The organism is Protofrankia sp. BMG5.30, assembly GCF_001983005.1.
In the GTDB taxonomy this organism is placed as follows: domain Bacteria; phylum Actinomycetota; class Actinomycetes; order Frankiales; family Frankiaceae; genus Protofrankia; species Protofrankia coriariae.
Window position 1 is genome coordinate 230,686 of sequence record NZ_MOME01000004.1, and the last position, 54,611, is coordinate 285,296.

Sequence of the window (54,611 nt, forward strand, 5' to 3'; positions counted from 1 at the left end):
GGCAAGCTCGACCGGTGTGACCGTACCGACGGAGCCCTGATAACGCAGTTCCGTCTGTTCGACCTGGGCGGCACCGCTGCCGTTGTCCTGCCCACAGGCCGCCAGAATCAGCGTCGCGACCAGGGCGATGGCTGCTGGCAGCATCCCTGGTCGGCGTCGAACGGCACGTCGAACACTGTGCTGCATGGTGAGGTCGAATTCCTCTCGGGTTTGTCTGCGGACCGGTCAGCGGCCGGCACGGCCCCGGGCGGCGATGAAGCGACATTGATCGACCGTACCGCTGAAGTCAACTGTGATATTACGGTCGTACGCGACACGAAAATAACAGCCACGGGAAATCAGGGCGGCGCTGCCGGCGCGCAGCACCCACCCGTCGGAACAGCGGGGAGAAAAAGGCGGGACGGACGCGGGATGCATGCTGTGGCCATGATGGCCGATCAAAGAGGACGGCCGGTCAGGCGGAACACATGGCGCTGGCGACGCGGAGGAGGTCCACCGCGCGCCGGACCGACAGGCCGATATCCCTTGGCATGTTATGCACTATGTCAGCCTACAAGCCGGGCTGTCAACAAGTTGACCGGGAATTCTGCACGGCTCGGACGTACCGACAAGGACGTAGCCGTCCGACTACTTTGAGAATCTGATTATTTTCCGGCAATGCTTAATTCCGACCCGCGTCGTGTAACGCTTATTCAGGGGACGGTGCCGGCCGGCAGCCCATCCCGGACGCCGGTGGCCCGAAGGAGACCGCCGACCCGGCCGCGGGATCGGCAGACTCACCGACACCGGCACGGCGCCGTCGACAGGGGCGGCCGCTGTTGACACCGACAGCGCCGCCCGCATCGACAGCACCAGCGAGACCTGCGAGAGCGCCCGCACCGCCCACCGGTGACGGCGCCGACACGTCGAAACCCGCGCCCCCGGTCAGYCAGTCAGCGGAGCCCAGCGCCAATGCCCAACTCGCCCTGTTGCCCGTGCTCCCGGATCGGCCAGTCAGCAGGTCGTCGAGCCGTCGCATCGGCGGCGGCACCACCCGCACCAGCCAGCTCTGCCGACGTGCGGTACGTCACACCGGTACCGGTACCGATACCGGCCCCGGCACCGGCGGCCGGGGCTCGCGGCAGCTTGCCCAACGGTGCATCGCGATATATCGTGAGCGTACGCGATACAACGACTGGAGGGTTATCGTGTACGCATCGGAATTTCCTGGATCGTGGCCATGGAGCCGCGGCAGGCATGGCAGCCCCGGCTCCGACCGCCTCCGGGCAGCAGCCGCCGACGATCGAGGCGGCTGGCAGCACAGCAGACACGGTGGATACGGCAGGCACGGTGGGCCTGGTAGGCATGGGGGGCCCGGCGGCGGTGTTCCGTTCGGCCCTGGCGGCGTTCCCTTCGGACCGGGCTTCCCCGGACCGGGCTTCCCCGGCCCCGGCTTCGGCCCGGGCGCCCGGGGCTTCTTCCCCGGCGGCCGCGGCCGCGGCGCGAAGGTCAGACGCGGCGACGTCCGCGCGGCTGTCCTCGCCCTGCTCGCGGAGGCACCGATGCACGGCTACCAGATCATCAACGAACTCACCGAACGCAGCCAGGGCGCCTGGCGGCCGAGTCCCGGCTCGGTCTACCCCGTTCTGCAGCTGCTCACCGACGAAGGGCTCGTCCGCGCCGAGGAAAGCGACGGTAAGCGGGTGTTCCACCTCACCGACGCGGGCCGCGCCTACACTGACGCCCACGCGGACGAACCCAAGCCCTGGGAGACAGCCGCGGCTGCCGCCAACCACGGCCTGACCGACCTGCGGTCGCTGGCGTTCGGCGTGGGAGCGGCCGTCGTGCAGGTTGCGCAGACCGGCAGCGACGCCCAGGTCCAGGCCGCCCAGAAGATCCTCGTGGATGCCCGACGGGCGCTCTACCGCATCCTCGCCGAGGACTTCCCCACCGAACCGGACGACAACGAAGCCGCCGGGGACGATGGCCGGGCGGACTGACCCGGCCCGCTGCCCGCGAGCGTCCTCGGCCGGGTACCCGCTACCCGACGCAACTTCCTGTCCCGGCCCCAAGCTCGGGGCCGGGACAGGAGCGGGACCTCACCCGGCCGCTCATGCCCCGCCGGGACCAGCGGAATCGTCTCCCGGCGGACTGGGGCATGCCCGGGGCACAGCCCATGACGGATGTGWCGCAGGGCTCCAGCCATTCGGCGTTCYAGACAGATGTTCCAGACAGCGCAGCCGCCCGCTACCGCCCTCGGTAGCCCTGCCCGGAATAGTGTGAAGTATCGGTTTAATCCCCGACGGCCCCAGGTGACCCCGATAGTCCCCAGGTGATGGGATGGGCACGGTTTTCTCTGGGGGAAGGGGGCTTCTGCCATGCAGAAGCTGGGCTCTGGCTACGTTCTACACGAACCGATCGGCCGCGGCGCGTTCGGCCAGGTCTGGCGAGGATCCACCGTCGACGGYGACCGCCCGGTCGCCGTGAAGGTGCTGCGCGGGGAACTCGCCGACGACCCCGAGGCCGTCGCCAGGTTCGTCCAGGAACGGTCCGTGCTGCTCGGCTTCAGCGACCCGCACCTGGTCACCGTCCGGGACCTCGTCGTCGAAGGCGACACCCTCGCGATCGTGATGGATCTCGTCAACGGTGTCGATCTACGGGTCTACCTGCGCGAACGCGGCACACTCGAGGTGGCCACAGCGGTCGCCCTGACCTGCCAGGTGCTGCGTGCGTTGAGCACCGTGCACGCGGCCGGGGTCGTCCACCGTGATCTCAAACCCGCCAACGTGCTCGTCGACATCACCGAYCCCGACGATCCGCACGCCCGCCTGACCGACTTCGGGATCGCCAGGCTGGCGCACGGGCCGTCCCTGACCCGCCTCACCGGGATGATCGGGACGCCGATGTACATGGCTCCGGAGCTGGCCCACCGGGAGCACGCGCGGCCGCCGGCCGACGTCTACAGCGCGGGCGTCATGCTGTACGAACTCCTCGCCGGCCAGCCGCCGTTCTCCGCTCCGCACCCGGTCGCGCTCCTGCGCGCCCACATGGAGGACGCGCCGCAGCCCATACCCGGCCTGCCACCGGCGCTGTGGGACGTGATCGCCGGCATGCTCGCCAAGGCGCCGGCGTGGCGTCCGACGGCGGACGCGGCCGAGCGGGCGCTGGCCGGGCTGGCGGCGTCCGGCTTCCAGCCCGTGGTCGCGCCTGCCGTGTCCGGACCGGGCGGCGCTGTGGGGGGTGCCTTCGTGGCAGGTGGCACCGCGGTACCCGGGGCCGCGCCGCCCGCCGATCATCCCTGGAACACTCCGCCGCCGGCGGCCCCGGACGTCAGCCAGGCGCCCACCGCTGTAGCCCACGTACGGTCGCTGGACGGTACGGCGTCCGCATACTCCGCATACTCCGCGCAGGCGGGCGCGTCCGTCTCACCGCAGCCCGGCGGGCGGCCGTCCGGCCAGTGGCCGGAGGGCGCCCTGGGCAGGCCGGCACGACCGGGCGGRCACCGGCGCCTTCCCGCGGCCGTCCTCGCCGCCGTCGCCGCGGTCGCGTTACTGACCGTGGGTACCGGCGTCCTGTTGTGGGCTGTCGGTGACGACAGCGAGGCGACCGTCAGCGCGCGCCCGGCGACGACGTCACACAGTGCCACCACGACACAGGCGGCCGGCCCCACCGCGGCCCCRCCGACGCAGAGCCTGGCGCTGGCGGCAACGTCCGCTCCGCCGCCGGAGGCGCCCTCCATCGCGGAGGCAACCGCCGGCACCGGTTCGGACGGTACCGGCTCAGATGGCATCGGCCCGGCGGACGCGGCCGGCCCCCAGGGCCAGGCACCGGCCGCCGGACGCCCCGGCGCGGACGCGCCACCACCAGCGGCACCGGCACCGGCACCGGCACCGAAGAGCTACGACATGCCGGCCGGATTCCCGGGCTCATGGTCCGGGACGGTCAGCCAGCCCGGCTCGACCCCGTACACGGTGAAGATCGCTCTTACCGACGGTGACATCGGGGAGAACGTGGGCCGGGCGTCCTACCCGGATCTCGGCTGCATAGCCGATCTCTATCTGACCGATGTGGCCGGGTCGACGATCCGGGTACAGGGGCGGCTGGTGGTGAACTCGTACAACGCCTGCGTGGCGGCAACGCTTGATCTCAGCCTGCGGTCAGGTTCGTCGATGAACTATCTCGCGCAGTCGCCGGGATTCGTCAGCGCCTCCAGCGCGGTCCTCTACCGCTGACCTTCGCTGTCGGCGATCTCCAGCCGTCGCACGCGGAGGTGCTCGACGTCGAGCGTCGCGATCCGGATGCTGCCCACCCGCGCCCGTCGGACCGCCAGCCGTCCGATCGCGAGCGCGCCCACGGCGAGGGCGCCCAGCGCCGTCGCGCCGAGGGCCAGCGCTCCGACGGCGAACGCGCCCACCGCCTTCGCCCCGGTGGCCACGACCGCACCGCCGGGGGTGGCGGGCACGATGCCGCCGGTGGCACCACCGGCGGCAGTGCCGGCGACTTCGGATCCCTCGCCGATGTCGGATCCCTCGCCGGCGTCCTGGAGGGCTGGCCGGCTGGTGGACTGCGTCAGATCGCTCACCCTGTTGAGGGTAGAGCCTTCCGGTGGGCTGTCGAGTTTCCCGCCGACCAGGCCGGTAACTACCCGGCAGTAGTTTGTGTCCCAGCCTTCCGGCCACTCAGTATTCGGATACTCACAACCCGGCCGTCGCATGACGAGCCACCATGGGACGTCCGTTCGCGACGTCCACCGGCACGGCCTGGCGCCGTCCAGACCCTGACGAAGCAGAAGGGAATCCGATGACGACGGACGGGCCCGACGTGAAAGCCGCCGCGGACGACGACACCGCCGCCACTGGTGGCAGCACACCCCACTCCGATGGTGCCAGCACGACCCGTACCGGCGACACGACCCGTACYGGCGACGCCGGCGGTGGGCGAACCGGGCCGCGACAGCCGATCCCGCTGGAGCCGTACCTGTTCGCCGAACCGCCGGCACAGCCGCTGGTGTCGCTGCGTGTCGAACGCCACGGCGCGGTCGTTCAGGTCACGCTGCTCGGCCCGGGCAAGGGCAACACCCTGGGCACGGACTTCTGGCGTGAGCTCCCGCGGGTGTTCGCCGCCCTGGACGCCGACGACACCGTGCGGGCGGTGGTGCTCACCGGCTCCGGCAACCACTTCTGCTACGGCCTGGACCTGGCGCTGCTGGCCGAACTGGGCGACGTCGCGAGCGACGACGACGGCGGCCTGGCCCGGTTCCGCACCGGTTTTCTCCACCGGCTGCGGTCCATGCAGGACGCGCTGGACCTCGTCGCGTACAGCCGGAAGGCGGTCGTCGCCGCGGTCAGCGGCTGGTGTGTCGGCGGCGGGGTCGACCTGCTGGCCGCGTGCGACGTCCGGTACGCCAGCGCCGAGGCGCTGTTCAGCATCCGGGAGGTGAAGGTCGGCGCGGTCGCCGACCTGGGCAGCCTGCAGCGCCTGCCCGCCATCATCGGGGACGGGCACCTGCGGGAGCTCGCGCTGACCGGCAGGGACATAGACGCCGCCCGCGCCGAACGGATCGGCCTGATCAACGACGTGCTGCCCGACCCGGCCGGCGCTCTCGCCGCCGCGCACGCCTTCGCCGACGAGGTGGCGGCCAACCCGCCGCTGGTCACCCAGGGCATCAAGGACGTCCTGGACAATGCCCGCTTCGCCGCGGTCGAAGCCGGGCTGCGCTACGTCGGGGCCTGGAACGCCGCGTTCCTCCATTCCCACGATCTCGCCGAAGCGGTGACCGCCTTCAGGCAACGGCGACCGCCGCGGTTCACCGGCCGGTGATCCTGGTTCCCTGTCGTTCTACGGGCTGTCGACCGGCCCCGACGCGGACGTCACCCGGCTGCGCTGACCCGGCGGCCAGGCGGAATCGCCTCGCTCATACAGCGGATCGTCGCGCCTCGGACGGATAGGCTGACTCAACGGCAGCATCCGGCCGTGGCCACGCCCGCGTCAGGCGGAGCGGGCATCGTCGGCCGGTGGCCGTGGCCGGAGATCGGCTGGTGGCCAGACAAGGGCGACCCGGCCGGCAGCCAGCGGTCCAGCCGGAAGCCGACGGTCGGGAGGACGGTGCGGACGGCATGCCGATGATGTGCGCGGTCACGTTTTCGCCACGTGGACGGCTCTACTACGCCGATCCCGGACCGTATTCGCCGAAGGTCGGGGACAAGGTTCTCATCCCCACCGACGCCGGCCCCGAGGTCGCCGAATGCATGTGGGCACCGCAGTGGGTCAGCGATGACATCGGCGGACTGCCGGTCCTGGCGGGAATGGCGCAGACGGCCGACATCGAACGGTACGCGACCTCCCGGCGGCGTCGGGCGCAGGCGCGTGTCGCGGCAAAGCGTCTGATCCGCGAACACGAGCTACCCATGAAGGTCGTGGGTGTCGACCACATCTGGGCCGAGAACATGTTCACGATCTATTTCACCGCCGACCACCGGGTCGACTTCCGAGGCCTGGTGCGCGACCTCGCCCGTACCCTCGCGGCCCGGATAGACCTACGTCAGCTCTCCGCCCGGGACAGCGCGCGCATCCAGGGAGGAATCGGCTCCTGCGGGCGTGACCTGTGCTGCGCCACCTTTCTCACGGACTTCGAGCCGGTCAGCATCCGGATGGCCAAGGACCAGGATCTCCCCCTCAACCCCATGAAGATAAGCGGTGCCTGTGGCCGGCTGATGTGCTGTCTGCGCTACGAACATCCGCTGTACGAACAGTTCAAGGCCGAGGTCCCGGCCGTGGGCGCCCGGGTGAGCACACCCGACGGCGACGGGCGGGTCGTCTCCCACGACATACCGCGTGACCAGGTCATGGTCAGGCTGGACGCCGGTGGCGGGCGATGCGCGTGCAGCCGGGCGAGCGTCTGCGACTCACGCAAGGAGTACGAGGCGGCCCGCCCGGGGCCGGGCACAGCCCCGGGGGTGGCGGATGCCCTGGTGGGACAACAACCGGACGCCGCCGAGAGCATGGACGACCGGAGCCCGGACAATGGCAGGGACGCGGCGGGGCCGGCGTACCCGATGGTGCCCAGCCCGACAGTCCCACCGCTGGTCGCACCGGACCCGGCCGTCGCACGCCCGGCCACGGCAGCGGCGGAATCGGCAACGTCAGCCGCACCGGCTGCCACCGCCCCCGCGGCGCCGCCCCCGGACAACGCCCGGGCCCGACGCCGCCTGCGCCGGCAGGCCTCCCGCGACACGGACACCAGCTACCCGGCCCCGGAGGCATCGCCCCCGGGGCAGCACACCTAGACGGTCAGTGACCCGGCGCCGCCGGGTAGGGCGGGATCACGGGTCGAAGCGGTATCCCATGCCACGCAGGGTCGTGACGAGCCGACGCTGCGGTGGGCGTCCCTCGACCTTGGTCCGCACCCGACGGACATGCTCGGTGACGGTCGCCGGATCCTGGAAACGCGTGCCCCAGACCTGTTCCAGCAGTTCTTCACGGCTGAAAACCCGGCGGGGATGGCTCGCCAGGAAAGCGAGCAGCTCGTATTCGCGCGCGGTGAGATCGACCCGCTCACCGGCGACCGCGACCTCCCGGGCACGCAGGTCGATGGAAACGTCTCCGTAGACGAGTGGGTCGTTTCCATCGCTGGTGCGCTGCGGTGGCGGCTCGACGGGGCGACGGCGCAACCTGGCCCGCACCCGCGCGACAAGTTCCCGCAGCGAGTATGGCTTGACCACGTAGTCGTCGGCCCCGAGTTCCAGACCGACGACCCGGTCGACCTCCTCGGCCCGGCCCGTCAACATGATTACAGGTACTTCGCTGGTCTGCCGCAGCCGGCTCAGTACAGCGAAGCCATCCATACGCGGCATCGCGACGTCAAGCACTACAAGGTCGACTTCGGTCGTCTGGAAAAGCTTGAGCGCGGTCTCGCCGTCAGCCGCCTCGAGTACCCGATAGCCGAACCGTTCAAGGCTGCGGGCAAGCGCAACCCGAGAAGCTTCGTCGTCCTCGGCGACGAGTAGGGAAGCCCCCCTCGTTGCTGTTGCAGTTGCGTCCMCGGTCATGGCCGAAACCCTACGCAAGCTCTCCGGAACCGCTGCGAGCGGGGTATCGGTATGTGCGGGGATCCCTGATTTAAACACGTTACAGTAGCGTGACGACTACTTATTGTCAATGAAAGGACATCGGAGGCACACGGGATCGGGAGCTCTCGACAGCCCCCCGACTCGACCCGGCCGCAACATGGAAGAAACATGATCTTACCGCCTTTGCCCCTGAACGATCACCCGTACCGTCACGCCCACGTCGGCGGCGGGATTCGCCGGGCCGCTGGATCGCCGGAACACCGAATCACCGGAAAGCGACCGCCGCTCGTCCGCACCGAGGATCCGCCACCCTGATCCGCCACCCTCGCCGCAGCACCGTCACCGCATCCCCTCGCGGTGTCCGCCACCGACCGACAGGRCCACCCGGACCGGTCTGGCATACTCGGTGAGGTTGGATTCCTCGGGGTGCCGGCAACGCGGGAAGATTCACGATCAAGAGGTTCGTGATCCTACCGCCAGCCGGTCCGTGGAGCCAGTAACACGCCGGAGTAGCTCAGTGRCAGAGCAATCGCCTCGTAAGCGATAGGTCGCGGGTTCAATCCCCGCCTCCGGCTCAGACCCCCTTCTGACCAGAGCAGGCGCCGTGTGGCTGGGGCTCAACGGCTGGGTCAGGACGTTCACGCTGCGAGCGGTACCAGGCGCCTACCTGCGCGTGATACGGCCGGGGCACGTCCGCCGCGGCGACCCTGCATCGGTCGAGCACCGACCCGATCACGATGTCACCATCGGTATGACCTTGCTTGCGCTGACGACCCAGCCAGAGCTTCTCCCCCTTCTGCTCAGGGCTGACGACCTACCAGCAGAGATCAGGGAGCGGGCCCGGCGCAGGATGCCCTTCGGTATCCCGGGCGTCCCGGGCATCCCGCCAACCGACGTCACCCGCACGTGGCCGTAGGAACCGATCATGGTCATGGTGGTGAACCGGCGAGGATCCGCCACCACGACCGCGATCGGTAAGCCTGTGCGGATCCATCGATCCGCAGTGATCAGGCGGATCTGACCTCCGGGGCGGAGTGTCCCGGGACGCCCAGGGCGGAAGTGTCCGGCACAGAGCCGTCGTGGTCTCCCCGCGCGGCGGCGACCGCCTCCTCCTCGCGCCGGATCGAGGCAAGAATCTCCCGCTCCGCGTCGGCGCGGCCGACCCACGACGCTCCCTCGACCGACTTGCCCGGCTCCAGGTCCTTGTAGACCTCGAAGAAGTGCTGGATCTCCAGCCGGTCGAACTCCGGAAGATGCCTGATGTCCCGCAGGTGCTCCTGTCGGACGTCCGCGACCGGCACGCACAGCACCTTGTCGTCAGGGCCCTTCTCGTCGCTCATCTGGAACATGCCGATCGTCCGGCACCGGACCAGGCAGCCCGGAAAAGTCGGCTCCTCCAGCAGGACGAGCGCATCCAAAGGATCACCATCCCGACCCAGCGTACCCTCGATGAACCCGTAGTCCGAGGGATAGTGGGTGGATGTGAACAGCATCCGGTCGAGCCGGATCCGTCCGGTGTGGTGATCCATCTCGTATTTGTTCCGCTGCCCTTTCGGGATCTCGATGGTCACATCGAACTCGAGGTCCACTCCATCCCCTGTCGTGTCTGTGGGCGCGTCCCGTCCGAAKCGCCCTTGTGTTGTGTACTTGTTACCAGTGTCGGCATCCACGCACGTCACCTCGAAGGTCRCGGGCCGATCCAGCGGTGACGATTCACTGTCAGGGCAGGAGCCCACAGTGAAATCCGCCGGGCCGGATCAGCCCAGGGTCCACCCGGGAGGGCATTCCCCACGATGGCGGCCCGACTCCCGGACCGCGGCCAACGGGCCGGCGAGCCACGGGCCGCACGGTCATGYTTTTTCCACGCCCACCCTTCCCGCTCTCGAGGCTGCTGCCGGCTCCTGGACTTCCCGGATCGTCAAGGACAATCCGGGAAGTCCAGGAGGTCCGCAGCGGCCACATCCCCCCGACTGTGGAAGCGCGCTGGTGGCGAAAAACATAACCGCGCGGCCATCAGCTACGGGCGCGGCCATCGGCCACAGGACATAGTCTCCCGCACGTGACCCCTCCGATGCCGGGCCGGGTCGGTGGGCTCACCGCCATCGCCACCGCGCTGCTCGCCGGTCATCTTTCCGTTCCGCCCGTGGACAGCCCGAGCATCGCGCCCGCCCCACGGCCCGCGGCCGCGCCCTTCCCCGCCCTGGACCCGACGGTACGGGTCGCCGACCCCGCGGCGGTCAGCGCCAGGCTCGCCCGTCCGCTTGCCAACCTGGCGCTGGGCAACCCGGCGGGGCTGGTCGTCGACGCGCTGTCCGGAGCGACGTTGTTCGACCGCGGGTCGACCACCGCGGTGGCCCCCGCGTCCACGCTGAAGACCGTGGTCGCCGCGGCCGCGCTGACGACCTTCGACGCGCGGACGACCCTGACGACCCGGGTCTTCCACACCCTGTCAACCGCACCGGCCGGCCCTGAACCGGGCGACCCCGTGACCGGCACGGTGGCAGCCGCCGGCACGGACGGCGCCGGGACGACGGGCAGGCCGTCGTCCGCCGCCTCGGCCGGCGGTGGCACGCTGTGGCTCGTCGGCGCGGGCGACCCGACGCTGACCGCCGCGACCGGGCCGGCCGACTACCCGGCTCCAGCCCGCCTGTCGGAGCTGGCCGCCCAGGTCCGGGCGGCCGGTATCACCGAGGTCGACCGGCTGGTCGGCGACGGGACGCTGTTCACCGGGCCGTCCACCGCGGCCGGATGGCGTGACAGTTACGTCGCCGAAGGCAATGTCACGCCGGTGTCCGCGCTCGAGGTCGACGGTGGGCGCACCGCTCCCGGCGCGGCCGGTCCGCGGACCACGACTCCCGACCTGGCGGCGGTGAACGCCTTCGCGGCGGCGCTGCGCCGGGCCGGCGTGCGGGTCGCGTCGACCGGGGTCGGTGCCATGCCCGGCGGCCCCGAGGCCGGCAGCACCGGCGGCCCCGGTTCCGGCGGGGCCGGGCCCCGGCAGGTCGCCGAGGTCCGCAGCCCGCCGATCCCGTTGCTGGTCGAGCGGATGCTGACCTACTCCGACAACGATCTGGCCGAGAGCCTGGGGCGGCTGGTGGCCCACGCCCGTGGCCTGCCGGCGTCGTTCGACGGCGCCACCCGGGCGGTGCTCGACGTCCTGCGGGAACTCGCGGTGCCGACCGCCGGCGCGAACCTGGCGGACACCAGCGGGCTGTCCACCTCGAACCAGATCACCCCGGCGACGCTGGTGGCGCTGCTGCGAACCGCCGTGCTGCCCGGGCATCCGCAGCTGCGGACCCTGCTCACCGGGCTGCCGGTCGCAGGCTTCTCCGGGACGCTGGGCGACCGGTACCACGCGCCCGACACCCGCGCCGGCGCCGGCGACGTCCGCGCGAAAACGGGCAGCCTGCGCATCGTGACAAGCCTCGCCGGCCAGGTCGTGGACACCGACGGCCGGCTGCTGCTGTTCGGCTTCTTCGCTCCCGTCGAGGAGGCCGGCACCACCCGGGCAGCCCTCGACCAGGTGGCCGTCGCGCTCGCCTCGTGCGGATGCTGACCGCGTACGGATGCCGGCGGATACCGGCGCGTCCGGCAGGACACCGAAGCGTCCGAAAACACGCGGTGCCGCGGCGCCGGACGCTCGAACGGACGCCGGATGTCCGGAACCGGACGCGTGGAACCGGTGGCGAGCCGGGCGGGGAAACATCCGGAAGGCGGCGGTCGTCCGGAAAAATCACCCGACGGTGACGCGGGAATGGTCGACGGTGACCGACGGATGGCAACGATAAAGCTGTCATCCCCAGGGAGAGGACATAGGCTGGCGGATGTGGACGCCGAGCCAGTGGACTGGGACCTCGCCGTAGCGACCGCGCGGCGGCTTGTCCGGCCAGGCCCGCAACTGCCCCGCGCCGAAGCGGACGCGGTGGTCGCGGACCTGCGGCGGCTGGCCGTCGAGGCGGAAGGCCATGTCCAGGCATACACCCGGCTGGAACCAGCCGGTCCGGCCACGCCGATCGCCGTGGTGGACCGTCCGGAGTGGGTCCGCTCGAACGTCGCCGGCCTACGGGTGATCGCCGGGCCGCTGCTGGGCAAGCTCGCGGACCGGGAGCGGGGCAGGCTGTCCTCGGCTGTCGGACGCACCGTCACCGGCGTCCAGCTCGGCACCGCCCTGGCCTATCTCGCGGGCAAGGTCCTCGGGCAGTACGAGGTCTTCCTCCCACCCGAGCAGGCCGGTGCGACCAGCCCCGCCTCGACCGCGGTTCTCGGGGAACCGGCCGAGGCCCTCCGCAAGGAGCCAGCCGCCGGAGCGGACGGGGCCGGGGCGGACACCCCCGCGCGGCAGATCGTCGCGCAGGCCGGGCGCCTGAGCCTGGTCGCACCGAACATCGCCCACGCCGAGCAGACGCTGGGGGTCAACCCACGCGACTTCCGGCTGTGGGTCTGCCTGCACGAACAGACCCATCGCACCCAGTTCACCGCCGTCCCGTGGCTGCGTCAGCACCTGGAGGACGAGATCGGCGCGTTCATCGAAGCGACCGATCTCGATCCGGAGGTGCTCGCCGAACGGGTGAAGTCGGCCGTCAGCGCCGTGCGCGGCGCCGTACTCGACCGCGGGCCGAACGCGCCGAGCATCGTCGAGGCGCTCCAGACGCCCGCCCAGCGGCAGGTCCTGGACCGCCTCCAGGCGCTGATGACCCTGCTGGAGGGGCACGCCGACCAGGTCATGGACGCGGTCGGCCCGAAGATCGTGCCGACCGTCACCGAGATCCGGACGCGTTTCGACAGCCGGCGTGGCGGTGGTTCGCCGATCGACCGGTTCGTCCGCCGTCTGCTCGGACTGGACCTCAAGCTCCAGCAGTACCGGCAGGGTGGCGCGTTCGTGCGGGCTGTCGTCGCCGAGGCCGGGGTGGACGCGTTCAACCTGGTCTGGGAGTCCCCTGAGACGCTGCCGACCCGCGCGGAGCTGGTCGATCCGGTTGCCTGGATGCAGCGTGTGCTGGGCTCGCGTCCGTCCCTGTCGGCCTGACCAGGGGTGTCGATCACCGGACAGGACGAGCGGGGCCCGCGCCCAGGGCAGCCCCGCGGCCCGCGGGACGATGCCACAACATCCGCCACAGCATCCGCCGGGATACCCGCCGGCATACCCGCCGCGACGCCTGGGGGGGCCGGCGCGCCCGGCGATGCCACGACACACGACGGCGCGGGGGCGCGTGGCGTGATGCGGGCGTGCAGGGCCGTGAGCGAGATCCGGGTGGCCGTCCGACGCTCGATCGCCGATCTCGCCCCTGGCAGCCTGGTGCTCGTGGCCTGCTCCGGCGGGGCGGACTCGCTGGCGTTGGCCGCCGCGCTGGCGTTCATCGCCCCGCGCCGGGCCCTGCGCGCCGGGCTGCTCACCGTCGACCACGGCTGGTACGAGGGTTCCGCGGCACAGGCGGCCACGGTGGCCGCGCACGGCCGGGCGCTCGGGTTCGACCCCGTCGAGGTGCTGCCGGCGTACTCCCCGCGTTCGGAGGGCGCCGCCCGGGAGGCTCGCCGCTGCGCACTGCTCGACGCGGCGGGGCGGCTGCGGGCGAGCGCGCTGCTGCTCGGTCACACCCTTGACGACCAGGCCGAGACGGTGCTGCTGCGACTCGCCCGCGGGTCGGGCACCCGGTCGCTGGCGGGCATGCCCCGTCTGGACGGGGTGATCAGGCGTCCGCTGCTGGACGTCCGCAGGTCGGCGACGCGCGACGCGTGCCTCGCCGAGGGGCTGACGCCGTGGGACGACCCGACCAACGCCGACGAGGCGTTCGCCCGGGCCCGGGTCCGGCACCGGGTACTGCCTGTCCTGGAGGAGACCATCGGGCCGGGCATCGCCGAGGCGCTCGCGCGCACCGCGGACCTGCTGCGGGCCGACACCAGCGCGCTCGACGCCGACGCGGCGCTGGCCTACGAGCGTCTGGCGCTGCCCCGACCCCACCGAAGGCAGCACGATCATGACTTGGACGCGGACGGGCCGCCCGACGGGCCGGGCAGCGAAGCCGACGGCGGTGGCCCGGGCACGTCCGGGCCACCGGCTCGGGTCGACCTTGACCTCACCGGRCTCGCCATGCTCAGTGAGGCGCTGCGTACCCGGGTGCTGCGCCGAGCGGCCCTGGCCGTGGGAAGCGCGCCGACCGGCCTGCGGGCCGATCATGTCCGGGCCATGGACGATCTGGTGACCAGATGGCGTGGGCAGAAGCCCGTTCCGTTGCCGTCGGGTGTCGTCGCCGGTCGCGCGGATGGCAGGATCTCGGTGTTCCAGACCACCGGGCCGCGGGCCGCGGGCCGGTGGGAGACCTCCGCACGGCCCGCGGCCCACGGGTCCGGGAGCCAGTCCAGCACCCACGCGCGGGACGTCCTGGCCGGCCGGCCGCGCGGACACTCCAGGGAGACTCAGGTGGCCGCTGCGCACACGATGCCCGACGAGATCGGCTTCGGCGGGTTCGGATCAGGAACAGATCTTCCCCCGCGGGCAGACCGGCATCCCGACATCGCCGAAGTGCTGGTCACCCCTGGTGACATCGCCGACAGGATCGGGGAGCTCGCCGCCCAGGTCGACGCCGACTACGCCGGCCGCGAGGTGCTGCTCCTCGGTGTTCTCAAGGGCGCGGTGATGGTGATGGCCGACCTTTCCCGGGCCCTGACCATACCGGTGACCATGGAGTTCATGGYCGTCTCGTCGTACGGCTCGGCCACCTCGTCCTCGGGTGTGGTGCGCATTCTCAAGGATCTGGACCGCTCGATCGAGGGGCAGGACGTGCTGGTGGTCGAGGACATCATCGACTCCGGCCTGACCCTGTCGTGGTTGCTGCGCAATCTGCGTTCGCGGGGGCCGGCGTCCCTGGAGGTGCTCACGCTGCTGCGCAAACCGGAGGCGCTGGCGGCCGACATCGACGTCCGGTACGTCGGCTTCGACATCCCGAGCGCCTTCGTCGTCGGCTACGGMCTGGACTRCGCCGAGCGGTACCGTACGCTGCCCTATGTAGGGACGCTGAACACGGACGCGATCGAGCGTGGCGCCCGGTAGGCCTGGTCCGCACCGGCACGGGCGTCGCTGCGGACTGTGTTGATGATCTCGCGAATGATGGATCCGGCGGATCGACGGCGGCGGATCGTGCCACGAACCGCCCATTCGGGGCAGCGCGGTGGAACGGTACGCATCAGTTGCCCGTTGCTCGGATGTAGGCGCGGTAAGGCGCGCGTACCGGCGGTACCCTCGGCACAAGGGAATCCCGAACGAGGGCGGCACACACGTCAGGAGGGTGGAGCGCGCGTGTCCAGCGCTCCAGGCAGATGMCTCCAAGAAGAATCTTCCGCGGCTGGGTGCCTCTGCTGCTCCTGGCCGTACTCGTGATCATTCTCGCGACCAATGTGCTGTCTGGCTCAGGCGAGTACACCAAACGTGACCTGAACTTCATTCAGCAGCAGATCGCCGAGGGGCAGGTCCAGGCTRCCACCATCCAGGACTCGAAGCAGCGCATCGAGATCACGACGAAGGACAAGTCCAAGTACGAGTCGTCCTACGTCACCGACCAGGCCGTAAAGCTCGCCGATGATCTGCGGGGTCACAACGTCCCCTACGAGGTCAAGGTCGAGCAGGGCAACATCATCGTGTCGCTGCTGCTCAACCTGCTGCCGGTGCTGCTGGTGGTGTTCCTGCTGTTCTTCTTCATGAACCAGATGCAGGGCGGCGGCAACCGGGTCATGAACTTCGGCAAGTCCAAGGCCAAACTGGTCAGCAAGGACACGCCGAAGACGACCTTCGCCGACGTGGCCGGCGCCGACGAGGCCATCGAGGAACTCCAGGAGATCAAGGAGTTCCTGGAGAACCCCGGCAAGTTCCAGGCGATGGGGGCCAAGATCCCCAAGGGTGTGCTGCTCTACGGGCCGCCCGGCACCGGCAAGACGCTGCTGGCCCGCGCGGTCGCCGGCGAGGCCGGCGTGCCGTTCTACTCGATCTCCGGCTCGGACTTCGTGGAGATGTTCGTCGGTGTCGGCGCGAGCCGCGTCCGGGACCTGTTCGAGCAGGCCAAGACCAACGCCCCGGCGATCATTTTCGTGGACGAGATCGACGCGGTGGGTCGCCACCGCGGAGCCGGGCTCGGCGGTGGCCACGACGAGCGTGAGCAGACCCTCAACCAGCTCCTGGTCGAGATGGACGGCTTCGACGTCAAGGGCGGTGTGATCCTCATCGCCGCGACGAACCGGCCCGACATCCTCGACCCGGCGCTGCTGCGCCCGGGCCGTTTCGACCGGCAGATCGTCGTCGACCGGCCCGACCTGCTCGGCCGTGAGGCGATCCTGAAGGTGCATGCCAAGGGCAAGCCGATCGAGCCGGACGTCGACATGCTGGTCATCGCGCGCCGGACCCCCGGGTTCACCGGCGCCGACCTGGCGAACGTGCTCAACGAGGCCGCGCTGCTCACCGCCCGGTCGGATCACAAGTTCATCTCCTCGGACCTGTTGGAGGAGTCGATCGACCGGGTGATGGCCGGCCCGGAACGCAAGAACCGGGTGATGAGCGACAAGGAGAAGAAGCGGATCGCCTACCACGAGGGCGGGCACGCGCTGGTCGGGCACGCACTGCCGAACAGCGACCCCGTCCACAAGGTCACGATCCTGCCCCGCGGGCGGGCTCTGGGCTACACCATGCAGCTCCCCCAGGAGGACCGCTACCTGCGCACCCGGTCGGAGATGCTGGACGACCTCGCGGTGTGCCTGGGCGGGCGGACAGCCGAGGAGCTGGTGTTCCACGAGCCGACGACGGGCGCCAGCGACGACATCGACAAGGCCACGAAGATCGCCCGTTCCATGGTCACCCAGTTCGGGATGAGCGACAAGCTCGGCGCGGTCAGGTTCGGTGGCGAGAGCAGCGAGGTCTTCCTCGGACGCGACATGGGCCATCAGCGCGACTACTCCGAGGAACTCGCCGCGGAGATCGACGCCGAGGTCCGCCAGCTGATCGACTCGGCGCACGACGAAGCCTGGGAGATCCTCGTCCGTTACCGGGACGTCCTGGACAACCTCGTCCTACGTCTCATGGACGTCGAGACGCTCGGCAGGGACGAGGTCATGGAGATCTTCGCGACCGTGGAGAAGCGGCCCAGCCGCGGCTCCTACACCGGCGTCGGCAAGCGTCTGCCGTCCGACCGGCCACCGGTGATGACCCCGGCCGAACTGGCTCTGCACAAGTCCGGCGACGTCACCGATCTCGTCACCGGCACCAGCACCGGGCAGCACGGCCGGACGAACGGAGCTGGCCGCGGCGGCAACGGTAACGGTTCCAGCACCCCTGGTGGGAATGGATCCACTACCACCCCGGTTGGCCCTGCTGACTCCTCGGTACCCGGGGAGGAGGACACCAGGGCGGGCTCCCCGGCGCCGTCGTCGCCCATCCCACGGATCTCGGACCCGTGGGCGCCCCCGAGCCTGCCGAACGACGACGACAGGGGACGCCGTTGACGACCGATTCCGACCTCGCACCTCCCAGCAGTGGACATACCTCCCTTTCCAGAGCCTCCGTGGACACCGTGGACGCGRCCACGCAGAACGTGAACGCCGGTACGGTTCCCGCCGCGGACGTCGCCCGCCAGCGGCGGGGACCGGATCTCGGGCCGCAGGCCGTCCGGCCGTTCGACCATGAGCGGGTCGCCCGCGCCGTCCGGGAGCTGCTGATCGGTATCGGCGAGGACCCGGACAGGGAGGGGCTGCGCAAGACCCCGGAACGGGTCGCCCGTGCCTACCGGGAGGCGGTCGAAGGCCTCGGGCGGGACCCCTCCGAGGTGCTGACCACCGTTTTCGACGAAGGCCACGAAGAGATGGTGCTGGTTCGCGACATCGACTTCACGTCGCTGTGCGAGCACCATCTGGTCGCGTTCGCCGGCAGGGCGCATGTGGCCTACATCCCGAACGAAAGCGGCCAGATCACCGGGCTGTCCAAACTCGCCCGGCTCGTCGACCTGTACTCGCGGCGCCCTCAGGTGCAGGAACGGCTGACGACCCAGATCGCCGACGCGCTGGAACAGGCCCTCTCCCCCAGAGGGGTCATGGTCGTGGTCGAGGCCGAGCATCTGTGCATGTCCATGCGCGGAGTCCGCAAGCCGGGCGCCCGCACGATGACGTCAGCGGTGCGCGGCCAGTTCCTGAGCACCGCGACCCGCAACGAGGGTATGTCGCTCATCCTCAGCCACCGCTGACCCGGCCACCGCTGGCTTCCCGCGGATGRCCCTTGGACGACGCCCCGGCCGTGTCTGACGGACGTTCTCGACCGCACGGGCGGCCGCCCCCCATCAGACAYGGTCTCGCCCGTCCAGACACGGTCTACAGCCGGCAGGCCTGGATGGACGAGACGATGATGCCGCGTGCGCCGATCTCCCACAGGTCGTCCATCACCCGGTTGAGCTCCGTGTGCGGCACCATGGCGCGCACCGCGACCCAGCCCTCACGCTGCAACGGGGATATGGTCGGCGACTCGTAACCAGGGGTTATCTCGCAGGCTTTCTCAAGCACGGAGTTCGGGACGTCGTAGTCCATGATGACGTAACGTCGGGCAACCAACACACCCTGGATGCGGCGCAGCAGCCGTTCGTGTGCCGCGGTGAGGTCCAGCCCCTTCTTCACCACGACCACGGCCTCCGAGTACAGCACCGGTTCGCCCAGCAGCGTCAGCCCGTGGGCCCGCAGCGTGCGCCCGGTCTCCACCACGTCCGCGACGGCGTCGGCGACCCCGAGCCGGATGGCGGTCTCCACCGCGCCGTCCAGCCTGACGATCTGGGCGTCGACCCCGCGCCGGGCCAGGTCGGCGGTGACCAGCCCGGGGAAGGAGGTGGCGATCCGGGTGCCGGTCAGACCGTCGATGTCGGTCACACCCCCTTCCGGCACGGCGTAGCGGAAGGTCGAGAACCCGAAGCCCAGTGGCAGCAGCTCGTCGGCGGCGACGCCGCTGTCGATCAGCAGGTCGCGGCCGGTGATGCCGATGTCCAGCCGGCCGGCCCCGACGTAGACGGCGATGTCGCGCGGCCGGAGGAAGAAGAACTCGATGTCGTTCTCGATATCGGTGACGACCAGCTCCGCCGATTCGCGACGCGCCTGGTAACCCGCATCGACGAGCAACTGACTGGACRCGGTCGCCAGCGCCCCCTTGTTGGGCACCGCGAGTCGCAGCATCACAGCTCCCGTGTCACAGTCCGGCACCGAACGCGCACCGAAGGGTCGTTATCACAGTCTGGAGTATACGTCGTGCGGTGTCAGACCCACGGAAATCATCACCAGCTGACTCCAGTACAGCAGCTGTGACAGTTCCTCCGCGACCCGCTCCGCCCCCTCGTACTCCGCCGCCATCCAGGTTTCCGCGGCTTCTTCGAGGAGTTTCTTCCCGATGTGGTGAATTCCTTTGTCCAGCGCGTCCACGCTGYCGGATCCGAGCGTTCGTTCACGCCATTTTTCAGCCAGCTCAAGATATAGTTCGTCAAACGTTTTCATCGCTTCCCGGGCACCTTCCTTCCCACGGCCTTCCCGCCAGTCGCAAAAGTGATCGTTCTGGACGCTGGAAGGGCTGTCCACCACCCGGATCCCACTCCGGCCGGCGACCCAGGGACCTCGGCCTCCCGGACCACGCGCATGCTAACGCAGCACACTACGGCCCCGCGGGATACCCGGCCGCAGCATGATCACGCCCCCTTCGGCCCCACAACCCCCGAAACCCGGCCTCCGGCAGGATGGAGGGCAGTCGGCGCAGCCCGTGTGGATGCGGTTTACTGAACGACTGTGTTCTGCCCAGCGCTCGTCGCCACCGATCTCGACGGGACGCTGATCCGCACCGACGGCACGGTCTCGAAGCGCACCCGTGCCGCGCTGGACCGGGTCAGGAGCGCCGGGTCCGTCGTCATCTTCGTCACCGGCCGCCCGACCCGGGTCATGGCCGACATCGTGGCCCAGACCGGCACGTCGGGCCTGGCCATCTGCGCGAACGGCGCGCTCGTCTACGACCTGGACAACCACGCCACCCTCCGCCACCGCGTCCTGGACTCCGCCACCGCGCTCCACCTGGCCACCGAGATCAGGGCGATCGTGCCGGACGCCGCCTTCGCCGTGGAGAGCGGCACCCGCTTCGGCCGGGAACCGGCCTTCAGCACGATGTGGCCCGACCCGCACGAGGTCGTCGGGCACGTCACCGAACTGCTCACAGCCCTGCCCGCGACGAAACTGCTGGTCCGGCGCGCGCTGTCCGCGGGCAGCTTCGCCGACGTCCGCAGTGCCATCGTGGCCGCCGCCGGATCGACGGCCGTGGTCACCACGTCCAGCTACGATCTTGTGGAGATTGCCGGGGCGGGCGTGTCCAAGGGCGTCGCCCTGGCGGAGATCGCGGCCGGGTACGGCGTGTCCGCACGGCGCGCGATCGCCTTCGGTGACATGCCGAACGACCTGCCGATGTTCGCCTGGGCCGGCCACGCCGTCGCGGTCGCCAACGCCCACCCGGACGTCCTCGCCGCCGCCGACGAGATCACCGACTCCAACGACGCCGACGGCGTCGCCCACGTCCTCGAACGCCTCTTCCGCTGACCGCGCCGCCTTCCATCGGCCGCGTCACCCTGGCCGCGGCGGCGGGGCGGCGGGGTGGCGGCGGATGACGCCGAGGGCCGCCCCGGCGAACAGATCCTTTCCCCGGGAGCGAGGATGGATCCATGCCACATCTGTCACCAGCACATGCACCGGCGGTACTCCCGTGAGCGGCCCTGGAGGGACTGGCCCTGGAGGGGTCACCAGCGGGACGGGGCCGGATGCCGCCGGCACCCCGGCCCACGACATCGACGCCGAGTTCCTCGCACTGCCCCGGGCCGCCCTCGCCGACGCCGCCCTGCAGACCGCCCGTGACCTGGGCGCCACCCACGCCGACATCCGCATCGAACGGCTGCGCAACGCGTCGCTGTCCTTCCGGGACGCCGGCCTGGAAAGCCGCGCCGACGGCCAGGCGGTCGGCTTTGCCGTCCGGGTCGTACACAACGGGACGTGGGGGTTCGCCGCCGGTGTCGACCTCACCGTGGACGAGGCCGTCCGGGTGGCCCGGGAAGCGGTCGAGATCGCGCGGGTGGCGCGTCCGCTGAACAGCGAACCGGTGGAGCTGGCCGACGAGCCGGTGCACGCGGACGCGACCTGGGTGTCGGCCTACACGGTCGACCCGTTCGCCGTCGAGACGACCGAGAAGATCGAACGGGTCGGGGGGCTGTGCCGCACGCTGCTGGCCACCAGGGACGTCGACCATGTCGACGGCCGGCTCGGCCAGGTACTGGAGAACAAGTTCTACGCCGACCTCGCCGGGTCGAGCACCACCCAGCAGCGCGTCCGGGTGATCTGCCAGCTTGAGGCGACCCGGGTCGACCGCGCCGCCGGCGGCTTCGAGACCATGCGCACGATCGCCCCGCCGGTCGGCCGCGGCTGGGAGTGGCTGGTCGCCGGCCCCGCCGCGGGTTGCTGGGACTGGGACGCCGAGATCGAGCTGATCCCGTCCCTGCTCGCCGAGAAGGCCAAGGCGTCCTCGGTCGAACCGGGCCGTTACGACCTGGTGATCGACCCGTCGAACCTGTGGCTGACGATCCACGAGTCGATCGGGCACGCCACCGAACTCGACCGGGCGCTGGGCTACGAGGCCGCCTACGCCGGTACCTCCTTCGCCACCCTCGACAAGATCGGCACGCTGCGCTACGGCTCCCCCGCCATGCACGTCACCGGGGACCGCACCGCCCCCCACGGCCTGGCGACCATCGGCTACGACGACGAGGGCGTGCGGGCCGGGCAGTGGGACATCGTCCGCGCCGGCACCCTGGTCGGCTACCAGCTCGACCGCCGGATGGCGGCGCAGAACGCCGCCGCCCTGGGCACCGGACGTTCCAACGGCTGCGCGTTCGCGGACTCGCCCGGGCACGTGCCGATCCAGCGGATGGCGAACGTCTCGCTGCGGCCCGCGCCGGGCGGGCCGTCCACCGAGGAACTGATCTCCCGGGTGGACCGGGGGATCTACATCGTGGGTGACAAGAGCTGGTCGATCGACATGCAGCGGTACAATTTCCAGTTCACCGGCCAGCGGTTCTACGAGATCCGCGACGGCCGGATCGTCGGGCAGCTGCGCGACGTCGCCTACCAGGCGACCACCACCGACTTCTGGGGGTCGCTCGAGGCCGTGGGCGGCGAGTCGACCTACGTGCTCGGTGGGGCGTTCAACTGCGGCAAGGGCCAGCCCGGGCAGGTCGCGGCGGTCAGCCACGGCTCCCCCTCGGCGCTGTTCCGGAACGTCAACATCCTCAACACCCAGCGAGAGGCAGGCCGGTGACCGCACAGTCCCACGAGATCGTCGAACGGGCGCTGGAGTCGTCGCGGGCCGACGGGTGCGTGGTGATCGCCGGCGAGTCGAGCACGGTGAACCTGCGCTGGGCGAACAACACCCTGACGACCAACGGCGCGACCCGTGACCGGTCCGTCACCGTGATCAGCGTGGTGGGCCGGGCGTTCGGGGTCCGCTCGGCAAATAACATCACTGACAGCGACGATCTGGAGAAGCTGCTGCGCCTGTCCGAGGCGGACGCCCGGGAGGCCGAGGACGCCGACGACTACGCCGATCTGCTCGGCCCCGGCGCCGACGTCGGCGTGCCGCACTCCCCGGGCGAGACCGCGGTGGCCGCCGCCGAAGCTGTCGCGGAGGCCACCTTCGCCGATCCCGCGCAGCGCACCAGCACGGGTGTGTTCACCGAGTTCGCACGGGAGCTCGGTGAGGCGTTCGCCGCGGCGCGGGCGGACGGGCAGCGCCTGTTCGGTTTCGCCCAGCACGAGCTGACCACCACCTGGCTGGGCACCTCCGCGGGRCTGCGGCTGCGGCACAGCCAGCCGACCGGGTCGGTGGAGTGGAACGCCAAGAGCGCCACCCCGGCCGGCTCGGTGTGGCACGGCCAGTCAACCCACGACTTCACCGACGTCTCCGTGCCCGCCACCCACGCGCTGCTGCGCGAGCGCCTGGGCTGGAGCGCCCGCTCGGTGGAGCTGCCCGCTGGCCGCTACGAGACGTTGCTGCCGCCGTCGGCCGTCGCCGACCTGCTGACCTACACCTACTGGTCAGCCGCCGGCCGGGACGCCGCCGAGGGACGCACCGTGTTCAGCCGGGCCGGGGGCGGCACCCGGATCGGCGAGACCCTGGGCCCGGCCGGGCTGCACCTGTTCAGCGACCCGCTGGACCCGGAGCTGCCGGCGACCCCGTTCGTGATCGCCGGGGCGTCGTCGGCGACGTCGAGCGTGTTCGACAACGGGCTGCCGCTGCGGCGCACCGACTGGATCGTGGACGGCAGGCTGGCCGCGCTGATCCACACCCGCGCCTCGGCGCGCGACGCCACCGCCCGCGGCGACGGGAACGGCGGCAAGGTGGCGGTGACCCCGTTCATCGACAACCTGACCCTTGACGGTGGCGGGACGGCGTCCCTCGACGAACTGATCGCGAACACCTCGCGGGGGCTGCTGCTGACCTGCCTGTGGTACATCCGCGAGGTCGACCCGCAGCTGCTCCTGCTCACCGGGCTCACCCGTGACGGCGTCTACCTGGTGGAGGACGGCGAGGTCGTCGGCGCGGTCAACAACTTCCGGTTCAACGAGAGCCCGGTGGACCTGCTGGGCCGGCTCACCGAGGTCGGGGCGACGGTCCGGACGCTTCCCCGCGAGTGGGGGGACTGGTTCACTCTCGCCCGGATGCCGGCCCTGCGTGTCCCGGACTTCAACATGAGCTCGGTCAGCCCGGCAAGCTGACACCCCCGCGTCCCCGAAACGCCTGTCAGGTGACGCGGGCCCGTCCCGAAACGATCAGAAACACATGATCGGACGCTGTCGCATCATGAAAGTGAGGGAACAGGTGGCGCCATGACAGCCGCTTCCGCCCTCACTTTCATGAGCAGAACCGGACGCGCACGCCCGACTGCCTGACCGGTGTTCCAGGCGTTTGCTGTTCCAGCATTTCCGTCGTTCTGGCCGCGGCCGGCGTCCCCGCGTCCATGCATCCCCGCGCGGCCCCGCCACGACCGCCGGAGCCGGCGGAGCCGGCGGAGCCGGCGGCGGGCAGGCCTCCCACGGGTTCGACACAGGCCGCCCACGGGGTTCACAGGTAGGCGCCGCGGCCGAACTGCTCGCCCTGCTGGGGGGCGCTGGGCAGGGCCCGCCGGCGTATCTCCTCCAGTTGGGCCCGGGCGGCCATCTGCTGGGCGAACAGCGCCGTCTGGATGCCGTGGAAGAGTCCTTCCAGCCATCCGACGAGCTGTGCCTGAGCGATCCGCAGTTCGGCGTCGCTGGGGGTCCGGGCGTCGCTGAAGGGGAGCGTGAGCCGGCCGAGCTCCTCGGCCAGCTCCGGGGCGAGCCCGTCGGAGAGCTCGGTGATCGCGTTACGGTGGATCTCCCGCAGGCGCACCCTGCTTGCCTCGTCCAGCGGCGCTGCCCGTACCTCCTCCAGCAACTGTTTGATCATTGAGCCGATCCGCATCACCTTGTCCGGCTGGGGGACCATCTCCATGAGCGCGCTCGCATGATCCTCGTCGTCCTCGGCCGCGGGCGACGCGGCCGGGTCGCCACCGAGCTGGGCGGCCACGACCCGCGAACGGGCAGCCGCGGTGYCCTCGTCCAGTGTTCCGTCCGGTCCGACGACCACGACCCGTGGGTCCGGTTGATCTGCCATACACCCATCCTGCCTGCTCGATCCGACAGGTATGCGGCCAGGACGGAAACGAGTCCGCAACTGGGCACCGTCAGCAACGGACGACCACCCACATCACTATCCGCCGCCAGCTCCGCCTTCCGCGGCCAGCGCGTTACGGGGCGTCCACGGCTACGAGATGTCCACGGCTACGAGATGTCCGTGGCTACGGAGTGTCCACGGCGAGCAGGACCTTGCCCACGTGGCCAAGCTCCTCGACGTGCCGGTGCGCGTCGGCGACCTTCTCGATCGGCACCACCTGGTCGATCACCGGACGGATCGCCCCGGCCTCGACCGCCGGCCAGATCCGCTCACGGACGTCCGCCACGATCGCGGCTTTCTGCTCGTCCGGCCGAGCCCGCAGGGACAGCGCGTGGACGCTCCCCCGCTTGGCCAGCAGCGCTGCCAGGTTCAGCTCGCCCTTGCGCCCGCCCTGCAGCCCGATGACGACGATGCGCCCCTCGACGGCCAGTGCCTCGACGTTGCGCGCCAGGTACGACCCGCCCATGTTGTCGAGGATCACGTCCGCGCCACGGCCGCCGGTGGCCTCCCGCACCCGGTCGACGAAGTCCTCGTCCCGGTAGGAGATGGCGAGATCGGCTCCGAGTTCGCGGACGCGCGCCAGCTTCGCCGGGCTGCCCGCGGTGGTCGCGATCGTCGACGACGGCCGCAGGGCCCGCACGGCCTGGATCGCGAACGTCCCGATCCCGGACGCCCCGCCGTGCACCAGGAACACCTCGCCGTCACGCAGATCGGCGACCCCGAACACCGTCGAGTGGACCGTGGCCGCGACCTCGGGCAGCCCGGCGGCCTCGAGCAGCGACACCCCGGCCGGCACCGGGAGCACGTGGCCGGCGGGGACGTTGGCCCTCGTCGCGTACCCGCCGCCGGCGAGCAGGGCGCAGACCTCGTCCCCCGGCTGCCAGGCGGTCACCCCGGCGCCGACCGCGGCGACCCGGCCGGAGCACTCCAGCCCCAGCACGGCGGACGCGCCCGGCGGCGGCGGGTAGAAGCCCTGGCGTTGCAGCAGGTCGGCGCGGTTGACCGCGGAGGCGACCACGTCGATGGCGATCTCACCCGGGCCAGGCGGGGCGAGGTCGTCCACCTCCGCCCAGGACATGACCTCGGGAGCACCGAAAGACGCCACTGTCACCGCACGCACCAACCCACCGTATCCACGCCCGCCCACCCGCGCACAGCAGATCCGCCGTCGTCCGCCGTGGGGCAGCCGTCATACGGCCACCCGCCCGCGCACCGCGTCCACCCGCACCCACGATCATCAACCGGCCGCGGGAACAGGCGTCCCCCGGCAGGAACGCGGCCCACCGGGCTTCGGTTTTCCGAACCGTGCCGAAGTCCGCTCAGGACCACTGGCCCCGACAACCGGGAGGGGTCCCGAGACGACTGATTTTTTCTGGTCGAGAACCGATTACGGACGATCAGCAATTGGGCATTCACAATGACGAAAATCGCCATCCGCATACGGGCGGAAAACGGTTTGGATCAGCCTTTACTGATATCGTGCTCCCACGGTCTCCGCGTTCAGAAGTCCTCAGGAAGACGGTACGGAAGGGTTTCGTTACCGTACGGGCCGCCATACGGAAGATCAGGGACTAGCCCGAGACCAGTCGCAGTACGGCGGCTCCGTCGGAAGACCATCCGGCCAACTGGACCGAAACCGTCCCGGGTTCCGGAGCCGGCGGCCCCTGCACTTTACCGGGAGCGCAGAATCCGCTGCGGAAACCACCGCCGCGGAGAAACGTGAAAATGGTACCGCAGGTGCCTTTGAGGGTGCCGGACGCCTGCCCGCCATTCGCCAGGCTCAGCTCGAAGTCGAGTCCGTCGGGACTCACCTTGGTCACGGAAAGAGCGTCGGGGCCGACCGCGATGTCGACCGGCCCGTGCACGGACACCTCGCAGGTGCCGTCCACACAGGCTTCGAACCGTGTGCCGTCGACCGCGTTTAACGGCGGAGGCGACGGAACGGCTCTGGCGACAGGCGAGGTGATAACGGGAACGACGATGGACGCCGTGGTGGCGGCAGGTGAGGTGACAGGAGGCACGATGGTGGGCACCGCGGTGGTGACAGGGACGGTTATGGCAGGGGCGCTGGTGGACGTCGCGACGGTAGCGACCTGGGAGCCGCAGCCAGCTATGGAAAGTGCCGCGAGAAGTACGCATCCCACACGCCCGCGAGGTCCCGGGGTCAACACGGAGCCACCGTTTCGACAGGCCATCATCGATTACTGGTCCTCTCGCTCTGTCACCGGCCATCCGGCGCGCTGGCGACGATGCGGCGTACTCGCCAGCCGCACTCCCGCGAGCCCACACCGTTGGTTGCCGGCTGATCCGCCTACATCATGTCCGGTCAACGGTGTCATAAAGTAGTTGCCATGTGGTGGCTATTGTGACAACAGTGACTTTTCTCGACGCCGCACCTTGGCGTCCTGGCGAGCGAATGGCCGGATGACAAGCGCTCCCCGGATGACGGGGAAGAGCCCGAGCGGCTGGAACAAGCCGATGGACCGCGCGGAGACAAAGTTGACCAATCCGTTGAGCACAGTGATCGGCTCGACGATGACGATGACAATGACGAAGCGGATTCATGACAGCCGGTGGGGCAGCATGACCGCGCATGCCAGCGGCGCCCCGGCCAGCACGAGGAACACCAGCGCGGCGATGCCGAGCAACCCGGCCTCGCCGGAATCGGCGTGGCCATCCGCGGCAGTGGTGCCGAACAGCAGGACGAATGCTCCGCCCGCGATACCGAGCGCCGTCCGTATGAACATCGCCGTTCCGGCGGCCCGCCACCCGGGCCGGCGCACTCGCGTACATTTCGATCGCGTACATTTCGAAGAAACGCGACCTCGACGACCCGACCCGTGCACCGCGGGAGGCGCCAACCTCGCCGGTACACGCCTTCCCGCTCGTCGATGACGACCGTAACAACCCTGCCCTGACACCATGGGAACGGCAGACTCTCCTGGGTGGCCGAGAGTCTGCCGCACGTCGCCATCGTCCGGCGTCCCAATATCGAGAAAAATACCGTGGAGACCTGCCTGGAACGAGTCCGGCAGAAGTACCGCGGCAAGGGGTGCCTCATAAAAAGCCCGAGCGACTACGTCAGACGTGTAAAAGAAAACCCGATCCGCGGCGACCTGCCGTGGACGACGACGGCGGCTCCGGCACGTGACGTCGTCACCCATGCTGATCGGCTGGCCCGATGAAGCCCAGATGGCCACCGGGTGGCATGCGAGCCGCCCCGGACGGCCCGGGCACGGATCAGACGGGTTCGGGCTCGGGCTCGGGCTCGGTCGGAGCGGGTTCGGTGTAGGGGGAGGGCTCGTGCGGGGCGGGCGGCAGATCGGGCGTAGTGGGAAGCAGCGGAGCGGGGTCGTCCGGGATCGGAGCGTCCGGATCAAGCGGAGGCGGTGGGGCAGGCCGATRCACACGGACGTCCCGGCGAGCCACAACGACTTCGTGCGAAGCACCCATATGCGCCGGCATACCCCGACCGGTGCCCCACGGAAACATCGTTACGTCATCCGGCAACAGTCCGCGGACAGGATGAGGGAGTGRATCACCCGATCCCGGCCGGATGATGACCAAATCGTGGCGATGGCCGAATTGGACGGACCCGCCGCAGCCCATAGGCTGCGCGCCGGACATACTTCTCTCATCCTGCCACCGGGCGAGATCCACACATGTGGCGCATCGCCCATCGGACGAGCTTCAGGAGCACGCCGGTTGGAACGGGACGGCGACACCATCGAAGCGGGCGGTGCCGCGGGTACCTCCGTGGTACCGGCGGACCCCGTGTCACCGGATGCCCCTGTGGCACCCGATGATCCCGTAGTACCAGATGGCCACGTCGGTGACCGCGCCCGTACCCGCCCGGCAGCCGTGGACGGTGGCCCCGACGGCCACGACGACCCCTGTACCCCCCATGGCCCCGATAGTCACGGCGACCCCGGTGGCCCCGGTGGCCCGGCCGCGGAGTTCCACGCCTTCTTCGAGCGGCACCATCGCCAGCTGTCCCGGCTCGCCTATCTGCTGACCAACGACCATGACGCCGCCGACGACATCACCGCCGACGCGTTCACCGCCGCCTGGCGGCGCTGGGACAGGGTCCGCCAGGCCGACAGCCCGCTGGCCTACCTCAGACGTACCGTCGCGAACATGGCCGCGAGCCGGCTACGGCGGATCATGCGCGAGCGGCATGGCCTCGGCATTCTCGGCAGCCTGGCCGAGACCCGCAGCACCGACACCGACGTGCCGGCCGTCGTCGACGTCCGGACGGCGTTGATGTCGCTGGCGGCCGGCAAACGGGAGTGCCTGGTGCTCCGGTACGCCTTCGACCTCTCCGAGGACGAGACCGCCCGCACCCTGGGGATCTCCGTCGGCACGGTCAAGAGCCAGACCTCGAAGGGCGCCGGTGAGCTGGAGCGCATCCTGCTGGCGGGCACACGCGACAACGCGCGTGGGAGCGCCCGGGGGCCGCAGGCCCCGCCGGCGGCGGATCCCGTGGCACGACTGGGCAGGAAGCATCCCGAGGCGCGCAAGGGGCTGCCACGCCGGCGGCGCGACGTCGATCCGCGGGCTCGGCTGCGGGGTGGGGAGGCGACATGACAGGCGGTCGCCGCTRCACCGGCCGTCGCCACCGCGGACACACCCTCGTGGAACCGGGGCCGTGGCTGTCCGAGACGCTCACGGACGCGGCGAACGCACACGAGCCGGACAGCGCGCGGATCCGCGGACGCGTTGTCGGGCCGGGCCGTGAGACCCGCCCACCGCTGGCCCACGCTGCCGGCCGTCGCTCCGAAAGCCCGGATCGGCTGCCTCGTGACCAGCGACGGCGGCAGGGTCTGGAGCGGCAGGGCCTGGAGCGGCAGGGCCTGGAGCGGCAGGGCCTGGAAAGGACGGCCCCGCGGGGAAGAAGGCCGGGGAGACCGCCGGCCGTTTCCTCCCGATCCGCGACGATTACCCTGGGTGCCGTCGCCGGCGTGCTCGGCGTCGTGGCGATCACACTGATCGGCATCCGGACGGTCCCGTCACGCAATAATGATCATTCTATGTCGGCCACGGCGCTTCCGGTACCGCCGCCCGCTTCCGCGACCGGGGTCACCCTGCCCCTGCCCATCCCCTCGCAACAGCCCGCGTCGGCTGGGCCGACGTCACAGACCACACCCGACCCGGCCGCCGCGCCTCCGTCACCCCGAGCACCGGCGGACAAGGCGCCGCGGGTCCAGCTCAGTGTCGGCCCGACGCCCCCGGAACGGATCATTCTGCCGACCCCGGGCGCCCGGGACTGGGTCCTTTACGGGAACGGCGCGAACAGATCCACCGAGCGGGTACGCGCGAACCTGGCAGAACCGATCATTGGCCGGCTCAATGTGTCCGGCAGCGACCCGACGGTGGTCGCCGCTACCAGCCGGTTCGACTGGAGCGCGGGCAGCCCGCAGCGGACGGGCCGCAACTATGCCGACGCCCTGGCGCTGCGGGACTCCGGCAGGTTCCGGCTTGTCGTCCCGACGGCCGGCCAGGCCGGCCGTCTGAGCCTGTACCTGGGCACGCTGGGGGTACGGGGCGTGGTGCGGGCCGGCATCGACGGGCAGGATGTCTCGTCTGTCGTCGTGCAGTCGGGCCATTCGAGCAGATGGGTGGGTTCGGTAGTCGAGATCGACTTCGACCCGGGCTCGAGTGGAGACATCCTGACCGTCGAGGTGTCTGCCCGGGCAGAGCCCGATTCAGATGACGCAGACGATCGCGACTACTCGAACAATCGTGACAAGCAGGACGAACGGCGCGACCTGGACGGGCAGGGCAGCCCCGGCGGCGGCAGGTTGTCCAGGCCGCAGCAGGTCCAGGCGGCGCCCCCGGGGCAGATCTCGCTTGCCGCGGCTGTCCTCTCCGGCCGCCGGTGAGCCGTTCTCGACGTCGAAAAAAATGTTCCGGACGCGGCAACCCCGCCAGGCTCCCGGGCGACTGGACATATGAACGTGCGGACAGCTCCGCTGCGCTCAGGACCGGTGATCTCTCGGCTGACCAAAGCGCTGTTTCCGAACGTTCCGGCTCGCCCGTTCCCCGCTAACCCCCCCCAGCCGGGGCGGGCGAGCCGTACTTGTCAACCCGTCCGACAGCCACGCCGGGCACGAACGGATGTAGCGTCGCAGACGTGCGCCGAATCCTCTTCTCGCCCTCCTGGATCCTGCGTCACGCGCTCGCACTTTTCATGATCGCCCTGTTCGCCAGGCTCGGGTGGTGGCAGTGGGAGAAGGGGCAGTCCGGTCGCGGGACCCTGCAGAACCTCTTCTACGGTGTGGAATGGCCGATCTTCGCCGCGGCCGTGATCTTCGGCTGGTGGCAGATGGTGCGCGAGGAACTTCGTCCAGGATCGGCGAAGAGGGCTCCCGCGGCCGGTGAGGCGGCCCGTCCCGGCACGGACGGACAACCATGGAACGAACGCCACGGGCCTGGTGGGCCGGGCGGGTCCGGCACTGACGGTTCGCCCAGCAACGGCTTTGGCGACGATGAGGAGGATGACGAGGAGTTGGAGGCGTACAACCGCTACCTTGCCTCGCTCTACGAGCGGGACACGCCGTCCGGATCGGGGACACGGTGACACCGCCCACCAAGGAGGACGCCCGGGGCCCAGCCCCGGGACCGGAGCCCACGGCAGGCCCTGGAAGGGCGGAAACGACGGCGAGCGGCGCCGGCGCCGGTTCCGCCTCGGACTCCGGGCGCTTCAGCGAGCGCGCGGTCCGTCGTGCGCTGCTGCGCTTCCGGGTGATCGCCTATCTCGTCGGTGTGGGGCTGATCACACTCGTGCTGGTGGGCGTGCCGCTGAAGTACCTGGCGGACGCCCCGGCGCTCGCCGAGACCRTCAGCCCCGTCCACGGGCTCCTGTTCATGATCTATCTCGCCCTGACCGCGGACCTGTCGTCCCGATGCCGGCTGGGCACCGTGCCGACCCWGTGGGTCATGCTGGCCGGCACGATTCCCTTCCTGTCGTTCGTGGCGGAGCGCCGGGTCACCCRCACGGTGCTCGAACGACAGCGGTCCACTCACGGCACGTGAGACCTTTTCACAACGTAACGACAACAACCGCCGGACGTGATGTCACGCAACGCTAATAACCAATGCTGACGTCCGTCCGGCGGCGGAAACATTACGACTAAGAGCACCTGATGTTGGAGAAGCCCCGCTCCGCGCCCTGAATCCTATTGTCACAACCGACCACGTTCTGGGTGCTGTCGCCGTTGTGGATATAAACCCCGAACCCTCCGCCGTTCACCGCGAGCGAATTGTTCCGGATGATGTTCCGTCGTCCCCAGCCGGCGGACTCGACGTGGGTCTGGATACCGTCCTTGATGCTTCCGCCGCCCCGGCCGGTGTTGTCCACGACGGTCCACCCGTTACCCTTGAGGTCGATCCACGAGTCGGCCTCGACCAGTCTGTCGGCGGACAGCGTGTTCCCGGAGATGATGCCGCCGGTGGTGCCTTCCTTGATGTCGATGTTCTCCGACGTCGTGCCGGCGATGTCATTCCCGATGATCGAATTCCGGTCGCTGTTGTCCGGGCTGCAGTTCGAGTACTTGCACCAGTTGCTGCTGGCRCTACCGACGTAGACACCTTCGCCGAACTTCTCCGAGCGGTTCCCGGTGTTCCGGATGACGTTCCTGGTCACCAGATTGTCGGAGCTGAAGGAACGCAGGTGGATGGCCTCGTCCCCGATGGCGCTCACACTGAGCCCGGCAATGATGCCGTACTGGACGCCGTCCGCCATCACGCCCTTCTTGCCATTGCGGACGCTGAAACCCGACAGGCGGACGTAGGAGGCATGGTCGATGTGCAGGATGTAGTCGGTGTCGTCCTGGCCGTCCAGCACGGCGTTGCGCGAACCGCACAGCCAGATCGGCTGTGCTGCCGTGCCCGATCTGGCGATGGTGAAGCCGCCGGCGTATGTGCCGTCGGCCAGTCGGATGACCGCGCCGGGCTTCGCCGACGCCAGCTCTGTCTTGAGGTCACCGGCGTTACGGACGGTGGGCTCACCTGCCGGACAGGTCACCTCCTGGCTGCCGGGCTGAGGCCCGCCGCCCTGGGTGACGGCCGGCCCGGCCCCGGCGGCGGACGCCCGCGGGGAAGCCTCGGAAGCTGCCGAGCCCGTGGCTGGCGGCGCCTGCGAGCTCGCCGTTTTCGTGCCGCCCTGGCAGGCGGCGACCGTCACCGCGCACGCGAGTGCCACCGTCACCGTCACGTACTGACCCCAACGCCTGCGGGTGCCCCGGGAAGCCGGCCCTGTCGAGGGGCCGGCCGTCCCGGTAGGGACCCCCGCAGGAGGGATCGTCACAGTGGATCCCTCCTGGTGTAACGGTCACGATCTTTCCCATTGTAGGAAATCATCGCTCGCGATCCGACGGTGTCGTATTTCACCACCGCGGCACCTTCGCGATCGCCCTGGATCGTGGCGTCATCCGCCTCCGGGTCGCCCTCATAAAAACGATCATCTGGAAGCCGGTCGTTCCGGGCCTGCGGATATCCCTGTGGCACGGCGGCGCTGGTGGGGCCACCTCCACGGAAATCGTCATCCTCGCCCTCGGCGAACCGCTCGAAGAGATCGTCAGGATACCGTGCCGCACGGTCACGCAGGTAACGCAGGCCGTCCATGGTCGGGTTGTCGTCCTGGTTGGCCCGGGCACCATCACGACCACGCCMGCTGAACGCCCTGTCGGAGCTGCCGCTGCCGGGCCCCGCCTGCCGGCCGGCTGGGCCGGGCGGCGGCGCGGACGCGGCGGGCCAGGACTGGTCGCCGTACCGCGGCTGGGATGCAGGCGGATACTCCTGCGCGGCGGCGCCGCGGTAGGTGGTCGTCCGCTGGGCGCCCTGGCCGGGTACCAACGGTGTCCGTCCACGGTCCCCGGGGCGCGGAGGCATGGGGATCACCTCGGTCGCCTCGACCAGTTCCAGCCGCTCGACGGCGGCCTGCAGGCCGGCCGGGCCGGCCGCGGCCGCAGCCGGCTGCGGGCCAGCCGGAGCAGCAGCCACGCTGGTCATACGCCGTACCAGCAGATCGGACTCGGGATAGGGGTGTTCGTTGGCCGCGCGCTTGCGCCAGCGCCGGCCGGTACGCCAGCCAAGAATCGGCAGCAGTGCCATGAACGACCAGACGAACAGGGCCGGGTGCCGTTCAAAGATCGCGTACCACGGGCGTTCGAGCCGGGGAATCCACTTCGACGTGTCGTTGCTCTTCACGGCCGCGGCGGTGATCCCGACGGCTTTGCGGATGTCGACGGCTCGCCAACCCCGGCCGGCCAGTGTGTTGTTGCCCACGGTCGTGCCGTCAGACTGGCCGCGTATGGTCACCGCGAACTCGGTCGAGCCGGATATCTTGTTACGGCTGATGATGTTCGTTGCGGCGTCCTGGGTGATGATCCCCATCCGCCCGTCGGCGAGCGTGTTGGTGGTGACGGCCGTCCGCTTGGCGTCCGGGCCGATCTGCAGGGCGGAGTCGACCACGCCTCCGACGGTGTTGTCGAGGATCTGGGTGCCGTTCGCACCRCTCTTGACCACGACGCCCACCTGGCTGCCGGACACCTTGTTGCCGCGTACGACGGTGTCCTCACCGCCGAGGACCCGGACCCCGTAGCGCCCGTTGCCGCTCAGCGTGTTCGCCTCGATGACGGTTCCCTTGATCTGGTTGATCTGGACGCCGGTGGCGGTGGCGACGATGCCGATACCGCGGCCGTCCAGCGTGATCCCGTCACCGCTGTTGTCCGTGATCGTGCTGCGCATGACCCGGGAGCCGGAGGCGCGGTCGATGGTGATGCCGTCGCCGTGGTTGCCGGTGGAGGTGCTGCCGGAGATGAGGGTGCTGACCGCGTCCCGGTGGATCGCCAGGCCGGCCCGGTCGTTGCCCTCCAGCCGCACATTGATCATCTGGATGCCCTCGCTACCGGAGATGTAGGCACCCCAGACGTTGTTGACGAACGTGGAGTTGGCCGCGCCACCGGTGCTGGGCTCGCCCTTGCTACCCGTCCAGGCCACACCGCCGGTACGGCCGCTCCAGAAGCCCAGGTTGGACGCCCGGGCGTTGCGCACGACCAGTTCGCCACCCATCGTGCGGATGTAGGCGCGCCCGTCCACCGCGTTGACGTCGGGCTTGAGCTCCTTGATGTCCCAGCCGGTGACGTTCAGTGGCTGCTGCGCGTTACCGTTGATCTCGATGGCGCCACGCCAGCTGGTGAGTCCGACGAATCCCGCCGAGCTGCTGGCGAGCCGCAGTGACCCGGCCCGCTGATCGATGACCAGACGGGCGTCCGGCCCGACCACGATGTTGGTCAGCACCAGGGTGGCGCCGTCGACCTCACGGCGCATGCCACCGGCGGCGGCAACCTCCTCGATCGTGTAGGGAGCCGGCCGGGCGGGCAGCAGCAGGGTTGGCAGGCTGCCCTGGGTCTGCACCATGGCAGGTGCCCGCAGCACCCCGAACTTCTCGAACGTCGACCGCAGGCGGATGTCCTCGGCGTCGACGAGCAGGGCCTGCTTCTTGGCGTCCGCCGAGGTGACCGGGGGCAGCGGCGACGGGGGCGCGGCCTTCGCGGGGCCGGCCACGCCGATCAGGATGGAGGCGGCCCCGAGAAGGACACCCGCGCACACGCCACCGCTCAGGACACGAGCCCACGGTCGCCGACGGCTGGGGGACGGCCCGGCGCCGGGTGACAGCCCACGGCGAACGGAGAATCCGAGCGTCGGGATGATCATGAAACTCCGATCATTATTGGCTCACCCGAACGGACGCGTCCGACTGCCCCTCGCCACCGATCAGGTCGGCACGCCGAGTCAGCCAGCCCTGCTTGTTCATCGAGATGAATGCCCAGGTCTTGATGGGCAGAGCAACGATGACGATCATCACGACCACCACCGGGAGGATGAAGATGTCGCGCGGCTGCTCCCRCAGATGCGACAGCCCGCGCACGGCGCGCCCGCCCAGCAGCCACGCGATCGCGATGAGGGGGGCGTTCGCCTGCGGCCGGACCATCCAGAACCCGAGGTAGGTCATGGCCACGCCCATGGTGACCGGCGTGAGCAGGATCTGGAGAACGCTGATCTGGCAGATCAGCGGCTGGCGCCACAGCCAGCCCTTGTAGATCGCGGTCAGGTAGCAGCGATAGGAGTTGCGGCTCCACCGCACCCGCTGCTTGATGAACGCCTTCAGCGAGTCGGGGAACATCGATATGGCCCGGGCCGTGTCCTGGTGCACGGTCTTGTAACCGGAGGCGAGGGTGAGCCAGGTCAGCCGCCCGTCGTCCCCGGCTATGYACCGTCTGCCCAGGAAGAACTCGTTCTCCAGGTTGTGCAGCACCGGCAGGATCGCGGACCGGCGGTAGGCCGCGGTCCGTCCGGACAGGCAGGCGACCGCGCCCGCCCGGCCCTGCGCCGGCACGTAGTCGAGGTAGCGGATGTCGACCAGCCAGTTGGCCACCCGGCGCCAGACGCTGGTCCGTGCGTTGTAGACGCTCTGCCGGGTGCCGACCCCGCCGACCTTGGGATCGACGAACGGCATCTGGACGGCGGCGAGCAGGCCCGGCTCCCAGGCCGTGTCGGAGTCGCAGAGGACCACGATCTCCTTGGTGGCGGCCTTGATGCCCACACCGAGGGCGGAGCGCTTGCCCTCGTGCACAAAGGGGAGGACACGCAGGTTGCGGTGCTCCCGCGCGTGCCTTCGCAGCCGGCTGATGAGCYCGGTGTCCTCGACGTCCGGGACGATGATGATTTCGTCGGGGTTCTGCGCCAGCCACGTCTGTAGACAGCGCTCTATGACATCCGGGTCCTCACGGAAAGAGGGGACGACGACGGATGTGGATGCCCGAAACTTGTTGTTGATCGGCTTGTAACGAGATGACAATACACGTCGGAACAACCACACCGACCACGAGATCACTCCCGCGATGCCCAGGGGAACAAGTCCCCAGTACGATCCGACGCGGTCGATCACGGTACTGAGCGCGTCCATTGCCTAGCGTTTTCCCTCCGAGGGGTTACCGTAAAGACCCACCTGAAAAGTAGCGGCCCGGTGGCCCCTCCCTCTCCTATCGGCCAAAAACTTGGCCGTCGGACGCGAAGGGGCATAGAACCCCACCCCCGATGGCAGTTGCACTGGAGGTTAGCAGTGTGACGTGAATCGCACGTACCCCGGGGTGCCGGTCACTACGGAACGCACCTACTCTGTCACGAGAAATAACGTGACCCCGGCAGATTTACTCTGCGATCACGAGGTGCGTGCATAATGCCTCTTCTTCGCATCGCATGGCTCCGGGTGGCGGCAAACGTTAACGGATCATGTCGAATGCACAACGCCCATAGTCAGATTACCGCCAACTGGGAGTTGACAAACCACATGGGAACAACAACAGTTGTTGATCCATTGAGAATTTCCGTCATTGGAACCGGCTACCTGGGCGCGACACACGCGGTCTGCATGGCCGAACTGGGCTTCGAGGTCATCGGTGTCGACGTCGACCCGGGCAAGATCAAGCGGCTCACCGCCGGCGAGGTGCCCTTCTTCGAGCCCGGCCTGGAGGAACTGCTTCGCAAGAACCTGGAGTCCGGCCGCCTGTCCTTCACGACATCGCTGGCGGACGCCGCCAGTGCGGCGGACGTCCACTTCGTCTGCGTCGGGACGCCCCAGCATCCCGAGTCGAACTCCGCGGACATGCGCTACGTCGACGCCGCGGTCAGCGGACTGATCGCGGGTGGGTTGCGGCCGGGCTCGCTGGTCGTGGGCAAGTCCACGGTCCCGGCCGGGACGGCGGCCCGCCTCGCCGCCTGGCTGTCCGAGCAGGCACCCGGGGTCGAGCTCGCCTGGAACCCGGAGTTCCTGCGGGAGGGCTTCGCCGTCGACGACACCCTGCGCCCCGACCGGCTCGTGTTCGGCGTCGCGCCCGGCGGCAACGCCGAGGCGACGCTGCACCGCGTCTACGCGTCGGTGATCGCCGCCGGCACGCCCGTCGTCACCGTCGACTACCCCACCGCGGAACTGGTCAAGGTGGCCGCGAACGCCTTCCTCGCCACCAAGATCTCCTTCATCAACGCGATGGCCGAGGTCTGCGAGGTCACCGGGGCCGACGTCACCCACCTGTCCAAGGCCATCTCGTACGACACCCGGATCGGCGGCCGCTTCCTGCACGCCGGCCTCGGCTTCGGCGGTGGCTGCCTGCCCAAGGACATCCGCGCCTTCCAGGCCCGCGCGACCGAGCTCGGCGCCGGCCAGGCCGTGGCCTTCCTGGCCGAGGTGGACGCCATCAACCTCCGGCGCCGCACCCGCACCGTCACCCTCGCCACCGAGGCGCTCGGCGGCGACGTCACCGGGAAGAAGGTCGCCGTGCTCGGCGCGGCGTTCAAACCCAACTCCGACGACATCCGGGACTCCCCCGCCCTCGCGGTGGCCGACACCCTGCGCAAGGCCGGTGCCACGGTCGCCGTCTACGACCCGGCCGCCATCCCGAACGCCCAGCGCGCCTACCCGGAGATCATCTACGCCGACAACGCCGTCGACGCCGCGACCGGGGCGCATATTGTGCTACATCTCACAGAATGGACAGAATTCCGCGAGCTCGCCCCGAACGCACTGACCGCGGTTGTCGCGGCCCGCACCATCATTGACGGTCGCAACACCCTCAACCCGGCCCAGTGGCGTGCCGCGGGCTGGACGTACCACGCGCTCGGCCGTCCCTGACAAGTCGGCGAACCAACAGCATCAGCCGGAGCGCCACGACCGGGTGGACATGACGCTCCGGCTGATCGCTACCGCGCTCCGCCCGGCCGGCACGGCGGGGTGGTCCGTCACCGCCCCGGGCAGGCGGACCGCAAGCCGTTCGTCAGGGCCGAGCCAGCTGACCCGCCCCAGCCTGCGACCGGGACGCGGGCGGCCCGCCGCCGTCGTCGGCATCCCCGCGGCACGAAGCTGCGCCAGTTCCGTCCCGAACGCGAAAACGCGCCCGTCCGACCAGGTGAGCAGGTCCTGCCCCGGGTCGCCGGTACGGGCGCACACAAGCTGCCGGCGGTCCGGCTCCCAGATCAGCGCGACCCAGTCCCCGCCCAGCGGCCCGAGACAACGTTCGCCGTCCCTGCGGTAGGCGGCCGCGAGCAGGCAGGCGTCGGTGGAGCCCGCGCAGGCAGGAGCCGCGGGCCGGTCATCTGACACACCGGCCGCGGGTTGCGCGTACGGGCCGGCTGACGCACCGGCCGACAGGTGCGCCTGCGGGCCGGCCGACGGTTGCGCGGGCAGGACAGCCGGGGCACCGCCACGCGGTGAGATCGGGCCGCTCCCACCCCGCCGCCGCCGTCCGGGGCAGCCGTCGAGGACGACGACCAACCCCTCCGCGTCCACCGCGATCGGTGGTGTCGGGTCACCGGGGAACCCCGAGGCCGTCACCACGCCGAACGGCCCGTCGAGGTGCACGCCCCGCGCCGGCGGCAGGCCCACCGACGACGAGGCGAGCATCGCCGTGAGGACCGAACGCCGCACCGGGGCATCGTCCAGGCGCAGCAGCCCGCAAACCGTCATACCCGCTCTCCCGCGATCAGCGGTCCCCGGGCGTCCGCCCGGCCCCGCCCACTCCCGCCCGTTCCTGTCCATGACCGTCATCGACCGGCCGGCAGCGGGTGGGCCACCCGGGCCCCGGCCGCGCTGCATTCAACGCGGAAAGTAGCAGCACGCCGTCGTCGTGTCGCCGTCGTTCACCCCGGCCACCGTTCGCGCCGGGACCACCCACCTGGCAAGCGAAACGATACGGACAATTACTGGCCGGGACGGCGACAGATTTTCCGCCGGAAAACGCGGACGACGGCAGGCGCACGATCCCCGGATAAAGATCGGGGCTCGGCACCCAATGGACCCGGCCCCAAAAGGACCACAACAGCCGACGGCCACAGTGACCCACCGATATGCCTCCGAGCGGACAGTGTATCGTGACCCGGAGAATTCTTGAGATCACCCCCCAGCCCAGCGGCGCACGAGCGGGAGTCGGTGGATGAACGACAGAAACGGATTGTACCTGCCCAGAGTCCCTGGTTCGCAGCCCTCCCGGCCCACCGATGACGGGATCATTCTTCCGGGCCGGCCGGCCCGGACCCGGCGGGCCGTGCTGGGGTCAGCCCTCGGTCTGCTGGGTGCGGCGGCGRCAGGCTGTTCCCGGCCCGACAACACCTTCGACCCGGCCAGCGAGGTGCTTCCGCCGGATGCCGACGCGGTCACCCCTCCTCCCACGACCGGGCCGCCGCCGACTCTGGCAAACGGGGCCGCGGACTTCTTCGGAAAGGGTTTCATTCCGGAACAGTACGCGGCGTTCGGGTTGGATCGGGCACAGATACTGCCATCCGACAATCCACATTTTCCCAAGATGGTAAGAGTTTCGCTGTCAACGGACACAATCAACACGGAGAATTCGGTTTATCGCGACGGCGACACATACGGCGGCACCCAACTCTTCCTGTCCAGGGAGGACCAGCCGACGGAAGAGCTATACCTGCGTTATTATTTGCGATTTCCGGAGAAGTTCGATTTCAATAAAGGAGGAAAGCTCCCCGGGCTCTTCGGGGTCCTGTACAAGCCAGCGTCCAAGGAACGCACCAACGACTACCAGGATGGTTACGCCAGCCGGTTCGCCTGGCGTAAAGAAGGTGAAGGACTAATCTATTCGAACACCGCCCGTCCGGACAACCCCATCACCATGGTCGGTAAGAAGAAGTGGATGTGGGAGCCCGGTAAATGGATTTGCGTCGAACATGGCGTCCGCATGAGCTCCGATAAGTTTTCCCAGGAACTCCTCGCCGTCTGGATCAACAACCAGGAAGTACACAAAGAACACAGGTACAACCCACGTATTTCTGACCGGCTTCGCATCGGCKGCATCATATTCTCCGTCGTGTACGGCGGTGGCGACCGCTCGTTCGCTCCCAAGACGGACACCAGTATCGATCTCGCCGGCTTCGCCATCGGCGCCCAACGGGTCGGCCCCCTTCCCGAGCCTCCGGACTGAGACCTCGGGCCGCGTTCCCGGCTGCTCCAGGCCCGGCCCGGCGGGGGTCCGAGCCCGACAACCCCTGAACGGACGGACAGAGCCCCCGTGAGGGCATCCGGCCATCCTCCGTTCCGTGTCACCCACCCCAACGAGCGGCTGTCCTCCGTTGGGAAAAGGTGCCTACCTCCGGCCACCACGACCGGAGCGGGTGGCCAGGCGCGGCTGGCAGTCCGCCAGATGGGCGTCGAAACCCTGCACGTTCTGCCAGGTCGCATGGCAGACCCGGCAGTGCGTGGTCTCCGGGTCGCTCCACTGGGCGCTGCAGCCACCACAGGTCGCCGTCACAGGCGTGTCGCCCTTCCTGATCGGCTGGCCGGCGTTACGGACCGGCAACGGCAACATCGGCTGGGCACGTCGTGGCGTGCGGCCTGACGGAGTCTGGCGTCGGATCGGCACCCGGTCATCCTGTCCCAGAATGGGCCAACCACGGCGCAACCTTTTCCTATGAGCGTGGCAACGAGACTCAACACGCCCCGCCGGGCGCCTCCGTACGAGCAGGCGACCCCGACAAAAGCCAGTTAAATCACATACAGCCGGCATATGATCAAGTACAGCCCAAAAAGTATGAAAGGGACCCGGTGGCGCTGGTGACGCTGGTGACGCTGGCGGCGAGGAGAACGCCAGTGGTCTCCAGGCGCGGCCCGCCGCTGTTTCTCCGCCGCCGATGAGACGACGCTCCGGGCACGGTCCCGGGGACGTCGCTCCCGAGGACGTCACAGGTAGGCGTCCACGGCGAACTTCACCGCGAACCCGATGGCCGCGACACCGATCAGCAGCCGCAGCGCTCCCACCCGCAGCCGCCGTACGATCGCCGGGCCGAGCGCGCCGCCTATGAGCAGGCCGCAGGCCAGGGGCGGCACAGCCGGCCAGTACACCGGTCCGAAGCCCGTGAAGGCCGCCGCGGCGACCCCGTTCGGCATCCCCAGGAGCACGTTCTTCATCGCGTTGACCCGCGGGAGCGGTTCGGGTATGGCAGCACCAAGCACCGCAAAGAGGATGATCCCACCGCCGGCGCCGAAATAGCCGGTGTAGACCGTGGAGACGAACAACGCGACGGCCAGCGGCRGCCCCCGCTCATCCAGCAGGCCTCCGCCTCCGACCGAGCTCATCAACCGGTGCCGACACAGCACCAGCACACCGGCGCCGGCCACCAGCCAGGGCACCACTGCCTCGAAGGCGCCGGCCGGGCTCGCCAGCAGGAGCAGCGCCCCCGTGACCCCACCCGCGAGACTCACGGGGCCCATCCGCATCAGCCGCCAGTACTGCCCCGCCAGCTCCGAGCGCGACCCGATGGCCGCGCCGACCGCCACGAAGACCAGAGAAACCGTGTTGGTGACGTTGGCCTGCACCGCCGGCAGCCCGAACCACAACAGTGTCGGGTAGGAGACGACGGAGGCCAGCCCGGCCACGGTCGAGGTGATCCCGGCCAGTACGCCGCAGACGATCAGCGTCAGGGCGTCGGCGGCTGTCAGCGGGCGGCCCGCGCCCGGGCGATCGGCCCATCCGATCCGTCGACACGAAGTGGGCGCTTCCGAACACCTTGCCGCATACCTGCCAGGATATGCGCTCCGAAGCAAAAAAGATCTTTCTGTGGACCGGCTGTGACCCGATCCGCGTGCCCGTGCCGTCCAGGCCGCGACGGCAGCAGCGACACGAGGGACACGGCGTGGCTTGGACGATCACTCCGCCATCCGGATCAGACACCCGGACGGCGGAGGATCAGCCGAGCGACACGTTGAGGCAGAGCCGCAGCAGTCCGAGCAGGCTCGGGCACGAGTTCTGCCGCGGGGCGGCCTGCTGCGTCGGCGTGGGAGTGGGCTTCGGGGTGGACGCCGCGGCAGGGGCGTTCTTCGCCGGCGCGGGCGCGGCAGGTGCGGGTGAAGAAGCCACCGCGGTCCTGCCCGCGACAGGCGCGGGGGGAGCGGGCGCGGATCCGCCGCCCTGGGCCTGTGCGGAGGCGGGCTCAGCTGCCGTCAGACGCGGCGTGATGACGCCACCGCCGGCCGCCGGTGGCTGCCCCGGCGTCAGCGCGCTGACCGCGACCGTGGAGCCGCCCGGGACGCCTGTCGGACCTGCCGGATACGGGGAGGCCTGACCCGGATACGACGGCGCCCACAGCTGATCGTCGACGTGGGCGGGTTCCCTGCCGGTGTCCGGGCGGACGGCAGCGCTGGACGGCGCGGAGCCCGCCACGATCGGTCCCGCTACGACCGGTGATGTGTCAGTCGTGTCCGATAAGGAAATGAACCCCATCCCGCCGACCACGAAGGCGGCGGCCCCTGAAATAACCGCGAGTCGCATTATCGGCGCGACCGGGTAATCGCGTCGGCGATGGTGAGATCTGGAGCGTAACATCGTGAGGTAGCGGCGAGCGCATCCTTACTCGATAGCATGGACAGAGTACTGAGACAGAGTGCCAAGGATGCCGACCGTACCACTTAAGCCGACAACCTGATAGAGCTTTGGCGCCGGGCCGCCGGATCGACAATCGGCGATCAAGGCGGCCAGCCGAAAATGTCGATCTCCGGATCCGCCGCCGACGCAGACGTCCACCACGATCATTTCCTCGGGTGAGCAGCGCCCATGGCCGGTCGGCGAAGAGCATCTGAGGCCGCCGGCAACGAGGGTGCGCAGGCCCGCGGCGGCTCCCAGCACATGGCGCCGCAGGCAGGGCCCGGGCTTCGTGACCCCGCCCCATGCGCCCCACCCATCCGCGCCCGCCCGCACCTGCCCGGACCTGTCACTTACCTGCCCATACCTGCTTCTACCTGCGCGATCGCCTCACGACCAGCCGCCTTCCCGGTCTCTTCCCGGTCTCTTCCCGGCTCGCGTCAGGCAGGACTCGGCCCGGCTTGGCCGGGTCGACGTCCGACGCCTGCCAAGGGTCTTCCAGGAGTCTCGGCAGCGGCGCCCGCGGCAGGCCCGCCCGTCGCCACTTCGTGATCCAGATGGCCGATGGCCGCGCACCGAACGGACGCCTCGCTCCCGCCCGCACGACGGGGCCGCCGGCTTCAACCCACGACGGGTGAACGCTTATACCGCCCTTCCCTCGGAGCGGCAAGTTCTCGGAAGAGATATCTCTACTGGTCCGGCCCACCGGGACCGGGAACAGCACGGCCGATGAGACTACGGACGGCCGGCAAAGTTTTGTATACGGCCACGGTCGGCGGCGGCGGCTGCCCGGCCGAGGCGACGGTTCCATTTCTTTGACACTGTCGACGATGCCAGGAAACCGACGGCGAGTTCCGCGACGGTCTCGCGGAAGAAGGATTCGGGAACAGCACTGAATCGGCAGCTTCAGCTGGGATGGTCACAGAAAATCACCGACTGCCGTCCGATGATCCGCCGGACGGCAGTCGGTGGCCGGTTTCGCACCGCCGTGAGGGGCGTCACGTCACCGGGCGGAGACGCACCCGCCCTGCGACATCAAGATCGTCAGTATGGACGCCGACGCCCTCGCCGCGGGCGGGCACCATGCCCACCATCTGCTGTTTCCGCGCCATGCGGGCACCGGCGGACGCACGTCCGATGATCGCCTGGACGGACCGGCGCCCGCCGGATCCACCCCCGTGGCGGCCTCCAGGCTATTCCCACGGAAAACGTGCCCGGCTTACAGCAATGACGCCGAACCCTGGCAATGTGCGATTGCAACAACATCCACCGAACACTCGTAAAGATCACATCAATGAACTACAGTGATATCTACCACAACACCGACGGCCACAACGCGGCGAAGCCATCATGGAACTACGCAGCGTCCAGAGGCGGCCTCTTCACACCCTCCGCCGCGCTCCCTTCTCTGTGTTCCTGATCACAGGATAATTTTACGAACCGTAAAATTTGGAGATCGGCCCCCGGCCGCCCCTGCAGGGATCCCGACAGGCATCCACGGGCAGCACGGCCGTCCCGGCCGCCCACCCGGTAGATCGCCTCGCCGACGCCCTCGCCACGATGCCGCGCGCCGGGCCCGCACAGCGCCCTGGCCATATCCCAGAAGAAGGCCCTCGGACCCCGTGGCCATCTCGCCCCGCCAGCCCTCTCCCTCGGCCCGTCGGCTGCCCTCGTCCAGCCAACTCGTCCAGCCAACTCGTCCGTCCGCCGTCTCCACGCCACGACCCAGAGGCCAGACGGCGCCGCAACCCACCGGCCGTATGACGCCGTGGACGCAGCGGCCTGCCGGCGCGACGATCTCGATCTTTCAACACGAGGCTCGCGATCTTTTCAGTCCGCCGAAGCACGCGACCGGGATGATCGACAGGCGCCTTTATCGCTTATGGCACTATAAAAAATCATCACTAGAACTCCAAAATCACAATTTAAAAACAACTACCGCCTGCTGTCGTGGACGTCGAAACGACCGACTGTCCGTGCGCGACCAGGGCAGACAGCGGAGAATGCTCCACAAGGGGGCAGGCAACGTCGCCTGTCACCCGCCGTCACCCACCAGCCAGGACGTGTCCATTCCGGGCAGCTCCAGGTCGCTCTCCGCCCAGAGCCCGGCCCGACAGCACCCCTGGCCGCCAGACCGTCCGTTCCGGATCACGCTTATCCCAGGGCCAGCCTGAGGGCCCTGAGGTCCGACAGGATGAACGGGACGACCACATGATCCCGAGGCGGCACGCACAGCAGACGCGCCGCTCTATGTCGGATGGTTGACAGCTCACCCGTGTGTGCAGCTCCACGGCCAGCAAGGCGAGGAGCGCGTCGAATCCGGCCCCGCCGTAGCAGTCGACATCCCGCTTGGTCCCGGGATCCGCGTCGATCTCCTCCGCGCCAGCGAGGATCGATGGCAGCACCACCCAGGTCGCCGAACGGGCTGGGTGGACGCGGCATCCACGTCCTAATTCAAGATCCATGCGACGTGCCTCACCAGCCAGGACCAAAGCGCACACGACCGCATAGCCGCGACCTGCGGCCCGGGACCAACTGCGGGTGGAGCGGAGGGCGTGGGATTCGAACCCACGAGGACGCAGGACGCCCTAGCGGTTTTCAAGACCGCCGCCATCGGCCACTAGGCGAGCCCTCCCGACCCGTGGAAACGCTGTCAGGCTACKTCCGGTTCACCGGAGTCTGCCCGCCATGTGCCCGCCGGGTGCCGTTCCAGGATGTCACAGCCCGCGCCGGTGACACCCACGGCGTCACCCCTCTGCGCCACCTCACCCGCCTGCTTCCCCTTCCCAGAGGCGTRCCCGGTCCTGTCGACCGGCCCAGGCTCGCCGGTCCCGTCGGCCGCTGCCCGGCCAGCCCGCTCCCACGCTCGTGGGACGGCCCCCAAATTCCCCGTGGCGTCCCCCGCCCTATCCGGGCCCGCACGACTCATCACCAAAATCAGCAGCGATCCTCAGCTTGCCGCCAAGCGCCTGTACGTAGGCCGCGAGGGTATCCACCCCGCTGCGCTCCAGGTGCCCCTCTCGATGCGGGACACCCGAGCCTGCGTCACACCCGTCGCCTTCGTCGCCTCGATTTGGGTGGCGTGCCGGCGCCGGCGCACCTCCGCCAGCCGGAAGGCCCGTGCCTCGGCGATCAGCCGCTGCGTCCCAGAGATGGTCCCAGATATGTCCTCCGCCCGCTCGGCCGGGGTGAAGGCGAACTCGCCGGCCAGATCAACCCAGAGGCGCCCATGAATCCTTCAGACAATCAACCATTCCTATATTCCTCCATATGCTTGTGATGATCCTCGTGTGCCATATCGGAACTCCACGGCCTTTCGCGCCCCATCTCTTTTCCCGCGTCTGGGCCACTTTGTGGTCTGTCGTTGGGACAGCCAGTCCGTCCGTGACTCACTCGGCATGCTGGTGCGACGATGAGAAGGAGGATGGTATGGGATTTCTGCGGCGGCGGGACGATGACGCTGGCGAAGACCGCGACCGTATGGACAAGGGCCAACGGCAGCGGCAGGACACCCGGCGTGGCAACCCGACCTGGCGGAGCTGTGGACTGTGCGGCGGCACGGGAAAGGTACTCAGGGACATCGGCGGAACGGACGAGGACGGTGCGTTCAATGAGACCAAGAAACTGAACTGCGCATCCTGCGACGGAACGGGAAGGTTACCGATCAAAGATGATTGAACCTGTCGTGCCACTGCTGACGCTGGACTGCCCGCGACACCGTCGGCCCCGCCGCCGGCGCGGCCCGGGCGACCCRCCGAAAGGCCCGCGGCCCGGTACGTCCAGTACGTCCGGCGACTGCCCACACTGCCGGACGGTGTGGGCCGACGGCTACGGCCCTGATGCCGAGCCACCGTCGCGCGGCCCGTGGCGACCGGGCCCGGTCCACGGACCGAGCTGAACGCCCGCAACAACCTTCTGTAATGCCGTCTGTACACCACCCTCATATACGCATAACAGCGACCTGTGTACCGTGTTCTGCCGCGTGGCCCGGAAAACCGGCCGGGCGATGGACGCGAACGGACAGGCCGGTCCTCCGGTGGCGCGCGAAAAATATGATCGCGCCACCGGAGGGCCGACCTGTCCCGGGTCAGAGCCAGCGGCGGCTGCGGAAGACGACATAGAGCATGGCGGACACCAGCCCCATGAGCCCGATCGCGAACGGATAACCGTACACCCACTGCAGCTCCGGCATGGTCTCGAAGTTCATCCCGTACACGGTGCCCACCAGGGTGGGCGCGAACAGGATCGCCGCCCATGCGGATATCTTCTTGACCTCCTCGTTCTGCGCGATGCTCGTCTCGGTCRGGATCTTCATTTCCTCGTTCTGCCGCTGCCCGACCAGGGCTGCGTTGGCCGTGAGAATGTTCTGCAGGAGCTGGCGGAAACCCTCGATCCGCTCCACGACCTGGACGACGTGGTCGCTGACGTCCCGCAGGTACTGCTGCAGCCCGGCGTCCACACCGTATTTCACGAAACCCGACGCCAGAGCGTCCAGCATGCCGAGCAGGGGCTTGGTCGCCCGCTGGAACTCGATGACCTCGCGGGAGAGCTCGTAGATACGCCGGCTCACCTCCGGGTCGCCCCGGAAAACCTCGGTCTCGATCTCGTCGATGTCGTTCTCCAGCCCGGCGACAACAGGTGCGTAGTCGTCGACGACCCGGTCGAGGATGGCGTACARCACCGCCTCGGGGCCTCGGGCCAGCAGGTCCGGCTCGGATTCCATCCGGTGGCGTACCCGTCGCAGGTCCGGCGCGTCACCATGACGTACCGTGATGACGAAGTCATCCCCGACGAAGACGTGCAGCTCGGAGAATTCGACCTCCTCCCGGGTATCGTTGTAGGAAGCCGCCAGCAGAACCACGAAGAGGGTCTTTCCGTACCGCTCCAGCTTGGAGCGCTGATGCGCCTGCACGGCGTCTTCGACGGCGAGTTCGTGCAGTTCGAACTCCCGGGCGATCGAGGCGATCTCACGCTGGTCCGGGCGGACCAGCCCGATCCAGGCGAGATCCTGCTTGCGCTCGTCACGACGTCCGTRCAGAAGCTGGTAGGTCTCGGCCAGCGAGTCCGGTCGCACAAAGCGCCGGCCCTCGGAGTAGAACACGTTCTCCATCACCGTCATCACGCCAGCTCCTCGAATGGCTTGCGGATCTGCCAGCAGACAGCGGTCTGGAACCGGGAGCGGGCTGGTAGCTCCCCCTGGACGCTCGCTCGCACCTCGCCGAGGCGGTGACCGGGCCTTGCGCATCGCTGTGTGGACGTGTCGCCGGGTGGCACACAGCAGGCCGACCATGGACGAACGCAGCCATAGCCGGGCGTGGACAAGGTCCGAGCGCACCGCCACAACGGCCAACCGGCTGGTGCGTGAAAGCCCGCTACGCGATCCCGCGCATCTGCTGACACAACCCTTGGGTCAGGCCTTGATTCCAGACCACCGCGACGCCGTGCTCGTGGGAGCTCATAACGAGCGCCCGCCCGTGTTCAGCGCGTCAGACACGACACAACGACCACGAGCCGCCCGGCGAGGCAGGGCTGGGACCGTCGGCCCTTTCTGACAAAAGGCCGGCGGCGATGTTTTCACACCGGAGTGACCAGGCTCAGGCGGCGGGGGTCGCCGAGCCAGTCCAGGACAGACAGCGACTATGACCGGGACTCATCCCGCCACCTCCTTCACAGCCGGGCGCCCGCAGGCGCAGACCGCATCCACACAGAGTGATCGCACGAACGAGAGCCAGGCCAGAACCCACCCCCACGTGCGGAGCACCCCTCCTCGTCAGAGCTTTGGCACTGCACGGCGTAATCCCAACCAGGAAGCCACCTGGGCCCACCCCTTAGCCCGGGGAGAGCTGTCCTGACCCGGGGCGTCTCTCGACGTTCGGGGTCAGTGGCCTGTGTCCGTGCAGACGCCTCACCGAACGAGGTGCCGCATCCCAAGGGTGCCGCCGCGCGCGGGACGCTGTCAAACCAGGACACGGTGACCTTGACGGCACGAGCCGATCGGCCCCTCACGCCTGGACACCGCTACCGGCGGCGACCACGCCCCGTCAGGGCGCCGAACGTACGCACAAGCCGCCTCGAGCGAGGACGAGCCTCCCGGACACGGACAGTGTCTCTCCGGGCACGACGCAGCCTCCGGAGCTCTCGGCGCCTCTCCGGCTCTCTCCGGACACGGCGGATGAGCGGCACTTCACAGCGCGTGGTGCCCGGGTGGCGTTCAGGCTCCGGGGCCGAACGCGGGCCGGCCGGCGCGCTCCCGTTCGGACGCCTTCATCCGTGCCTCGTACACATGCCGGCGGCCACCGGCCAGAACGTCCCGGACCATCCGCTCGGACTCGGCAAAGGCCCGGTAGTACCCGTCGTCATACTCCTCGATGACCTGGAAGGTCCATCGGCCGTCGAGGACGTTGCGTCCGAGCAGGTCCCTGCGAAGCCGTTCGGCGATCTCACCGTGACCGGCGTTGTCCAACTCCTCCAACGCTGATCCGAGCATGAGATCGGCGTGGCCGGACATCTGGTGGAACGCGTAGAGGTGCCCCCGGGCCCGCTCCACCCACTCCAGCGCCTCGCTGATCTTCCCGACGGCGTGGACCGTGTCCGCGTCGAGTTCCGCGGCGGTACGGTCGGCCGCCCACGCCGCCTCCGGCGCCGGGCCTGGAGGCGGTGCCGCTGCGGCTACCGGTGCCGGTGCCGGTGCCATGGTCGGTGCCGGCGTCGGCACCGGGTCGTTCGTCCTCACAACCTGTGAAATGCCCCGCCGGCACCCTGACGACACCAACACCATCCGCGCGGCGCCCACCGCGGGCCGGAACGCTCGACCACCCGGCAGATGGCCGTGTCCGTCCGGCGCACGTCAGACACGACCCATAAAAATCGGGTGCTGCCCGCACGATCGGCGATCCGCGCGATCGGCGATTCAACGGACATGACTCGAGGCGGGGCCCACCGGACAGGCACAACMCGCCGGACGGTGCGTAACCCACCAGACGGGAGACTGGAACGTGCCGGTAGCCTGAGCCGCATGTCCGCTCTGGACCCGACCGCGCAGTCGCCCGTTCTGGCGCACGGCATATACCCCTATCTCGCGGCGCGCTGCTCACCGCCGGACGAACTGCTGATCGATCTCTTCGCGGAGACACGACAGAAGTTCGGGGAACGCTCCGTCATGCAGATCGGCGCCGAACTCGGTGCCCTGCTGACGATACTGACCGCGAGCACCGGCGCACGCCGAGCGATCGAAGTCGGTACGTTCACCGGATACTCGTCGATCTGCATCGCCCRTGGCCTGCCCGATGACGGTCATCTGCTCTGCTGCGACGTGAGCGAGGAGTGGACGTCGCTGGCGCGTCACTACTGGAAGCGCGCCGGCCTGGACGGCCGGATCGAACTGCGGCTCGGCCCGGCCGCGGACACGATCGCCGCGCTGCCCGCCGAGCCCGTCTACGACATCGCACTCATCGACGCGGACAAGACCTCGTACCCGATCTACTACGACCTGCTGGTGCCGCGACTGCGCCCGGGCGGGCTGATCCTCGTCGACAACGTGCTCCAGAACGGCAAGGTACTCGACGAGCGGAGCCAGGACGCGGACGTCCGGGCGATCCAGGCGTTCAACGAGGCGGTGGCGGTGGACGACCGGGTACAGGCCGTCCTGCTGGCCGTGTCGGACGGCCTGACCATCGCACGCAAGCGGTAGCTGGCAGTAGCCGTACCTGGCGGCGCCAACCTCGCCCCGGCGCCAACCCCTGGACGCCGCCCGCGCGATCGAACATCCATCAGAATCCGTCGGACACGCCCTACGCGCCCGTCCCCGCTCGCTCAAGGGATCGAGTACGGAAACGGCTGCCCTGGCGACCACTTGCTCCCTCGTTCTCCTGATCTGGCGACACCTGATCGGGGTTCGGGGGAGGAGAGGAGACGGTCAGGACAGGTAGGTCTGGATACGGGCGAGTTCGTGCTCGAGGAAGTCGAGGAAGTCGTCGACCTCGTACTCGCTGTATCCACCCGTCAGCCAGGTGGAGTCGAACCTGGCGTTGACGATGTCCTGTGGGGTGAGGTCTGCCGTGACGGAAGCGGTATCCGCCGGGTGGCCGTCTCGCGCCGACTCCGCCATCGCCTGCAGGCGGTCCAACTCCCGGCCCACCCTGCCGAGAAAGGCGTCGACCTGGGCGGTGTCGTAGCCGGCGCGGAACCGCGTTCTCGTGAAGGTTTTCGCCGTCACCTCCGTGCCGGTGGTACCGGGATGGAACGAACCGGGACCGCCACGATGCCGGGCTGYGGCCCAGCGGTCATCATCGCAGGAAGTGCCCGCCGAGGCGGCGGCGGACACCGCGGAGAAGAACCTGTGCAGATTGGCGAACTCACGCTCGACGATCCGGAGGAAGTCGCCGACCTCACTCTCGTGATATCCGCTGAAAAATCTGGTCGTATTGAACCTCGTCGACCTGATCTCCGTCGGCGTTATTCTCGGGACGAGCTCGGCCGGCTCCGGCGTCCCGCCGCTCTCGACAACGCGAACGATGGCGTGCAGCCGGCGCAGCTCGGCGGCGGCCCAGTCGAGAAGGGCGTCGACACCGACCATGCTGTAGCCGGGCCGCAGCCGGGTCGCGCTGAATGCTTTTACGCAGAGGTCATGAGCCGTCACGATCGGACGGTAGGCGACGGTGCTGTCGTCACCGCGCTCGCCGCCAGGTGGTGATACGGGCGGCTGGGGCGGCCCCCCGTGCGGCKGGCGTGTTTTTTCCTCCCCTGGCTGCGTCCGGATGGCCCGTGGAACGCCGTCGGCAATTGACCGTTTCACCGTTCCGGATTGTATGGCGAACCATCGACCAAGAAAATGTGAGCTCGCAGACCAGATCACTTTTTGCGTCGGTTCATATTTTTGTTGTGATTATTATTCATGTATTCATAGAACTCTATTGCCAACTTCGCCTGCCCAGCCCGTTACAGTGATGACCGGACGCGGTGCTTCCGGCAGGCGCCACCCGTCCCTGTCCCAKCCTGATCTTGGTTCTGGTTCTGGTCCTGGACCTGGACCTGGACGGCGTGGACGCCCGCCCTGCCCTGGATCGGCAAGCACGTGGAGCGGCCGATGACAGTCACAACGAGTACCGTCGGCGGGCTCGTCCTCGCTGCCGGCGCCGGACGTCGCTTCGGCGTTCCAAAAGCTCTGGTCACCCTGAGTGGTGAACCACTGGTCCAGCGATGCGTCCGGATGCTCACCGACGGTGGATGCGCTCCGGTGCTTGTGGTTCTCGGCGCGCGGGCGAGCGACGTGATCAGATCCACCGGCCTACCCGAGGAGCAGGTCGTCCTGGCACCTGACTGGGCGGTGGGGATGAGCGCGTCGCTGCGTCGCGGGCTCACGGCATTTGCCGCCGACGAAGGAAGCCCCGCTACTCCTGCCAAGGGGGGCCGCAACAGCCGGGGCCGGAAGGACAGCCGGGGCCGCAACAGCGAGAGCTGGAACAGCGGGCAGCGGCCAGCGGGACACGCTGGCGTCGAGGCGGTCGTGGTCGCGCTGGCCGACCAGCCGCTGATCGGCGCCGAGGCGGTGTGCCGGCTGCTCGCGGCCCACGCCGCCGGCGCCGTCGCGGCGGTCGCCAGCTACGGCGGGCAACCGCGCAACCCGGTCCTGCTGCACAGAACGGTGTGGGCCGAGGTGTCCGCCCTGGCTCACGGTGATGTCGGGGCACGGGCCTGGCTACGGACCAATCCGGACCGGGTCGTCATGGTGCCCTGTGACGACACCGGCTCCCCCTACGACATCGACACCCCCGACGACCTGGCGGCGCTGGTCACGTCCAGCCCGAGCACGTCAGGCCCGACCGAGACCAGACCAGCCACGTCCGGTTCGGCCACGGCTGGTTCGGCCGCGTCCGCTGGTCGGCCGCTGGCACCGCCCGGCAGCGGCGGCCGGCCACCGCGCGTCGACCCGCCGGCCTGATCCCGGCAGGCGATCCAGGTGATCCGTCAACACGGGCAGCGGGGTGAGCACGGGCGATACAGATAATCACTGTGCCACCGGCACCAGCGATATAACCGGTGCCGGCCGCCCTCGCTTTCCTGACATCGACGCCGATGTGCTCCTGACGCGTTCCCGATGTGTTTCCGACGTCCCCGCTCCCGGCCGCCGGGGATGGCCGGGGTGGTTTCCGTGCGATCTGGTCAGCCGGCGAGCCCGCGTGGGGGAAGGCCCGCCGTGCGGTAGACATCGTCGATGAGGCGCATGGTGACGACCGCGTCCTCGGCCGGTGTCAGTGTCGGTTCGCCGTACAGCACCGCGCGGGCGAAAGCACGCAGCTGGGCGTCGAACGTTGTTTCCCCACGAACCGTTTCCCAGCGGGTACGCCCCTGCGTTGTCCAACGAATCTGGTTGAAAACATGTGGGCGGACGAAGTTGGCGACCCGCAGCTCGCCGCGGTCCCCGGTGACGTGGGCGGCGATCCGCAGGAAGCGTCGGGACCACAGCGAGCAGTCGATCCGTCCGGTCGAGCCGTCGGGGAAGCTGAACTCCGCGGTCATGGCGCGGTCGATGCGCGGCGCATGCAGCAGGGCGCGCGCCGACACGACCTTCGGTTCGCCCGCGCCGAGCAGCCGCATACAGTGGACGGCATAACATCCGGTATCCATCATGGCACCGCCRCCGAGCTCGTAACTGTAGCGGATCTCGTCGTCGAAAAGCGGCCAGGGAATACACATCCAGGTGCGGATCGAGCGCACCGTGCCGATGCTGCCGTCCCGCACGATCTTGTGAATACGCTCCGCCAGCGGGTGATACCGGTAGTGAAAGGCCTCGGTGACGACGACGCCGGCGGACGCCGCCGCCTCGGCAACGGCACGCGCCTCGACCTCGTTGGCGGTGAATGGTTTCTCGCACAGCACGTGCTTCCCGGCCTCGATCGCGCGCAGGGTCCACTGCGCGTGCAGGGCGTTGGGCAGCGGGTTGTACACCGCGTCGACGTCGGGATCGTCGAGCAGCGCGTCGTATGATTCGTGTGCCACCGGGACCGCGTATTTTTCGGCGAACCGGTCGGCCCGCTCGGTATCGCGGTCCGCCACCGCGACCACCGCGACAGTCGGCAGTCGTGCCGCGGGTTTCATGATGGCCGTCGGGGCGATCCGAGCGGCGCCAAGAATGCCGATCCTCACCTGATCCACCGATACCGTCCTTTCCTGTTCGGTGGCCGGCACAGCCGCCAGCTCAGTCGGACAGCACCGATCGTGACGACGGCTGGAACCGGTCAGAATGTGTTTCTGTATTCGGTGTCGCGGGCACTCCTGGTAAATTGGGTAAGATCACTCTACCTCCGGTGTCGAGGCGTTCCCGCGCGACCTGCGTCACTTCGACCGGCGTGG

At 69.3% G+C, this 54,611-nt stretch carries 44 protein-coding genes, 2 tRNA genes and 1 riboswitch (1 of these 47 running past the window's edge); of the genes, 24 read left to right on the plus strand and 22 right to left on the minus strand.

Annotated elements, in window-relative coordinates; genetic code table 11:
* Together BL254_RS01630 and BL254_RS29195 are read right to left on the minus strand one after the other, a co-directional pair.
* On the minus strand, positions 1-144 hold the 5' portion of the coding sequence (locus BL254_RS01630) for an ABC transporter substrate-binding protein (RefSeq protein WP_047223708.1). 855 nt of this gene lie to the left of the window's left edge; 144 of the gene's 999 nt are visible here — the first part of the coding sequence; it begins with the start codon at positions 142-144; the stop codon falls past the left edge of the window.
* A gap of 310 nt (positions 145-454) precedes the next feature.
* The gene (locus BL254_RS29195) at positions 455-532 is read right to left on the minus strand and encodes a putative leader peptide (RefSeq protein ID WP_371389806.1); all 78 of its coding nucleotides are present in this window, start codon (positions 530-532) and stop codon (positions 455-457) included.
* Positions 533-1,541: 1,009 nt separating this feature from the next.
* Between BL254_RS29195 and BL254_RS29200 the strand changes: the two genes are divergently transcribed.
* Positions 1,542-1,979 carry a PadR family transcriptional regulator gene (locus BL254_RS29200; RefSeq protein WP_371389783.1) on the plus strand — a complete coding sequence of 146 codons (438 nt, stop codon included), beginning with the start codon at positions 1,542-1,544 and terminating at the stop codon, positions 1,977-1,979.
* A 378-nt stretch (positions 1,980-2,357) separates the two neighbouring features.
* Positions 2,358-4,211 carry a serine/threonine-protein kinase gene (locus BL254_RS01640; RefSeq protein ID WP_052914706.1) on the plus strand — a complete coding sequence of 618 codons (1,854 nt, stop codon included), beginning with the start codon at positions 2,358-2,360 and terminating at the stop codon, positions 4,209-4,211.
* On the opposite strand, the gene BL254_RS01645 is transcribed toward BL254_RS01640, so the two are convergent.
* On the minus strand, positions 4,202-4,561 hold the full coding sequence (locus tag BL254_RS01645) for a hypothetical protein (RefSeq protein ID WP_200902457.1): 360 nt from the start codon (positions 4,559-4,561) through the stop codon (positions 4,202-4,204). The two genes, BL254_RS01640 and BL254_RS01645, sit on opposite strands and share 10 nt — an antisense overlap.
* Before the next feature lie 218 nt (positions 4,562-4,779).
* Here BL254_RS01645 and BL254_RS01650 point away from each other — a divergent pair, with 218 nt between their 5' ends.
* Positions 4,780-5,799, plus strand: coding sequence for a crotonase/enoyl-CoA hydratase family protein (locus tag BL254_RS01650; protein ID WP_083730754.1), 1,020 nt, complete (start codon positions 4,780-4,782; stop codon positions 5,797-5,799).
* Positions 5,800-6,017: 218 nt separating this feature from the next.
* Positions 6,018-7,265 (plus strand): stage 0 sporulation family protein, encoded by a 1,248-nt coding sequence (locus tag BL254_RS01655; protein ID WP_371389786.1) that lies wholly within the window; start codon positions 6,018-6,020, stop codon positions 7,263-7,265.
* Positions 7,266-7,301: 36 nt separating this feature from the next.
* Here the strand turns inward: BL254_RS01655 and BL254_RS01660 are convergent, their stop codons facing one another.
* The gene (locus BL254_RS01660) at positions 7,302-8,027 is read right to left on the minus strand and encodes a response regulator transcription factor (protein WP_076842306.1); all 726 of its coding nucleotides are present in this window, start codon (positions 8,025-8,027) and stop codon (positions 7,302-7,304) included.
* 524 nt (positions 8,028-8,551) lie between these two features.
* Here BL254_RS01660 and BL254_RS01665 point away from each other — a divergent pair.
* Together BL254_RS01665 and BL254_RS26725 are read left to right on the plus strand one after the other, a co-directional pair.
* A tRNA-Thr gene (locus tag BL254_RS01665) sits at positions 8,552-8,623 on the plus strand.
* A gap of 176 nt (positions 8,624-8,799) precedes the next feature.
* The gene (locus BL254_RS26725; protein WP_175648256.1) at positions 8,800-8,964 is read left to right on the plus strand and encodes a hypothetical protein; all 165 of its coding nucleotides are present in this window, start codon (positions 8,800-8,802) and stop codon (positions 8,962-8,964) included.
* Positions 8,965-9,055: 91 nt separating this feature from the next.
* Here BL254_RS26725 and BL254_RS01675 read toward each other — a convergent pair whose 3' ends face one another.
* On the minus strand, positions 9,056-9,637 hold the full coding sequence (locus BL254_RS01675) for an inorganic diphosphatase (protein WP_047223706.1): 582 nt from the start codon (positions 9,635-9,637) through the stop codon (positions 9,056-9,058).
* A 482-nt stretch (positions 9,638-10,119) separates the two neighbouring features.
* On the opposite strand from BL254_RS01675, the gene dacB reads away from it, so the two are divergent.
* The 5 genes from dacB to folE all read left to right on the plus strand — a co-directional run bounded on the left by dacB (position 10,120) and on the right by folE (position 18,265).
* Complete coding sequence (gene dacB / locus BL254_RS01680) at positions 10,120-11,604, plus strand: D-alanyl-D-alanine carboxypeptidase/D-alanyl-D-alanine-endopeptidase (RefSeq protein ID WP_076842307.1); 1,485 nt, start codon at positions 10,120-10,122, stop codon at positions 11,602-11,604.
* Between the two features lie 270 nt (positions 11,605-11,874).
* Positions 11,875-13,074: a zinc-dependent metalloprotease gene (locus tag BL254_RS01685; RefSeq protein WP_047223704.1), complete on the plus strand. Its 1,200-nt coding sequence runs from the start codon at positions 11,875-11,877 to the stop codon at positions 13,072-13,074.
* Positions 13,075-13,266: 192 nt separating this feature from the next.
* Positions 13,267-15,096, plus strand: a complete 1,830-nt coding sequence (hpt, locus tag BL254_RS01690; RefSeq protein ID WP_076842340.1) for a hypoxanthine phosphoribosyltransferase — start codon at positions 13,267-13,269, stop codon at positions 15,094-15,096.
* 266 nt (positions 15,097-15,362) lie between these two features.
* Positions 15,363-17,531 carry an ATP-dependent zinc metalloprotease FtsH gene (gene ftsH, locus BL254_RS01695; RefSeq protein WP_076842308.1) on the plus strand — a complete coding sequence of 723 codons (2,169 nt, stop codon included), beginning with the start codon at positions 15,363-15,365 and terminating at the stop codon, positions 17,529-17,531.
* Positions 17,532-17,590: 59 nt separating this feature from the next.
* On the plus strand, positions 17,591-18,265 hold the full coding sequence (folE, locus tag BL254_RS01700; protein WP_076842309.1) for a GTP cyclohydrolase I FolE: 675 nt from the start codon (positions 17,591-17,593) through the stop codon (positions 18,263-18,265).
* A 124-nt stretch (positions 18,266-18,389) separates the two neighbouring features.
* On the opposite strand, the gene hisG is transcribed toward folE, so the two are convergent.
* Together hisG and BL254_RS01710 are read right to left on the minus strand one after the other, a co-directional pair.
* Positions 18,390-19,235 carry an ATP phosphoribosyltransferase gene (gene hisG / locus BL254_RS01705; RefSeq protein WP_076842341.1) on the minus strand — a complete coding sequence of 282 codons (846 nt, stop codon included), beginning with the start codon at positions 19,233-19,235 and terminating at the stop codon, positions 18,390-18,392.
* A 51-nt stretch (positions 19,236-19,286) separates the two neighbouring features.
* A complete protein-coding gene (locus BL254_RS01710) occupies positions 19,287-19,631 on the minus strand; it encodes a phosphoribosyl-ATP diphosphatase (RefSeq protein WP_139342126.1) in 345 nt (114 codons plus the stop codon).
* A 204-nt stretch (positions 19,632-19,835) separates the two neighbouring features.
* Here BL254_RS01710 and BL254_RS01715 point away from each other — a divergent pair, with 204 nt between their 5' ends.
* From BL254_RS01715 to BL254_RS01725, 3 genes are all read left to right on the plus strand, one after another.
* On the plus strand, positions 19,836-20,630 hold the full coding sequence (locus BL254_RS01715; protein ID WP_047223701.1) for an HAD family hydrolase: 795 nt from the start codon (positions 19,836-19,838) through the stop codon (positions 20,628-20,630).
* A gap of 244 nt (positions 20,631-20,874) precedes the next feature.
* Positions 20,875-22,395 (plus strand): TldD/PmbA family protein, encoded by a 1,521-nt coding sequence (locus BL254_RS01720; RefSeq protein ID WP_047223724.1) that lies wholly within the window; start codon positions 20,875-20,877, stop codon positions 22,393-22,395.
* The gene (locus tag BL254_RS01725; protein WP_047223700.1) at positions 22,392-23,852 is read left to right on the plus strand and encodes a TldD/PmbA family protein; all 1,461 of its coding nucleotides are present in this window, start codon (positions 22,392-22,394) and stop codon (positions 23,850-23,852) included. Before BL254_RS01720 ends, BL254_RS01725 begins: the two co-directional genes overlap by 4 nt.
* A gap of 346 nt (positions 23,853-24,198) precedes the next feature.
* Here BL254_RS01725 and BL254_RS01730 read toward each other — a convergent pair whose 3' ends face one another.
* The 3 genes from BL254_RS01730 to BL254_RS01745 form a co-directional block, all read right to left on the minus strand.
* Entirely contained in the window at positions 24,199-24,768 is a 570-nt protein-coding gene (locus BL254_RS01730; protein WP_076842311.1) for a bacterial proteasome activator family protein, read from the minus strand.
* 184 nt (positions 24,769-24,952) lie between these two features.
* On the minus strand, positions 24,953-25,948 hold the full coding sequence (locus BL254_RS01735) for an NAD(P)H-quinone oxidoreductase (protein ID WP_076842312.1): 996 nt from the start codon (positions 25,946-25,948) through the stop codon (positions 24,953-24,955).
* Between the two features lie 1,441 nt (positions 25,949-27,389).
* Positions 27,390-27,575, minus strand: coding sequence for a hypothetical protein (locus tag BL254_RS01745; RefSeq protein WP_139342128.1), 186 nt, complete (start codon positions 27,573-27,575; stop codon positions 27,390-27,392).
* Positions 27,576-27,773: 198 nt separating this feature from the next.
* On the opposite strand from BL254_RS01745, the gene BL254_RS25570 reads away from it, so the two are divergent.
* The 5 genes from BL254_RS25570 to BL254_RS01770 all read left to right on the plus strand — a co-directional run bounded on the left by BL254_RS25570 (position 27,774) and on the right by BL254_RS01770 (position 31,863).
* Complete coding sequence (locus BL254_RS25570; protein ID WP_139342129.1) at positions 27,774-28,013, plus strand: hypothetical protein; 240 nt, start codon at positions 27,774-27,776, stop codon at positions 28,011-28,013.
* Positions 28,014-28,620: 607 nt separating this feature from the next.
* On the plus strand, positions 28,621-29,415 hold the full coding sequence (locus BL254_RS01755) for a SigE family RNA polymerase sigma factor (protein WP_254857700.1): 795 nt from the start codon (positions 28,621-28,623) through the stop codon (positions 29,413-29,415).
* On the plus strand, positions 29,412-30,710 hold the full coding sequence (locus BL254_RS26730; RefSeq protein WP_175648257.1) for a hypothetical protein: 1,299 nt from the start codon (positions 29,412-29,414) through the stop codon (positions 30,708-30,710). Before BL254_RS01755 ends, BL254_RS26730 begins: the two co-directional genes overlap by 4 nt.
* A 251-nt stretch (positions 30,711-30,961) precedes the next feature.
* A complete protein-coding gene (locus BL254_RS01765; RefSeq protein ID WP_047223693.1) occupies positions 30,962-31,408 on the plus strand; it encodes a hypothetical protein in 447 nt (148 codons plus the stop codon).
* A complete protein-coding gene (locus tag BL254_RS01770) occupies positions 31,405-31,863 on the plus strand; it encodes a DUF3817 domain-containing protein (protein ID WP_076842316.1) in 459 nt (152 codons plus the stop codon). The genes BL254_RS01765 and BL254_RS01770 overlap by 4 nt, the downstream gene beginning before the upstream one ends.
* A 97-nt stretch (positions 31,864-31,960) precedes the next feature.
* Here BL254_RS01770 and BL254_RS01775 read toward each other — a convergent pair whose 3' ends face one another.
* The 3 genes from BL254_RS01775 to BL254_RS01785 form a co-directional block, all read right to left on the minus strand.
* The gene (locus BL254_RS01775) at positions 31,961-33,043 is read right to left on the minus strand and encodes a hypothetical protein (RefSeq protein WP_371389794.1); all 1,083 of its coding nucleotides are present in this window, start codon (positions 33,041-33,043) and stop codon (positions 31,961-31,963) included.
* An 89-nt stretch (positions 33,044-33,132) separates the two neighbouring features.
* Positions 33,133-35,442, minus strand: a complete 2,310-nt coding sequence (locus tag BL254_RS01780) for a right-handed parallel beta-helix repeat-containing protein (protein WP_076842317.1) — start codon at positions 35,440-35,442, stop codon at positions 33,133-33,135.
* Positions 35,443-35,560: 118 nt separating this feature from the next.
* Positions 35,561-36,799, minus strand: a complete 1,239-nt coding sequence (locus BL254_RS01785; protein WP_076842318.1) for a glycosyltransferase family 2 protein — start codon at positions 36,797-36,799, stop codon at positions 35,561-35,563.
* Positions 36,800-37,183: 384 nt separating this feature from the next.
* Here BL254_RS01785 and BL254_RS01790 point away from each other — a divergent pair, with 384 nt between their 5' ends.
* The gene (locus tag BL254_RS01790; protein ID WP_047223690.1) at positions 37,184-38,521 is read left to right on the plus strand and encodes a UDP-glucose/GDP-mannose dehydrogenase family protein; all 1,338 of its coding nucleotides are present in this window, start codon (positions 37,184-37,186) and stop codon (positions 38,519-38,521) included.
* A 21-nt stretch (positions 38,522-38,542) separates the two neighbouring features.
* Here BL254_RS01790 and BL254_RS01795 read toward each other — a convergent pair whose 3' ends face one another.
* Positions 38,543-39,352 carry a hypothetical protein gene (locus tag BL254_RS01795; protein WP_076842319.1) on the minus strand — a complete coding sequence of 270 codons (810 nt, stop codon included), beginning with the start codon at positions 39,350-39,352 and terminating at the stop codon, positions 38,543-38,545.
* A 466-nt stretch (positions 39,353-39,818) separates the two neighbouring features.
* On the opposite strand from BL254_RS01795, the gene BL254_RS01800 reads away from it, so the two are divergent.
* Positions 39,819-40,826, plus strand: coding sequence for a polysaccharide lyase (locus BL254_RS01800; RefSeq protein ID WP_076842320.1), 1,008 nt, complete (start codon positions 39,819-39,821; stop codon positions 40,824-40,826).
* 162 nt (positions 40,827-40,988) lie between these two features.
* Here the strand turns inward: BL254_RS01800 and BL254_RS27565 are convergent, their stop codons facing one another.
* The 4 genes from BL254_RS27565 to BL254_RS01820 form a co-directional block, all read right to left on the minus strand.
* Complete coding sequence (locus BL254_RS27565; protein WP_139342130.1) at positions 40,989-41,210, minus strand: hypothetical protein; 222 nt, start codon at positions 41,208-41,210, stop codon at positions 40,989-40,991.
* 371 nt (positions 41,211-41,581) lie between these two features.
* Positions 41,582-42,376 carry a sulfite exporter TauE/SafE family protein gene (locus BL254_RS01810; RefSeq protein ID WP_256386215.1) on the minus strand — a complete coding sequence of 265 codons (795 nt, stop codon included), beginning with the start codon at positions 42,374-42,376 and terminating at the stop codon, positions 41,582-41,584.
* A gap of 211 nt (positions 42,377-42,587) precedes the next feature.
* Positions 42,588-43,061, minus strand: coding sequence for a hypothetical protein (locus BL254_RS29055; protein WP_052914700.1), 474 nt, complete (start codon positions 43,059-43,061; stop codon positions 42,588-42,590).
* A 2,745-nt stretch (positions 43,062-45,806) separates the two neighbouring features.
* Positions 45,807-45,894, minus strand: a tRNA-Ser gene (locus BL254_RS01820).
* 794 nt (positions 45,895-46,688) lie between these two features.
* On the opposite strand from BL254_RS01820, the gene BL254_RS01830 reads away from it, so the two are divergent.
* Positions 46,689-46,937 carry a hypothetical protein gene (locus BL254_RS01830; protein ID WP_013872153.1) on the plus strand — a complete coding sequence of 83 codons (249 nt, stop codon included), beginning with the start codon at positions 46,689-46,691 and terminating at the stop codon, positions 46,935-46,937.
* A gap of 409 nt (positions 46,938-47,346) precedes the next feature.
* Here the strand turns inward: BL254_RS01830 and BL254_RS01835 are convergent, their stop codons facing one another.
* Together BL254_RS01835 and BL254_RS01840 are read right to left on the minus strand one after the other, a co-directional pair.
* A complete protein-coding gene (locus BL254_RS01835) occupies positions 47,347-48,549 on the minus strand; it encodes a CorA family divalent cation transporter (RefSeq protein WP_076842343.1) in 1,203 nt (400 codons plus the stop codon).
* Between the two features lie 466 nt (positions 48,550-49,015).
* A riboswitch (M-box (ykoK) riboswitch) is annotated at positions 49,016-49,183 on the minus strand.
* Between the two features lie 287 nt (positions 49,184-49,470).
* Entirely contained in the window at positions 49,471-49,974 is a 504-nt protein-coding gene (locus BL254_RS01840) for a hypothetical protein (RefSeq protein ID WP_235433600.1), read from the minus strand.
* Positions 49,975-50,274: 300 nt separating this feature from the next.
* Between BL254_RS01840 and BL254_RS01845 the strand changes: the two genes are divergently transcribed.
* Positions 50,275-50,949 (plus strand): O-methyltransferase, encoded by a 675-nt coding sequence (locus tag BL254_RS01845; RefSeq protein ID WP_076842321.1) that lies wholly within the window; start codon positions 50,275-50,277, stop codon positions 50,947-50,949.
* Between the two features lie 225 nt (positions 50,950-51,174).
* Here BL254_RS01845 and BL254_RS01850 read toward each other — a convergent pair whose 3' ends face one another.
* Positions 51,175-51,897, minus strand: a complete 723-nt coding sequence (locus tag BL254_RS01850; protein WP_076842322.1) for a DivIVA domain-containing protein — start codon at positions 51,895-51,897, stop codon at positions 51,175-51,177.
* A gap of 447 nt (positions 51,898-52,344) precedes the next feature.
* Here BL254_RS01850 and BL254_RS01855 point away from each other — a divergent pair, with 447 nt between their 5' ends.
* A complete protein-coding gene (locus BL254_RS01855; RefSeq protein ID WP_083730770.1) occupies positions 52,345-53,199 on the plus strand; it encodes an NTP transferase domain-containing protein in 855 nt (284 codons plus the stop codon).
* A 221-nt stretch (positions 53,200-53,420) separates the two neighbouring features.
* Here BL254_RS01855 and BL254_RS01860 read toward each other — a convergent pair whose 3' ends face one another.
* Positions 53,421-54,413 carry a Gfo/Idh/MocA family protein gene (locus BL254_RS01860; RefSeq protein WP_076842344.1) on the minus strand — a complete coding sequence of 331 codons (993 nt, stop codon included), beginning with the start codon at positions 54,411-54,413 and terminating at the stop codon, positions 53,421-53,423.
* Positions 54,414-54,611 lie beyond the last annotated feature (198 nt).

Excerpts from the sequence above, each read along its gene's own strand:
- BL254_RS29195 (WP_371389806.1), bottom strand. The coding sequence starts at position 532 with ATGCCAAGGGATATCGGCCTGTCGGTCCGGCGCGCGGTGGACCTCCTC.
- BL254_RS29200 (WP_371389783.1), top strand. The coding sequence starts at position 1,542 with ATGCACGGCTACCAGATCATCAACGAACTCACCGAACGCAGCCAGGGC.
- BL254_RS26725 (WP_175648256.1), top strand. The coding sequence starts at position 8,800 with ATGACCTTGCTTGCGCTGACGACCCAGCCAGAGCTTCTCCCCCTTCTG.
- dacB (WP_076842307.1), top strand. The coding sequence starts at position 10,120 with ATGCCGGGCCGGGTCGGTGGGCTCACCGCCATCGCCACCGCGCTGCTC.
- BL254_RS01745 (WP_139342128.1), bottom strand. The coding sequence starts at position 27,575 with ATGTTCATACGGACGGCGCTCGGTATCGCGGGCGGAGCATTCGTCCTG.
- BL254_RS01790 (WP_047223690.1), top strand. The coding sequence starts at position 37,184 with ATGGGAACAACAACAGTTGTTGATCCATTGAGAATTTCCGTCATTGGA.
- BL254_RS01795 (WP_076842319.1), bottom strand. The coding sequence starts at position 39,352 with ATGACGGTTTGCGGGCTGCTGCGCCTGGACGATGCCCCGGTGCGGCGT.
- BL254_RS27565 (WP_139342130.1), bottom strand. The coding sequence starts at position 41,210 with ATGTTGCCGTTGCCGGTCCGTAACGCCGGCCAGCCGATCAGGAAGGGC.
- BL254_RS01830 (WP_013872153.1), top strand. The coding sequence starts at position 46,689 with ATGGGATTTCTGCGGCGGCGGGACGATGACGCTGGCGAAGACCGCGAC.
- BL254_RS01855 (WP_083730770.1), top strand. The coding sequence starts at position 52,345 with ATGACAGTCACAACGAGTACCGTCGGCGGGCTCGTCCTCGCTGCCGGC.